The organism is Micromonospora sp. HNM0581 (assembly GCF_012726175.1).
Taxonomy (GTDB): Bacteria; Actinomycetota; Actinomycetes; order Mycobacteriales; family Micromonosporaceae; genus Micromonospora.
The window spans coordinates 1-49622 of the sequence record NZ_JAASAD010000024.1; the positions used below are offsets into that span (position 1 = coordinate 1).

The 49622-nt window shown below is 69.5% G+C and carries 46 protein-coding genes and 3 pseudogenes; 23 read left to right on the top strand and 26 right to left on the bottom strand.

The window, feature by feature from the left end; translation table 11 throughout:
* Window positions 1-148 precede the first annotated feature (148 nt).
* Window positions 149-304, bottom strand: a pseudogene (locus HCA58_RS21250) (transposase); the annotation flags it as partial.
* Between the two features lie 574 nt (window positions 305-878).
* Here HCA58_RS21250 and HCA58_RS21255 point away from each other — a divergent pair.
* Window positions 879-2150 carry an acyl-CoA dehydrogenase family protein gene (locus HCA58_RS21255; RefSeq protein WP_169599614.1) on the top strand — a complete coding sequence of 424 codons (1272 nt, stop codon included), beginning with the start codon at window positions 879-881 and terminating at the stop codon, window positions 2148-2150.
* Between the two features lie 7 nt (window positions 2151-2157).
* Entirely contained in the window at window positions 2158-3291 is a 1134-nt protein-coding gene (locus HCA58_RS21260) for a nucleotide disphospho-sugar-binding domain-containing protein (RefSeq protein ID WP_169599616.1), read from the top strand.
* Between the two features lie 77 nt (window positions 3292-3368).
* Here HCA58_RS21260 and HCA58_RS21265 read toward each other — a convergent pair whose 3' ends face one another.
* From HCA58_RS21265 to HCA58_RS21275, 3 genes are all read right to left on the bottom strand, one after another.
* Window positions 3369-3788 (bottom strand): ester cyclase, encoded by a 420-nt coding sequence (locus HCA58_RS21265; RefSeq protein ID WP_071094313.1) that lies wholly within the window; start codon window positions 3786-3788, stop codon window positions 3369-3371.
* Between the two features lie 69 nt (window positions 3789-3857).
* A complete protein-coding gene (locus tag HCA58_RS21270; protein WP_169599618.1) occupies window positions 3858-4610 on the bottom strand; it encodes a class I SAM-dependent methyltransferase in 753 nt (250 codons plus the stop codon).
* Window positions 4607-5221: an NAD(P)H-dependent oxidoreductase gene (locus HCA58_RS21275; protein ID WP_169599620.1), complete on the bottom strand. Its 615-nt coding sequence runs from the start codon at window positions 5219-5221 to the stop codon at window positions 4607-4609. Before HCA58_RS21275 ends, HCA58_RS21270 begins: the two co-directional genes overlap by 4 nt.
* A 305-nt stretch (window positions 5222-5526) precedes the next feature.
* Between HCA58_RS21275 and HCA58_RS21280 the strand changes: the two genes are divergently transcribed.
* A complete protein-coding gene (locus HCA58_RS21280) occupies window positions 5527-6585 on the top strand; it encodes a nucleotide disphospho-sugar-binding domain-containing protein (RefSeq protein ID WP_346776071.1) in 1059 nt (352 codons plus the stop codon).
* A 165-nt stretch (window positions 6586-6750) separates the two neighbouring features.
* On the opposite strand, the gene HCA58_RS21285 is transcribed toward HCA58_RS21280, so the two are convergent.
* The gene (locus HCA58_RS21285) at window positions 6751-8187 is read right to left on the bottom strand and encodes an NDP-hexose 2,3-dehydratase family protein (protein WP_169599622.1); all 1437 of its coding nucleotides are present in this window, start codon (window positions 8185-8187) and stop codon (window positions 6751-6753) included.
* A 127-nt stretch (window positions 8188-8314) separates the two neighbouring features.
* Window positions 8315-9424, bottom strand: a complete 1110-nt coding sequence (locus HCA58_RS21290) for a DegT/DnrJ/EryC1/StrS family aminotransferase (RefSeq protein WP_169599624.1) — start codon at window positions 9422-9424, stop codon at window positions 8315-8317.
* Between the two features lie 178 nt (window positions 9425-9602).
* On the opposite strand from HCA58_RS21290, the gene HCA58_RS21295 reads away from it, so the two are divergent.
* Window positions 9603-10313, top strand: a complete 711-nt coding sequence (locus HCA58_RS21295) for a class I SAM-dependent methyltransferase (protein WP_013287136.1) — start codon at window positions 9603-9605, stop codon at window positions 10311-10313.
* A 15-nt stretch (window positions 10314-10328) separates the two neighbouring features.
* Here HCA58_RS21295 and HCA58_RS21300 read toward each other — a convergent pair whose 3' ends face one another.
* The 3 genes from HCA58_RS21300 to HCA58_RS21310 all read right to left on the bottom strand — a co-directional run bounded on the left by HCA58_RS21300 (window position 10329) and on the right by HCA58_RS21310 (window position 14384).
* Window positions 10329-11315, bottom strand: coding sequence for a Gfo/Idh/MocA family oxidoreductase (locus HCA58_RS21300; protein ID WP_169599626.1), 987 nt, complete (start codon window positions 11313-11315; stop codon window positions 10329-10331).
* Between the two features lie 84 nt (window positions 11316-11399).
* A complete protein-coding gene (locus HCA58_RS21305; protein WP_169599628.1) occupies window positions 11400-13355 on the bottom strand; it encodes an AfsR/SARP family transcriptional regulator in 1956 nt (651 codons plus the stop codon).
* A gap of 258 nt (window positions 13356-13613) precedes the next feature.
* Entirely contained in the window at window positions 13614-14384 is a 771-nt protein-coding gene (locus HCA58_RS21310; RefSeq protein WP_169599676.1) for a response regulator transcription factor, read from the bottom strand.
* A 198-nt stretch (window positions 14385-14582) separates the two neighbouring features.
* Between HCA58_RS21310 and HCA58_RS21315 the strand changes: the two genes are divergently transcribed.
* From HCA58_RS21315 to HCA58_RS21335, 5 genes are all read left to right on the top strand, one after another.
* On the top strand, window positions 14583-15569 hold the full coding sequence (locus tag HCA58_RS21315) for a daunorubicin resistance protein DrrA family ABC transporter ATP-binding protein (RefSeq protein WP_013287140.1): 987 nt from the start codon (window positions 14583-14585) through the stop codon (window positions 15567-15569).
* The gene (locus HCA58_RS21320) at window positions 15566-16390 is read left to right on the top strand and encodes an ABC transporter permease (protein WP_013287141.1); all 825 of its coding nucleotides are present in this window, start codon (window positions 15566-15568) and stop codon (window positions 16388-16390) included. Before HCA58_RS21315 ends, HCA58_RS21320 begins: the two co-directional genes overlap by 4 nt.
* Window positions 16391-16498: 108 nt before the next feature.
* The gene (locus HCA58_RS21325) at window positions 16499-16822 is read left to right on the top strand and encodes an antibiotic biosynthesis monooxygenase family protein (RefSeq protein WP_169599630.1); all 324 of its coding nucleotides are present in this window, start codon (window positions 16499-16501) and stop codon (window positions 16820-16822) included.
* A complete protein-coding gene (locus HCA58_RS21330) occupies window positions 16819-18420 on the top strand; it encodes an FAD-binding oxidoreductase (protein ID WP_169599632.1) in 1602 nt (533 codons plus the stop codon). The genes HCA58_RS21325 and HCA58_RS21330 overlap by 4 nt, the downstream gene beginning before the upstream one ends.
* Window positions 18421-18423: 3 nt before the next feature.
* Complete coding sequence (locus HCA58_RS21335; RefSeq protein ID WP_169599634.1) at window positions 18424-19251, top strand: NAD(P)H-binding protein; 828 nt, start codon at window positions 18424-18426, stop codon at window positions 19249-19251.
* A gap of 68 nt (window positions 19252-19319) precedes the next feature.
* On the opposite strand, the gene HCA58_RS21340 is transcribed toward HCA58_RS21335, so the two are convergent.
* On the bottom strand, window positions 19320-20195 hold the full coding sequence (locus HCA58_RS21340) for a methyltransferase domain-containing protein (RefSeq protein ID WP_346776072.1): 876 nt from the start codon (window positions 20193-20195) through the stop codon (window positions 19320-19322).
* Window positions 20192-20626, bottom strand: coding sequence for an ester cyclase (locus HCA58_RS21345; protein WP_123109506.1), 435 nt, complete (start codon window positions 20624-20626; stop codon window positions 20192-20194). The genes HCA58_RS21340 and HCA58_RS21345 overlap by 4 nt, the downstream gene beginning before the upstream one ends.
* 155 nt (window positions 20627-20781) lie before the next feature.
* Here HCA58_RS21345 and HCA58_RS21350 point away from each other — a divergent pair, with 155 nt between their 5' ends.
* Window positions 20782-21549, top strand: coding sequence for an SDR family oxidoreductase (locus HCA58_RS21350; RefSeq protein WP_169599638.1), 768 nt, complete (start codon window positions 20782-20784; stop codon window positions 21547-21549).
* Here HCA58_RS21350 and HCA58_RS21355 read toward each other — a convergent pair.
* Genes HCA58_RS21355 through HCA58_RS21365 form a run of 3 tightly spaced genes read right to left on the bottom strand, consistent with a single transcriptional unit; the run spans window position 21542 to window position 24371 of the window.
* On the bottom strand, window positions 21542-22828 hold the full coding sequence (locus tag HCA58_RS21355; protein WP_169599640.1) for an activator-dependent family glycosyltransferase: 1287 nt from the start codon (window positions 22826-22828) through the stop codon (window positions 21542-21544). The two genes, HCA58_RS21350 and HCA58_RS21355, sit on opposite strands and share 8 nt — an antisense overlap.
* 56 nt (window positions 22829-22884) lie before the next feature.
* Window positions 22885-23751 (bottom strand): NAD(P)H-binding protein, encoded by an 867-nt coding sequence (locus HCA58_RS21360; RefSeq protein WP_013287149.1) that lies wholly within the window; start codon window positions 23749-23751, stop codon window positions 22885-22887.
* Between the two features lie 41 nt (window positions 23752-23792).
* On the bottom strand, window positions 23793-24371 hold the full coding sequence (locus HCA58_RS21365; protein WP_169599642.1) for a helix-turn-helix domain-containing protein: 579 nt from the start codon (window positions 24369-24371) through the stop codon (window positions 23793-23795).
* Between the two features lie 207 nt (window positions 24372-24578).
* On the opposite strand from HCA58_RS21365, the gene HCA58_RS21370 reads away from it, so the two are divergent.
* From HCA58_RS21370 to HCA58_RS21390, 5 genes are read left to right on the top strand one after another with little or no spacing between them, the layout of a single operon-like run.
* Entirely contained in the window at window positions 24579-25841 is a 1263-nt protein-coding gene (locus tag HCA58_RS21370) for an activator-dependent family glycosyltransferase (RefSeq protein ID WP_169599644.1), read from the top strand.
* Window positions 25842-25886: 45 nt separating this feature from the next.
* Window positions 25887-26507 carry a dTDP-4-dehydrorhamnose 3,5-epimerase family protein gene (locus tag HCA58_RS21375; protein ID WP_205809339.1) on the top strand — a complete coding sequence of 207 codons (621 nt, stop codon included), beginning with the start codon at window positions 25887-25889 and terminating at the stop codon, window positions 26505-26507.
* Window positions 26504-27430 carry an NAD(P)-dependent oxidoreductase gene (locus HCA58_RS21380; RefSeq protein ID WP_169599648.1) on the top strand — a complete coding sequence of 309 codons (927 nt, stop codon included), beginning with the start codon at window positions 26504-26506 and terminating at the stop codon, window positions 27428-27430. The genes HCA58_RS21375 and HCA58_RS21380 overlap by 4 nt, the downstream gene beginning before the upstream one ends.
* Before the next feature lie 34 nt (window positions 27431-27464).
* A complete protein-coding gene (locus HCA58_RS21385) occupies window positions 27465-28709 on the top strand; it encodes a P450-derived glycosyltransferase activator (protein ID WP_169599650.1) in 1245 nt (414 codons plus the stop codon).
* An 18-nt stretch (window positions 28710-28727) separates the two neighbouring features.
* Window positions 28728-29990: an activator-dependent family glycosyltransferase gene (locus HCA58_RS21390; protein WP_169599652.1), complete on the top strand. Its 1263-nt coding sequence runs from the start codon at window positions 28728-28730 to the stop codon at window positions 29988-29990.
* Here the strand turns inward: HCA58_RS21390 and HCA58_RS21395 are convergent.
* A complete protein-coding gene (locus tag HCA58_RS21395) occupies window positions 29971-31278 on the bottom strand; it encodes an activator-dependent family glycosyltransferase (protein ID WP_169599654.1) in 1308 nt (435 codons plus the stop codon). The genes HCA58_RS21390 and HCA58_RS21395 overlap by 20 nt on opposite strands.
* A 142-nt stretch (window positions 31279-31420) precedes the next feature.
* On the opposite strand from HCA58_RS21395, the gene HCA58_RS21400 reads away from it, so the two are divergent.
* Genes HCA58_RS21400 through HCA58_RS21410 form a run of 3 tightly spaced genes read left to right on the top strand, consistent with a single transcriptional unit; the run spans window position 31421 to window position 34449 of the window.
* Window positions 31421-32200: an SDR family NAD(P)-dependent oxidoreductase gene (locus HCA58_RS21400; protein WP_169599656.1), complete on the top strand. Its 780-nt coding sequence runs from the start codon at window positions 31421-31423 to the stop codon at window positions 32198-32200.
* An 18-nt stretch (window positions 32201-32218) separates the two neighbouring features.
* Entirely contained in the window at window positions 32219-33151 is a 933-nt protein-coding gene (locus HCA58_RS21405) for an aromatase/cyclase (protein WP_169599658.1), read from the top strand.
* A 2-nt stretch (window positions 33152-33153) separates the two neighbouring features.
* The gene (locus HCA58_RS21410; protein WP_169599660.1) at window positions 33154-34449 is read left to right on the top strand and encodes an activator-dependent family glycosyltransferase; all 1296 of its coding nucleotides are present in this window, start codon (window positions 33154-33156) and stop codon (window positions 34447-34449) included.
* A gap of 43 nt (window positions 34450-34492) precedes the next feature.
* On the opposite strand, the gene HCA58_RS21415 is transcribed toward HCA58_RS21410, so the two are convergent.
* Both HCA58_RS21415 and HCA58_RS21420 read right to left on the bottom strand, forming a co-directional pair.
* Window positions 34493-35710: a class I SAM-dependent methyltransferase gene (locus HCA58_RS21415; RefSeq protein WP_169599661.1), complete on the bottom strand. Its 1218-nt coding sequence runs from the start codon at window positions 35708-35710 to the stop codon at window positions 34493-34495.
* A 65-nt stretch (window positions 35711-35775) separates the two neighbouring features.
* On the bottom strand, window positions 35776-36981 hold the full coding sequence (locus HCA58_RS21420; RefSeq protein WP_169599662.1) for an aromatic ring-hydroxylating dioxygenase subunit alpha: 1206 nt from the start codon (window positions 36979-36981) through the stop codon (window positions 35776-35778).
* A gap of 180 nt (window positions 36982-37161) precedes the next feature.
* Here HCA58_RS21420 and HCA58_RS21425 point away from each other — a divergent pair, with 180 nt between their 5' ends.
* A complete protein-coding gene (locus HCA58_RS21425) occupies window positions 37162-37947 on the top strand; it encodes a phytanoyl-CoA dioxygenase family protein (protein WP_169599663.1) in 786 nt (261 codons plus the stop codon).
* Here HCA58_RS21425 and HCA58_RS21430 read toward each other — a convergent pair.
* From HCA58_RS21430 to HCA58_RS21460, 7 genes are all read right to left on the bottom strand, one after another.
* The gene (locus tag HCA58_RS21430; protein ID WP_169599664.1) at window positions 37937-38695 is read right to left on the bottom strand and encodes an NAD(P)-dependent oxidoreductase; all 759 of its coding nucleotides are present in this window, start codon (window positions 38693-38695) and stop codon (window positions 37937-37939) included. The genes HCA58_RS21425 and HCA58_RS21430 overlap by 11 nt on opposite strands.
* Window positions 38692-38961 (bottom strand): acyl carrier protein, encoded by a 270-nt coding sequence (locus tag HCA58_RS21435; RefSeq protein ID WP_145822453.1) that lies wholly within the window; start codon window positions 38959-38961, stop codon window positions 38692-38694. Before HCA58_RS21435 ends, HCA58_RS21430 begins: the two co-directional genes overlap by 4 nt.
* 11 nt (window positions 38962-38972) lie before the next feature.
* Window positions 38973-40172, bottom strand: a complete 1200-nt coding sequence (locus HCA58_RS21440) for a ketosynthase chain-length factor (protein WP_169599665.1) — start codon at window positions 40170-40172, stop codon at window positions 38973-38975.
* Entirely contained in the window at window positions 40169-41440 is a 1272-nt protein-coding gene (locus tag HCA58_RS21445; RefSeq protein ID WP_169599666.1) for a beta-ketoacyl-[acyl-carrier-protein] synthase family protein, read from the bottom strand. Before HCA58_RS21445 ends, HCA58_RS21440 begins: the two co-directional genes overlap by 4 nt.
* Before the next feature lie 110 nt (window positions 41441-41550).
* A complete protein-coding gene (locus HCA58_RS21450; RefSeq protein ID WP_169599668.1) occupies window positions 41551-42813 on the bottom strand; it encodes an activator-dependent family glycosyltransferase in 1263 nt (420 codons plus the stop codon).
* 54 nt (window positions 42814-42867) lie between these two features.
* Window positions 42868-43608: an SDR family NAD(P)-dependent oxidoreductase gene (locus HCA58_RS21455; RefSeq protein WP_169599670.1), complete on the bottom strand. Its 741-nt coding sequence runs from the start codon at window positions 43606-43608 to the stop codon at window positions 42868-42870.
* Between the two features lie 67 nt (window positions 43609-43675).
* Complete coding sequence (locus tag HCA58_RS21460) at window positions 43676-44116, bottom strand: nuclear transport factor 2 family protein (RefSeq protein ID WP_169599672.1); 441 nt, start codon at window positions 44114-44116, stop codon at window positions 43676-43678.
* Window positions 44117-44269: 153 nt separating this feature from the next.
* Here HCA58_RS21460 and HCA58_RS21465 point away from each other — a divergent pair, with 153 nt between their 5' ends.
* A complete protein-coding gene (locus HCA58_RS21465) occupies window positions 44270-45049 on the top strand; it encodes a cyclase family protein (RefSeq protein WP_169599674.1) in 780 nt (259 codons plus the stop codon).
* A 16-nt stretch (window positions 45050-45065) separates the two neighbouring features.
* Window positions 45066-45938, top strand: coding sequence for a glucose-1-phosphate thymidylyltransferase RfbA (gene rfbA, locus HCA58_RS21470; protein ID WP_013287171.1), 873 nt, complete (start codon window positions 45066-45068; stop codon window positions 45936-45938).
* 58 nt (window positions 45939-45996) lie between these two features.
* On the opposite strand, the gene rfbB is transcribed toward rfbA, so the two are convergent.
* On the bottom strand, window positions 45997-46986 hold the full coding sequence (gene rfbB, locus HCA58_RS21475) for a dTDP-glucose 4,6-dehydratase (protein ID WP_169599678.1): 990 nt from the start codon (window positions 46984-46986) through the stop codon (window positions 45997-45999).
* Between the two features lie 142 nt (window positions 46987-47128).
* Here rfbB and metK point away from each other — a divergent pair.
* Together metK and HCA58_RS21485 are read left to right on the top strand one after the other, a co-directional pair.
* A pseudogene (gene metK / locus HCA58_RS21480) lies at window positions 47129-48318 on the top strand (methionine adenosyltransferase).
* A gap of 49 nt (window positions 48319-48367) precedes the next feature.
* Window positions 48368-49017 (top strand): annotated as a pseudogene (locus HCA58_RS21485) (response regulator transcription factor); the annotation flags it as partial.
* 128 nt (window positions 49018-49145) lie between these two features.
* Here the strand turns inward: HCA58_RS21485 and HCA58_RS21490 are convergent.
* A complete protein-coding gene (locus HCA58_RS21490; RefSeq protein WP_346776073.1) occupies window positions 49146-49430 on the bottom strand; it encodes a dihydrofolate reductase family protein in 285 nt (94 codons plus the stop codon).
* Between the last annotated feature and the right edge of the window lie 192 nt (window positions 49431-49622).

Consider the following 49622-nt stretch of genomic DNA (forward strand, 5'->3'; position numbering starts at 1 on the left):
AACGGGCGCGGTCCTCGATCGATCAAACTTCAGCTTCGACACCTGAATGATCATCGAAAGGCCGCGCCCGGCCTCATACCACCACGATCAGGAGTGTCCACCTAAGACACCCACAACGGGCAATCCGCTACCTTGCCTGAGCCCTGGCCCGGTCCCGCGGCACGTCGATCTGCACCGGACCGGTGCTGTCGGTCAGCACCGTCTTCGACCGGGCGCCGTTGCGGATGTTGCCCGAGCCGGCGCCGTCGGGTTCGTGTTTGGTATAGCCGAGGTGCTCGGTCAGCTCCTCGTTCAACACCGTCTCCCGTCTCCAGAACCGTGCATGACGAGGCACTAGCGTTCACGCAGGCGAATCGGCGGACCGTCAGAGCGACCAGCACCTCATGGCCACCCAACCTGGCATCGGCCAGCCGCGCACATAGCGACCGTGCACCGTGGTTGACCAGGTACCGCAGACCCCGCACGACGCCCGCACCGTCTGCGTCGCCGCGTCGATCCTGACCGCAACAGCCCGAACCGCCACCGCTTCCAACCGCAGGCCCGTCAGGTGCGGCAGCAACGCCGATATGGTCTCCATCCCGGCACCCAACCCGAACTACCGGCGAGCGCGACTCACAGAATGTGCGCCAGAGCCTGAAAACGGACCCCTGGCGACGGCCGAAACGGATCCCCTTCACTGGTTGATCTTTGTTAGTCGTTGGTCTTCGTGGCCGCGGAGTTTCGGGGGCGCCATCCAGGGCTACGGCGGGCCGGCCGACGTCCGTCGCGTTAGCCCCTCGAATCCTCCTTGACGGCGATGATGCAGCTCCAGTGAGGCTCAAATCGTCCGGAGCAGAGTCGGATGCATCTGACGCACACGGTCACAGACTGGAGCATGGATGACCAACACGCCTGTTCGAGCACCGGCGGCCGGGGAGTTGCTGGCACCGGTCAGCAAGGAGGGGCAGGCGTTCCTTGACCTGCTGGCCGTGCACATTCCGTACGTGCGGGAGGTAAGCGGAGCGCACGACCGGGACGGCACATTTCCGTTCGAGGTTTTCGATCGCTTTCGCACCTCGGGGGTGTTGGCCGCCACCGTTCCCGCCGAACTGGGCGGTCTCGGGGTGAGCCACATGCACGACGTGGCGCTCGCGCTACGTACCCTCGCCGAGTTCGACGCGTCCGTCGCGCTCGCGCTGCACATGCAGCTCAGCCGTGGGCTCACCCTCACATACGAGTGGCGTTACGGCGCGCCGGAGGCGCAGTCCCTCGCCGAGCGGCTCATGCGTTCGGTCGGCGAGCGCGAGGCGATCATCTGCGGTGCGGTCAAGGACGCGCCGCGTGCCACGACCAGGCTGACTCCGGCGCCTGGCGGAGGTTGGTTGCTCAACGGTCGCAAGACCCTGGTAAGCCTCGCGCCCGCCGCCACACACTTCGCGGTATACGCCGAGGTGCACGTCGACGAGGAACCGCTCCGCCTCGCCGCGCCGGTACTGACCCGCCAGACGCCCGGCCTCACGGTCCTCGACAACTGGGACGGCCTCGGCATGCGCGGCTCGGGCACTGTCGACATCGTCTTCGACAACTGCCCGATCGCAGCGGAGGACGTCCTCCCCAGGGCCGCCGTCGGTGCCCGCCAGGACGCGGTGCTCGCTGGGCAGACGGTCAGCTCGGTCACCATGCTCGGCATATACGCCGGGATCGCGTCGGCGGCGCGCAACGTGGCCGTCGACTGGACCGTCCGGCGCCGGGTCGACCCAGGAGCGGCGGTCCGGACGCTGCTCGCCGAGATCGAGGCGCGATTGTTCGCACTGCGCTCGTCGGCCGCCGCCGCGCTACGCAATGCCGACGAGCTCGCATTCGACTTCTCGGTCGACGCCGATGAGCGCGGCCGCCGGATGATGACCCCGTTCCAGTGCGCGAAGCTCATGGTCAACCAGCTCGCGTCAGACATTGTCGATCGCTGCATGACGGTCGTCGGCGGCGCCTCCTTCTCGGCTCGGCACCCGCTCGCACGCCACTACCGCGACGTGCGCGCCGGCCGATACATGCAGCCGTACACCTACGTCGACGCGATCGACTACCTCAGCGGCCAAGTCCTCTGCTTCGACCAGGACAACGACTACGTCAGCGCACGGGCGATCAGAGCCCGGCGCGAGCCGTCCCCTTAGGAGAGCCATGCGCGTCCTGTTCATCCCGTCCCCCGGGCTCAGCCACATCCTGCCCACCGTGCCGCTCGCCCACGCCCTTCAGGCCGCGGGCCACCACGTCCGGTACGCGGGTGGTGGCGAGATCCATGCCGTCGCCGAGGCCGGTTTGTGTGGCGTCGACGCCTCGCCCGGCGCCGACTACGCGAAGTTGTTCATCCCCGACGAGACCGACGGCGTCGACCCGATGCACTCCGACGAGGCGGGCGTCGCAGATCTCGCAGCCATGTTCGCCCGGGTCTCGGGGGCCGTGGTGAACGGCGCGCTCGCGTTCGCGAAGCAGTGGCGGCCGGACCTGGTCGTGTACACCCCGACGCAGGGTGCCGGGCCACTCGTCGCCGCTGCGCTCGGGATACCCTGCGCCGGACTGCCGCTCGGGCCAACCGACGGTGAGGAGCAGCTGCCATCGCTGATCCGTGCGGCGATGGCCACCGACTACGAGCGGCACGGTGTCGGCGGCTCGCCCGGTACCCGGGTCCGGCTCATGCCGATGGCGCCGAGCATCGAGTCATTGTTGCCCGGTCCGCACACGCCGGGTGCCTGGCCCGTGCGGTACCAGCCTTACAACGGCGGTGCGATCCTGCCGGAGTGGCTCGTGGAAGCGCCGGCGCGGCCGCGCATCGCGGTCACGCTCGGCACGATCGACGCCCGCTGGGGTGGGATCGCCCAGCTGGCCCCGTTCATCGAGGCCGCCGGTTCTGTCGAGGCCGAGTTCGTGCTCACTCTGGGCGGCGGTGATGAGGCGCTGCTCGGCAAGTTGCCGCAGAACGTCCGCGTCATCGAATGGCTCCCGCTTGGTGTGCTCCTGGAGTCCTGCGCCGGGATCATCCACCACGGCGGCAGCGGCACGATCATGACCGCGCTCGTCGCCGGGGTGCCGCAGTGTGTGATCCCGCAGGGTTCCTTCCAGAACATCGGGCGCGACGTGCTGGTCAAGCGAGGCATCGGCTTCTCGACCAGTTCGGCCCAGCTGGGTCCTGCAGAGTGCCGGCGGCTCCTCGAGGACGACTCGATGCGCGAGGCGGCTCGGGACGCGGCCTCCGAGGCCGCCACCATGCCGCCGGTCGCCGACCTCGTTCCCCGGTTGGTGCAGCTCACCAGGTGAGCCGGTACGCGAAACGGCCTCGCCCGCGGCGACCGGACGAGGCCGTTTCGCACTGCCGGCGCTGCCCGGCGTGACGCTCAGAGCGCCGGTGCCGGGTGGCCGAGTTCCCGGAACAGCGGGGCGAAGTCGAATATGTCCCAGTGCTCGACGACCTTGCCCTCCTCGTTGAAGCGCAGCTCCTCGAGGTAGTGCCAGGTGACCTTCCGCCCGGTCGCCGGTATCCCGGCGAACTCACCGCTGTGCGTGGCGGTCGCGGTCAACCGGAGCATCACCCGGTCGTCTTCCGCGAGGATGCTCTTCACTTCGAGTCGCAGGTCTGAGAAGGACACCAGCGAGCCACGCATCGCCGTCAGGACGAGTTCAGTGTCGTGCGGCTCGCCGTCCAGGTTGTAATGCGTGACGTCGGGCGCCCAGTGCTCAGTCACACCCGACACGTCTGCCCGGTTCCAGGCGGCGACCATCTGCAGGCAGCGATTCTTGTTCTCCAGCGGCGACATGCCAACTCCTCATGCTCTGGGGTCTGCCGGGTCGCCGCCGATGCTGGCACCCGGCGCTCGGAAAGGGCTTCAGTCCTCCTGGTGTCCGGCACAGCCGACGAAGAGGCCACGGCCCGACTGGCTGCCCTCGAGGTAGCGCACGCTCAATCCCGCGCCCCGGAATGCCTTCTCATACGTGTCGCGGGGGAAAAGCGTGATGCGATGCTGCTCGACGAAGTGGTGGACGCCGCCGGCGGGGCGAGCGACGATGTAGTGGACCTCCATTCGGGAAGCGTCGCCGTCGCGCTTGGAGTGTGAGAGGCGTACGACGGTCGTCCCGTCGGCCTCGACAAGGGAGGCCGACACGTATCCGTCGAGGTAGGTGTCCGGGAACCACCAAGGGTCGATTGCGACCACACCGCCGGACGAGAGGTGCGTCGCGAAGCGCCGCAGGGCCGCGTTCAGCTCCTCGACGTCGGTGAGGTAGCCCACGGAGCCGAACATGCAGGTGATCACGTCGTACCGCTCGCCGAGATGGAAGGAGCGCATGTCGCCGTGGTGCACGACCGCCCCCGGGGTGTTCGTGCGGGCCGCCTCGACCATCGCAGGGGACAGTTCCAGGCCCTCCACCCGGTCGAAGAGCCGAGCGAACGCGCGCAGGTGCGCACCGGTGCCGCAGGCGACGTCGAGCAGGGTCGCAGCGCCGGGCAGCAACGCCCGCGCCTGCTCGGCGACGAACGCGGCTTCCTCGTCGTAATCCTTGCCTCGGGCACGGTGCACCAGCTCGTACACCTCGGCCTGTTCCTCGCCGTACATGCCGGCCGCCGGCACCGATGTCGTCATCGCCGCGCTCCCGCCACCGTCGGCCGCACCCGACGGCGGGCGGCGACGAGTACCTGATCCAGCAGAATCTCCAGAGCGGCCCGAGTACGGGGGTCGGCGGGCGCTCCGGTCGTGTCCAGTTCGGCGCGCTCACCAGACAGGGCGAGGCCGAGCGGGGTCGGCCAGCCACGCAGCGCGTGCGCGATGGTCCGCAGGGTGGCCAGGGTGGAGTGCGCGCCCTGTTCCCCGGAGGAGATGGCAACGCAGCCGATCGGCCGGTCGCTGAGGAACGGCTCACGGGCGTCGGCGAGGTCGTTGGCGTAGTCGAGAGCGTTCTTCAGCAGGCCGGAGACGGTGCCGTGATACGTGGGTGAGAGGAGCACGACCCCGTCGGCACGGGCGAGGGCCGCCACGATCCGTCGTACCCGCTGCGGCCCGTCCCCGCGGTGTGGCCGGTAGAACGGCAACTCGAGGTCGGCGCCGCGCAGGCACGTGACGACGGCTCCCTCCTCGGCGCATCTACCAGCACACCACACGGCAAGCCGGCCGGTGCGCGACGATGCGCACAGCGAGCCACCGATGAGTACAACCTGGGGAGCCGGATGGTTGCTGCGATGGGGTGGTCCAGGCATCGACGGACCTCTTTCTGTCGTGCTGAACGTCGTGTCATGGCGACTCTGCCCGGCTCCGGTCGGCGACGCATCGACGCCCGCTCGAGCACCTTTCGACCGGATGTGGCCAGGATGGCGACGCGCAGGCCGTGCGCATCCGTATCGAGGGAGCTGCGGTGAAGGTCCTGTTCACGGTGTCGTCCTGGCCCACCCACTACGCTGTGATGGTGCCGATCGGCTGGGCACTGCAGGCCGGCGGGCACGAGGTGCGCGTTTAGTGCACCCCGTCGCAGGTAGCGCCGCTGTGCGCAGCGGGGCTGACTCCGGTGCCGATTCTGGGCAGTCCGTCGGACGAGATCCGGCTCCGCCTGCAGTACTTCACGGAGGCGGTCGACGGGGTATGGCCGTACCCGTGGCCACCGTTGCATCCGATCACCGGCGCGCACCTGGACGGCTTGGACGACTTCGACCTGACCGGGTTTCGCGAGCGTCAGCTCCCGGAGGTCGCCGCCCGGGCCGCGGCCAGCTTCGACGCCGCGGTCGAGTACACGACGGCGCTCCGGCCGGACTTCGTGCTGCACGACCCGGCGAGCCTGGAGGGCCTGCTCGCCGGCCTCGTCACCGGCGTCAAGACGGCCATGCTGCTGTGGGGTCCGGTCGGTCCGGCCGAACCAGAGCACATGCGGATCGTGCCGGATGACATCAGCGGCTCCTTCGCCCGCTACGGTCTCGGCCCGTTCGACGCCGGCATGATCAAGATGGTCGTCGACCCGTGCCCGTCGTCGGTCGAACCGCCGCTGGCGGCCGAGCGGCTGCCGGTGCGCTACGTCCCCTACAACGGCACCGCCCCGGCTCCGACGTGGCTGCTCGAACCCATCGACCGTCCGCGGGTCTGTTTGTCCTGGTCGACGGCGTTGCGCTCGATGTCGGGTCCCCGCTCGTTCGTGCTGCCCGAGGCAGTGCGTGCGCTCGAAGGCCTGGACGCCGAGGTGGTACTCACCGCGACCGCGCAGGACGTGGCCGAGCTCGGCCCGGTGCCGCCGACGGTGCGGGTACTCGAGCGGCTTCCGTTACGGCTGCTGCTGCCGACGTGCTCAGCGGTTGTCCACCACGGAGGCGGCGGCAGCACCCTGACCTCGCTCTGGGCGGGCGTGCCACAGGTGCTGCTGACGTTCGCCTCCGAACAGGCCGCGTCGGCGACCCGGGTGGCCGCAGCCGGCGCTGGCGATCAGCTGCCGGGTCACCTCGTCGACGCCGCCGCGATCCGCCGTGCCATCGACGAACTGCTCGCCGACGGGTCGTACAGGCGGTCGGCCGTGCGGCTGCGCGGAGAGATGGAGCAGCGGCCGACGCCCGCGGATCTCGTAGACCTGATCGGCGTCTGACTCTCTGCTTCCTCGTCCGTGACAGCTCTCCGGCTCCCTGACGGCGACCATCGAAGCTGCACGGGTCGAGCGGACCGGCTGGCGGCACTGAGGATACGGCTGCGGTTGCCGCTCAACGACGCCGACGACCGCCCCCGCCTGACCGCCGGGGCGGCCGGCGGGTGATCAGGTGATCAGGCTGTGCAGGCAGGCGAGCATGCTGCGTGCCTGGACACTCAGGTAGTGGCTGTGTCGCAGCAGCGCCACAAGCTGGTGCACGGCGATCCAGCGGAACGCCCGATGCTCCAGCTCGGCGCCGCGACTGGTCTCGACGATCATGTACCGGTTGAGCGCGTGGAAGAATCGACCGCCCTCCTCGGACAGCACGGTGTCGAAGTGGATCTGGTCGGCAGGCGCGTTGAGAAATTCTGGGAGGAACCGCGGCCGGTCGCCGGGTGGCAGCATCTCGTGGTTGCCGGGGATACACTGCACGGTGGGACCGAGTTCGACGACGTCGAGATAGCCGGGCTCGACTCTGGCCTGCACGAGGACGTGCAGCACGCCGCCGATGTCCTGCACCAGGAGTCCGATCAGCCCGGTGCCGACCGGCTCGATCATCGGCTGCGTCCAGTGGGCGACCTCACGCCCGCCCGCCGAGACGCCGACTCCGATGACCGAGAAGAACCGGCCGCTCTCGTGGACGATCGCGTCCTCAGTCCGATGCCAGCCGGTCACCTCGTTCAGCGGGATTCGCCGGGTCTCGACGTCGAGCCCGCAGCGCATCTCGGTGATCCAACTGAGGACCTCGCCCGTGGTGTGCAAGCTGCCGGCGGTCTCGTCGCAGGCACGGATCAGCGACTCGCGGATCGCGCCGCCGCCGGGCAGCACCCTGTGCACACCGGCGCCAGCGAACGGCAGGCATGACAGCACGGTGCGAGCGTCCATGTTCACCAGATCGTCTGCGCTGAGCAAGGCATGGATCTGGCCGAGCGTGAGCCAGCGGAACCCGTCCAGCACCTCGACGTCCCCGGTCACCTCGACGACCATGTTCCGGTTGCGCTTGCGGTAGAACCAGGACCCCTGCTCGGACTGGCGTACATCACCGATCACCCGGTGCATACCGGGGTGGCGGAAGTAGTCCAGGTACGGCACGGCACGGCCGTTGTGTACCCGCGTGTAGTTGCTTCGGGTCGCCTGTACGGTCGGCGACAACTGCAGGCCGTTGCCGTTGCCCGGTTCCACCTTCGCCTGCATCAGGAAATGCAGTACCCCGTCGAACTCCTTGGCGATGATGCCGAGAATTCCGATCTCCGGCTGGTGAATGATCGGCTGGCGCCAGTGGGCGACCGGCCCGCCGGGAACCGCCACGTCGATGCCCTGCACCACGAAGAACTTGCTCAGGTCGTGGCGGATGTCGCCGGTCGCCGGGTCGGTGTGCCAGCTCTTCAGCGCTGACAACGGAATCCGGCGTACGTCGGTGTACGCGCGCCGGGCGAATTCGTCAAACCAGCCCCGGACGTCCGCAACGCCGGCGCCGTCGCGGACGAGAGCCGAGCGGGCTAGGCGCAGGTGGATCGGCTCACGATCGACCCGTAACGCCGTGGCAGGGGGCAGGACAGGCATGCGGCAGTCCTCCGTCGTCGTTACCAAGTGCGAAGTCTCGACGGTCGCGCACCCGTCACGGGTAACCGTCGACGATGGCTGGATCCGCGCTCTACTGGCGCGCGAGCAGGCTCGCGCACCGGCCCGGTCACAGCTTGGCCAGGACCTTTTGGAGCGCATCGATGATCCGGTCCTGCTTCGCCGGCTCCAGCGCGGGATACATCGGCAGCGAAAATATCTCCCCCGCCAGCTTCTCCGTGATCGGCAGGGCGCCCTCGGCATAGCCCAGATGCGCGAAGCCGGTCATCGTGTGCACCGGCCAGGGATAGCTGATGTTGAGGTTGATGTCGCACTCGCGCAGAGCGGCGATGATCTCGTCCCGCCGGGGATGGCGCACCACGTAGACGTAGTAGACGTGCTCGTTGTGGGGTGCGACCACCGGCAGCGCGAGGTCCGTCCCGGCCAGCGCGGCGGCATACCGGTCGGCCACCGCCCGCCGGCCCGCGATGTAGCTGTCCAGCCGGCGCAGCTTGCGGCGCAGGATCTCCGCGTGGACCTCGTCGAGGCGGCTGTTGTGACCGGGCGTCTCGACGACGTAGTAGCGCTCCTCCATGCCGTAGTACCGCAGCCTGCGCAGCCGCCGGGCCGTCTCGTCGTCGTCGGTGACGACCGCTCCCCCGTCGCCGTATGTGCCGAGCACCTTGGTGGGGTAGAACGAGAACGCGCTGGCGTCACCGGTCGTTCCGGCCAGCCGGCCGCGGTGGCGCGCGCCGTGCGCCTGCGCGCAGTCCTCCAGCAGGATCAGATCGTGGGCGTCGGCGAGTGCGCGCAGTTCGGTCAGGTCGACGCACTGTCCGTACAGGTGAACCGGCAGGATGCAGGTGGTCCGCGGGCCGACCACGCTGCTCACCGCTGAGTTGTCCATCAGGTACGTGTCACTGTCGACGTCGACGAAGACCGGCACCGCGCCGACCGAGTCGATCGCGACGATCGTCGGCGCTGCAGTGTTCGACACCGTGATCACCTCGTCGCCCGGGCGGACCCCGGCCGCCTGCAGCGCGAGCTTGATCGCGTTCGTGCCGTTGTCGACGCCGACGCAGTGGGCCATCCCGTGCCAGGCTGCATACTCCGCCTCGAACGCCTTTACGCTCTGGCCCAGCACCAGTTGACCGGACCGGAACACGGTGTCGACCGCGTCGAGGATGTCGTCCCGCTCGGTCTCGTACTCGCCGAGGTAGTACCATACGTTGTCGCTCATCGATGCGCCGGCCCCTCATCCGTTCGCTGCGCCAGGCTAGGTCGGCACGACGTTCGCAGCACGCGCTCGGGAACCGCTGCAACGCGGCTCGATACACCTTGGTGAGCCATTCAGCACGCCGCGAGCGGGCTCTGCCAGGGTTCTTGGCCGACACCCTCCCCTTTTCGCAGGAGCGCCGATGTACAGCGCCGATCTGGCCGACGTGTACGAGCGGATCTATCAGAGCCGGGGCAAGGACTGGGGCGCCGAAGCCGTCCTCGTCGACGAGGTCGTGCGCCGGCACCGCCCGGCGGCGCGCACGCTGCTCGACGTCGCCTGCGGAACCGGTGCACATCTCGAAGCGCTGTCCCGCCGATTCGCGCACGTCGAGGGCCTCGAACTGGCCGAACCGATGCGGGAGCGGGCCAGGCTGCGGCTGCCCGGCGTCCACATCCGGGCCGGCGACATGCGCGACTTCGACCTGCACACCACCTTCGACGCGATCACGTGCATGTTCTGCTCGATCGCGTACGTGGACACGGTCGAGGAGATGCGCGCCGCCATCGGTTGCATGGCGCGGCACCTGGCGCCCGGAGGGGTCCTGGTCGTCGAGCCCTGGTGGTTCCCTGAACAGTTCATCGAGGGCTACGTGGCGGGTGATCTAGCCCGTGGTGAGGACCTCACGATCGCCCGGATCTCCCACTCGACACTCGATGGCCGGGCCACCCGGATGGAGGTCCGGTTCCTAGTCGCCGACGAGTCGGGTATCCGCGAGTTCGTGGAGATCGACCGCCTGACGCTGTTCACGCGTGAGGAGTACGAATCAGCTTTCCGCGATGCCGGATGCTCGATCGAGTTCCTCCCCGGCCCGCCGACCGGGCGCGGCCTATTCGTCGGTATCCGACAGTGAGGGCGTGCGGCACCGTCATCCGGCCGCACGCAGCATTCTCGCCGGGGAACCGGTCACGCGTGCCACGTCGCGGACCGCCTCGACCAGTTGGGCCTGCCGCAGGGTGGCCCGCTCCTCGATCGGCCCGTCGACACCGGAGCGAACCGCCTGGACGAACGCACGCACCGCGTTGCGTACCTGCGGGTCGGCCGGCATCGCCAACTCGGTGGCCTGATCCTGGCGTTCAACCCGGACCGGCGGTTTCAGCTGGTCCGGCGGCGTGAACGCCCGGTCGACGGCGATCCGGCCGGTGCTGCCCCACAGCGCGTACTCGCACCGGTAGGAGTGGTCGAAGCCGAACGCCAGCTGTACCGCCACGCCGTCCGGCGCGGCCAGCAGGGCGGATCCGGCCACGTCGACGCCGGTGGTCTCGTCGTACCGCAGGGTGGCGGCGAGCACCTCGAGTTCCGGCAGGAACAGCTGCGCCGCCCGCAGCGGGTACACCCCCACGTCGAGCAGTGCGCCGCCGCCGAGGGCCGGCTGGTAGCGAAACCCGGCCGGATCGAGTGGCGGCACACCGAACGAGCTGGAGAACACCTGCAGCCGGCCGATGGCGTTGGCGGCGACCATGGCCCGGACTGCGTCGTGCTGCGAGTGGTGCAGGAACATGAAGTTCTCGGCGAGGACGCGTCCGCGTTCGCGGGCGACGGCCATCAGTTCGACCGTCTCCACGTGCGTGGTGCACAACGGCTTCTCGGCGAGCACGTGTTTGCCGGCCCGCAGCGCCTCCGCCACCCACTCGTAGTGCAGCCGCGGCGGCAGCGGGATGTACACCGCCTCGACGTCGTCGCGCTTGAGCAGATCGCGGTAGCCGGTCACCGCCGCGCAGCCGAACCGGCCGGCGACCTGTTCGGCCTTGGACCGGCTCCGGCTGGCCACCGCGACGACCTCGACACCGTCGAGCCCTGCGATCGTGGGCATCAACCGCCGGATGGCGATGTCGGCGCACCCGAGCACGCCCATCCGAAGCACAGAACCGGATCCAGACAACGGGCACCTCTCAGCGCGGGCGTACGTGCGAACCAAGGCGACCCTGGCGGGCACGCCTCATCGGCTGCTCGACACCCGCTCGATCGGGTTCGGCGGCAACTTACGCATCGTCGACAGCACCGAGTCGAGCCGTTCCCGGGCGTACAGGTGCGCCACCCTCGGGAACGAGTAGTGCAGCTGGTCTCGGGCGCCGGGTACGACACTCACCTTCAGCAGGTGGTTGTCGGCGAACCGCTCCAGGAGCCGCTCCGCCGGCGGGACCTCCCAGCCGAGCAGGTCGGCTACGGCCTCAGCGGTGAACTCCCCGTGCGGCAGCATGCTCAGCAGCCGGAAGGTGCTCTGCTCCACCCGGTTGAGCAGGTCGTAGCTCGCGTCGTATGCCGATCGCACATCCAGCTCGCCGAGGCACAGCTCTTCGAGTACCTCGCGCGATCTCTGCAGATGCTCGGCCATGCCGCTGAGCGAGCGGGCCGGTACCGCGGCGAGCCGTGCGCCGATGCACCGCAACGCGAGCGGCAGCCGGCCCACCATGTCGACGAGGGTGCGGGCGGCCCGCTGTTCGCGGTCGACACGGTCCCGGCCGATGATGCGGGCGAGCAGCTCCAGACTCTCGGCGTGGTCGAACACGTCGAGATCGATGTTCCAGAGGCCGCCCAGCCCGTACAGGCGGCGACGTCCGGTGACGACGACCGCGCACCGCGGGTCGCTCGGCAGCAGTAGCCGCACCTGGTCGACGGAGGCGGCGTCGTCGAGAAGCACCAGGAGCCGCCGTCCCGCCGTCGCCGAGCGGTACGTCTTGCACCGCTCGGTGAGGTCGTCGGGGATGTGCTCCTCCGCCAGACCCAGCGTCCGCAGAAAGCCGTGCAACACCTCGGCCGGGTCCAGGGCCCGGCCTGAGGATCCGTTGAGGTCGGCGTACAGCTGACCCCCGGGGTACGAGCGCCGCAGCCGGTGCGCCAGGTGCGTCGCGAGGGCGGTCTTGCCGACACCGGGCATGCCGGTGATGAACCCGATGCGGGTCGCGGTCCGCGACCCGGCGTCCGCGTCCATCGCGAGGTGTGCGCCGAGTTCGGCGAGTACGCCGGCCCGTCCGGTGAAGTCGGCGATGTCGGTCGGCAGCTGGGCGGGCCGCGGCAGCTGACTCGCCGGGGCGGTGGGCACGGGCCGGGGCTGTTCGGACACCGTCCGGCGACCCGGAGCCGGCTCGGCGGGCGCCTGCCCGCCGGCGACGATCCGCTCACGTGCCGGCGGCCCGGGCTGGCTCGGCACCATCGGGGCGTCGGACAGCAGCGAATGGTGCAGCGCGCCGAGGGCGTGGCCCGGTTCGAGCCCAAGGTCCTCGATCATTCTGCCGCGCAGGGTCCGGAAGACTTCGAGGGCCTCCTGACGGCGGCCGGAGCGGTGCAGTGCCAGCATGAGCGAAGCGTGCAGCTGCTCGTCGAGCGGGCGGGTGAGGACGAGGGCTTTCAGTTCACTGACCAGCTCGTTGTGCCGGCCGAGGGTGAGATCGGCCTGAATGCGCAAATCGAGGATGCGGGCCCGGAGTTCTTCGAGGCGGGTCACGTACGAGGTGAGCAACGCGCCGGGCACCACGTCGACCAACGCGGCCCCGCGCCACAGGGCGAGGGCACGGCGCAGCGTCGTCGCGGCCCGCTCGGCGTCATCGGCCTCCAGTAACGCGCGTCCCTCGGCGGCGTCGGTCTCGAACCGGTACAGGTCGACCGCCTCGTCCGGGACGTTGAGCAGGTAGCCACCCGGTTTGGTGGACAGGATCGGCTCCGACCCGCACCCGACCAGGGCCCGGCGCAGCTTGTACACGTAGGTCTGCAGGGTCGTCATCGCGCTTGCCGGAGGGTCCTGCTCCCACAGCTCGTCGATGAGCTCGCCGGTCTGCACGAGGGCGTTTCGACGTAGCAGGAGAAGCGAAATGACCTGGCGCGGCTTGGGTGCGGTAGGAACAACCTCCCGTCCGTTGGCGTACATTTCCAGAGGCCCGAGCACTCGAAAGTCCATTGAGTCCCCCAAACTCGACGTTCGGTGTAGACGAGGTCGAGCGTAAACGACCTTTACACCCCAGGCCAAAGACTCGGCACCGCAGTGCACAAAGGAAGCATAGAGTGGTATCGAAAGTAGTAGAGCGTCGATATGGGCACTTCAGAGGTGGCGTTGGCGACGAGTTGGGCGCCCAATTTGTTGCATGCATGTAAACATATTTTACAGCCATCTTGGGAATGCTGGACGGCCGAGAGATTGACCGCCTTAAGGCCCCTGTCAATTCTTGGTGCGACTACGAAAGGGCCGCACCGCCCCTGCGACGAGGTCCGGCCGGGAAGAATTGCGGGCACCCGGAGGTTGAATAATCGAGGCGGCCACCGCCTTATTGACGGCATCGATTCGCGAGACCGCGCTGAGCTTGGCGAAGATGTTGCGCAGGTGCCGCTTCACGGTTGTCTCCGCGAGAGACAGACGGGTCGCGATCTGTGCGTTGCTGAGGCCCTCGGCGGTAGCAGCGAGCACTTCGAGTTCGCGCGGCGACAGCACTTCGTCGCGCCGTCCGTAGACATGGTCGAGGCTGCTGCGCGAGACTCCGAGCACGACCCAGGCCCGATCGCGCGAGACGGCTCGGACCGCGCTCACCAGGTCGTGCCGCGCCACGCTCTTGTGCAGATAGCCCCGCACGCCGACCTCGAGCAGATCGCGCACCAGCTCCGGGCCATCGAGCATGCTCAGGATGATGACGGCCGTGTCGGGTGACCCCTCCCTGATCCGGCGCACCGTGCCGACGGGGTCGCCACCCGGGATCTCGATGTCCAGCACGACGACATCGGGCCGGACCGCCGTCGAGACGGTCACTGCGGTGACGCTGTCACCGGCCTCGGCGACGACCGACAGATCCTGCTCGGTCTCGAGGATCTGGCGCACCCCGTGCCGGATGAGTTCGTGTCCATCTACGATCATCAATGTCGTCGGCCGGACGTGACCAATAGGCAACCCCATCGCCGGTGACGTCGAGTCGGGCTCCGATCGTGAATCGATCTTCATCAACACCTCAGCGAGTCGGTGAGCACCCGCCAGCCCCCGCCGGAAACATGCCCCTGTGAGTGAAACGAGTACGTCGATGCCTTACGAAAGAGTACCAGCGAAGCCCATTCTGCCAAGAGATCGAATCTCAATGGAACATCAGTGTTCCATTACTGGAGTTTCGTGTGCTAGATTCAGGGCGCCGAGAGGAGGCGCAGCATGCCGACCAGACCTGCGCTCATCGCCCGTGACCTGTGCAAGAAGCTAGGCAAGACGAAGGCGTTGGACGGCTTCGACCTCACGGTCATGGAGGGCACCGTGTGTGGCCTTCTCGGCCCGAACGGCGCGGGCAAGACCACCGCGGTGCGCATCCTGACAACCCTGCTTCTGCCCGACAGCGGCAGCGCGACCGTCGCCGGGTTCGACGTGGTACGCGAGCCCGCCCGGGTGCGCTTCCAGATCGGACTCACCGGGCAGCAGCCGACCGTCGACGAGATGCTGACAGGCCGCGAGAACCTGCGCATGTGGGGCCGCCTGTACCATCTTCCGGCCCGGGCGGCGCGGATCCGCGCCGACGAGCTGCTGGAACAGTTCAGGCTCACCGACGCAGCCGACAAGCAGGTTCGGCACTACTCCGGCGGCATGCGCCGCCGGCTCGATCTTGCCATCGCGTTCATCCTCGCCCCACGGTTGCTCTTTCTCGACGAGCCGACCACCGGCCTCGACCCTCGGAGCCGCAACGAGGTCTGGAACGCCGTGCGCATGCTGACCCACGGCGGTACCACCGTTCTGCTGACGACGCAGTACCTCGACGAGGCCGACCAGCTCGCCGATCAGATCGCCGTGATGGCCCACGGCCGCGTGATCGCCGACGACACCCCGGAGCAGCTCAAGTCGACCCTCGGCGGCGACCAGCTCGACATCGTCGTGCGTGACGCCGCTGAGCTGGCCGCGGCTACCGCCCTGGTGGAACGCGTCACGACGCAGAGTGCGCACAGCGAGCCAGACACCCGCCGCATCAATGCTCCGGTCAAAGACCGGGTCGGCACGCTCGTCGAGGTGACGCGCCGGCTCGCTGAGGCCGGCATCGACGTCGCTGACATCGCGCTGCGCAGGCCGACCCTCGACGAGGTGTTCCTGCGGCTGACCGCAGACCCGGCGCAGGAGGGCATACCCATCGATCAGACCAAGGAGCCGGTCGGATGAACCCGACGGTCGTATCGTCGCCGGACCGCCTCACCGGACACCTGCGCTGGACGTTGACCGAGAGCTTCGTCATGTGGCATCGCAACCTGATCAGCTGGGTTCGCGTGCCGATTCAGATGGCATACAGCCTGTTCTGGCCGGTTGAGATGGTCGTGCTGTTCGGCTTCGTGTTCGGCGGCGCGATGGCCGTCGACGGGGTCGACAACTACCGCGAATACCTCATGCCGGGCCTGTTCGGCCAGACCATGCTCTTCGGCATCGTCACCACCCTAATGACGGTCGCCAACGACAGCTCCAAGGGGGTGACCGACCGCCTCCGCTCGATGCCGATCTCGCGTTCGTCGGTCGTGCTCGGGCACTGCTTCACCGGAATGTTCCACTCCTTCCTCGAACTGGTCAGCCTGATCCTGTGCGGCCTGGCCATCGGCTGGCGCTGGCACAACGGCTGGGAGAGCGCCGTTCTGGCGGTGCTGCTACTGCTGTTGCTGCGATACTCGCTGATCTGGGTGGGCATCTACATCGGACTCCGGCTCTCCCCGGAGGCGGCCGGGTCGTCGTTCGTGGTGCTGTTTCCGGTCTCGCTGCTGGCCAACACGTTCGTGTCGCCGGAGCAGATGCCGACGTGGCTACGGGTCATGTCCGAATGGAACCCACTCTCGGCGACCATCGGTGCCAGCGCCGAACTGTTCGGCAATCCCGGGCGCACCGGTGGTTCCTGGGCCGCGGACCACGCCACCCTTCTGGCCATCGTCTGGCCGCTGGTGATCACCGCGGTCTTCCTCCCGCTGGCCGTGCGCCGGTGGCGCAACCTGAGCCGGTGACGCGCCGGCCGACCAGCGATCGTCGATCCCCGCGCGAGGCGTCCCTGCCAGCCTGACCGGCGTCGGGCCCGGTAGGCCCGACGCCGCACCGTAGCGAAGGGCGATCAGGTGGCAGGTAACGAACCGACCGGACCGGTAGCACCGGTCACATTCATCAACCGCTTCACGGTGCACGCGTCCGCGGAGGAGTTCGAACGGACGTTCGCCGCCACCACCGCGTTCATGGCCGCGCAGGACGGCTACCTCGGCAACACGTTGCTGCGACACACGACCGACGAGCAGAGCTACGTCAACATCGCGGTGTGGCGCGACGCCGAACAGTTCCACAACGCGCTGGCACAACCCGGATTCACCCCGCACGCCCGCGCCCTGCGAGCCCTGAGCAGCAGCGAACCGAACCTGTACCGGGAAGTCGCCGGAGAGCAGCGATGACCCCGTTGACCCGCCGCCGGTTGCTCGGCGGATCGATCGTCGCGGGCGGCTCCGCACTCGTCGGCGGTATCGGCGCACCCGGCGGCGCCGCAGCCGCCGGCTGCGCACCCGAGTTCGGCGCGGTGAGCGTCGGACGCGACGACCCGCGCTACCAGGAGCTCACGATCCGGGGCGCGAACCGCCGCTTCACCGGCACACCCGACTCGGTACGGCTGGTGAATACCCCCGCCCAGGTCGTCGAGGCGGTCCGGGACGCCCGGCGCGCCGGAGCCCGGCTCGCGGTGCGCAGCGGCGGGCACTGCTTCGAGGACTTCGTCGACAGCCCCGAGGTTCGCCTGGTCATCGACGTCTCCGAGATGCGCGGCATCTCCTACGACCCGGTGCACCGGGCCATCTCCGTGCAGTCGGGAGCAACGCTGGGCCAGCTGTACCGGACGCTGTACCTCGCTTGGGGTGTCACTCTGCCGGCCGGCGTCTGCCCCAGTGTCGGAATCGGCGGGCACCTCGCCGGCGGTGGCTACGGCACGCTGGCGCTACGGCACGGGCTCGCGGCCGACCATCTCTACGGCGTCGAGGTCGTCGTCGTCGATGCGTCAGGACGGGTGCGCACGGTCGTCGCGACCCGGGCACCGAACGACCCGAACCGCGACCTCTGGTGGGCGCACACAGGCGGCGGCGGCGGGAACTTCGGCGTCGTCACCCGCTACCTGCTGCGCTCCCCCGGCGCGACGGGCGCCAGCGCAGCCGCCCTGCTGCCCCGGCCGCCGTCCACGCTGCTGCACGCCGCGGTCAACTGGAACTGGAGCGACATCAACGAGCAGATCTTCCTCCGCCTCGTCCACAACTTCTGCCGGTGGCACGAGGAGCACGGCGGCGACGGGACGACCGACACCGGAATCGACGCGGGAATCTTCCTCTACCATAAGATCAACGGTCAGATCCAGCTCGGGGTGAACGTCGACGGCACCCGCCCGGATGCCGACGCGCTGCTCACCAGATACCTGGCCGCGCTGTCCGACGGACTCGGCATCACCAACACCGAGGAACGGTCGGTGACTCCGTGGCTGAAGGCCACCCTGTCGATGCCGCCTGCCGGCGACTACTCGTTCAAGGCCAAGGACGCGTTCCTGCGTACGGGCTGGACCGGCGAACAACTGTCCACCCTGTACCGCTATCTGTCCGAGGGCAGCTACGAGTTCTACGGCAGCAATGCTTTCATCGGGTACTTCGGCGGGAAGGTGAACACCGTCGATGCAGCGTCCACGGCGATGCCGCACCGCGACGCGCGCTTCGCCTCGGTGATCCAGTCGGTGTGGTTCACGCCTGAGCAGGAGACCAAGCTCCTCACCTGGGCCCGCGAGTGCTACCGCGATGTGTACGCCTCCACCGGCGGCGTACCGGTGCCGGGTGAGGCCTACAGCGGTACCTACATCAACTACCCGGACGTCGACATCGCCGATCCCGCGTGGAACCGGTCAGGGGTGCCCTGGCATGCGTTCTACTACCGCGGCAACTATCCACGACTGCAACGGGCCAAGCGGACATACGACCCGCTCGACGTGTTCCACCACGGGCTATCCGTTCGGGCCTGGGAGTAGACGATGAGGATTCTGATCACCGGTGCGACCGGCAACGTAGGCCGGCACCTCATCGCGCATCTCCTCGCCCTACGCGTCGAGGTACGCGCGCTGACCCGCCAGGAACCAGCCGTCGCCGGGTTACCCGCGGGCGTCGAGATCGTCCGGGGCGACCTCGCGGCACCGGACACCCTCGGTCCCGCCTTCGACGGCGTCGACCGGATGTTCCTCTTCCCGGTCGCGGAAACCGCCGGGGCGGTGGCCGAGCGCGCCCGCGCCGCCGGGATCCGTCGCGCCGTCGTGCTCTCCTCGGACGCGGTCACCGACGGCACCGACACCGTCTACCACCTGCCGGTGGAGCGCGCGATGGAGAAGTCCGGCCTCGAGTGGACCCACGTGCGGCCCGGCGAGTTCGCGCTCAACAAGCTGGACACCTGGGGTCGCTCGATCCGCGAGAAGGGCGTGGTGCGTGCGGCCTACCCGGCGGCGCGCGGCGTACCGGTGCACGAGGCCGACATCGCGGCCGTCGCGGCGGCGGCGCTCACGAGCAACGACCACGTGGGCGCCGCGTACCGCGTGACCGGTCCGCAGCAGCTGACGCCGGGTGAGCAGGTGACCGCGATCGCGACCGGCATCGGCCGTCCGCTCACGTTCATCGAGGTGAGCCCGGCGGAGGCACGCGCGGACCTGATCGGCCTCGGCTTCCCGGAGCAGATCGCCGACTACCTCCTCGCCTTCGAGGAGCGGTGGGTCGAACATCCACCGCAGGTCTCTCCTGATGCCGAACGGGTGATCGGCCGCCCGACCCGCGCGCTCGCCGAATGGGCCGCCGACCACGTCGCGGACTTCTGACCGGACTCTCGAGAGAAGACCGGGTCGCTGTGTTCGTCGGTCATCTGACCGACGAACACAGCGACCCGTTATCGCACCGAAGGCGTCTGCGCGGTGACGAACCGGACCGGGGTGTCGATGACGAGCGGTCCCGGGCCGTCGCGCATCTCATCGAGGGCCTTGATGAGCCGGGCCCGCAGCGCGGCGGCGTCGTCGGCGGTCAGGTGGTCCCACATCAGCCGCATGCCGTGCGTGTGTGACCAGTCGACCCAAACCTCTCCGGTGGCCGCGACGAGCGGTACCGCCTCGTCATGCACGTCGACATCGACGAATCCCGCCGCCTCCATTGTCGCGCGCAGGTCGGCCGGGCCCTCCAGCCAGCTGTTGAAGCGCCGCTGCAGCGCCTCCGGCCGCCATTGCTCGGGCAGGCTGCGCAACAGATCGTTCGGAATCAGCTCGGTGAAGACCGGCGGGAGGAAAGGAAAAGTGCCGCTGCGGAACTGCGGGCTGGTGAAGCCAATCCGGCCGCGCGGCACCAACACCTGCGCGTAGCGGCGCAACGCGCTGCGCACGTCGGGCAGGAAGATGAGGCTGTAACTGCCGATCACGACGTCGAACGAGGCCGCCGGGAAGTCGACCCGTTCGCCGTCCATGACGCGTGCCTCGACGTTGCCGACGCCGCGCCGGGCGGCTTCGGCACGGGCTGTTTCGACCATGCCCGGCGCGATGTCGATGCCGACGACGCGGCCGGCCGGACCGACCCGGGCCGCAGCCGGGAACAGGCAGGCGCCGGAGCCGCAGCCGACGTCGAGGACCCGGTAGCCGGGTGCGGGCGCGACACGCTCGACCAGCCGTCGCCCCATCGGTCCGAAGAACTCGACCCCGAGCCGGTCGTAGGTCCCGGCGGCCCGGTCGAAAGCAGCGGCCACCTCGGTCTTGTAGTCCGAGACCTTGAGCGTCGTCACGGCCGCCACCCGCCGTTCTCCGGCCACGGGTCACCGAGCTGGCGCAGGGTGCCCTGGAAGTCGGGCCAGTCGCGGTGGTCGCGGATCTTGCCGTCAACGATCCGGAATAGGTGGATCTGCTCGCCGGCGAAGCGCCGGCCGGTCGGCGGGATCCCGACGAGGTTGCCGACGTGACGGCCGTACAGCACAAGGTGGGCGCGGACCCATTCGCCGTTCTCGGTAACGTTGATCTCTTCGAGGTGCGCCTCCTCGGAGAACGTCCGGCGTACCCAGGCGACGACCATGGCGAAGGCCTTCGGACCCTGCGAAATGCCGTGTTCGAGCGTCGCCGGGTTGAGGTACTCCTCGTGGATGTACTCGTCGACGTCGTCGGTCTTGCCGGTGTTGAACGCGTTGATCACGCGCCGTACGGCGTCGGTCTGACTGCTCATGCGGTGCTCCTACCGATGGTCGGGGCGGTTGCCCGACCCTGGCAGCAGCCGATCGTCACCGGTTCGAACCCGGCTCGAACGGTGCTCGCCCACACGTACCCGACGGTCCGGTCTCCAGACAGACCCGCTCGAGGTGCGGAGCGCAGAATCCGGCCATGGGTAATGGGAACAGGTCCGCGCTGAGGCGCAGCATCGTCATCACCGGCGGCGGCACCGGCATCGGCCGCGCCGTGGCCCGCGGGTTCGCCGAGCAGGGCGATGACGTCCTGATCATCGGCCGTACTGCGGCGAGCCTGAGGGACACCGCCGAGGGTTACCCGGGCATCCGGACGTCTGTCGCCGACATCACCGCTCCCGGCGCACCGCAGGCCGTCGTCGACGCGGTGCAGCAGGCGTACGGGCGGATCGACGTCCTGGTCAATAACGCCGCCAAGTCGGTCGCGAAGCTCCTCGCCGACACCACGGAGGAGGAGATCCAGTCGCAGTTCGCGACGAATGTCATGGCACCGATCCACCTGACGCGGTGTGCTCTCGAACCCCTCGCGGCCAGCCGGGGCGTGGTGGTCAACATCAGCACGGCGGGCGCACTCGGCCAGCGGACGTGGCCCGCCAACGGGGCGTACGGCGCGAGTAAGGTGGCGCTGGACTTCCTGACCCGCACCTGGGCCGTCGAGATGGCTCCGCGCGGGATCCGGGTCGTGGGGATCGCGCCCGGCGTCGCCGATACGGGTATCGGGGTCCGCAGCGGCATGACCGAGGAGCAGTACGCCGACTTCCTCAAGTGGATGGCCGACCGTGCGCCGGCGGGACGGGTCGGCACGCCGGAGGAGATCGCCACTTGGGTGCGCAAGCTCGTCGAGCCGGACGCCGGTTACCTGACCGGCGTAGTGATCCCGATCGACGGGGGCCTGTCACTCACCTGACGCCGTGACGTGCCGTCAGCCGTTCGAGGACTGGTACCACCTCGCGGGGGGCCGGCATGCCGAGGGCCTCGCGCCGCAGCCGCGTCGCCCGGTCGCGAAGCCGTCTGTCAGTCAGAGCCCGCTCCACCAGCGCGGAGGTCGCGGGCACCTCCCGCACGCGCAGACCCGCGCCAAGCCGCTCGAGGCGGCTCGCCTTCAACCCGGTGTCCCACAGCATGTCCGGAACCAGCACCTGCGGCACCCCGTGCACGAGCGCGGTCTGGAACGAACCGGCTCCGCCGTGGCTCACCACGGCGGAGCAGAGCGGCAGCAGCGCGTCAAGCGGCGCGAAGTCCACCACCCGTACGCGCTCGGTGTCGACGCCGTCGCGCTGACCGCCCGACAATGTCGCCACCACCTCGACGCCCAGGTCGGCGATCCCGTCCAGCAACCGGGCGACGGGTACACGGTCCGCGCCCCAGATCTCCCGGTGTGAGATTCCCATCGTGACGCATACTCGGGGCACCTCCGGATCGAGTTCGGCCAGCCACGCCGGAACGACCGAGGGCCCGTTGTACGGCACGTATCGCATGCCGATGCGGGGCGATGCGGTGCCCAGGCTTAACGAGGACACCACCGGATCCACGGTCCACTGCCCGACCACCACCTCCTCGCTGAACGTGCGGCCGTGCCTGCGCAGCACGCCGTCGAGCCACTCGCGCAGCGGATCGTCGCATGCGGACACGGGGCGTCGTGCGGCCGCGCGCAGGAGCGCGCCGCGGGCGTGGCCGAGGATGTCCAGTCCGAACAGCACCCGCGCATGGGCGGCGCCGCACGCCGCCGCCGCCACCGGGCCGGCGAACGACATCGTGTCCCACAGCACCAGATCGGGCTTCCACCTGCGGGCGAACTCCACCAGGCCGTCGACCATGCCGTCGGTGTAGTACCGAAAGACCATCGGCGTGTACGCCGCGAAGACGCCGAGAAGGTAGTCGTAGGTGAGCGTCGTCGGGTCGGTCTCGGCGAGGTCGAGCAGCTCCGGCCAGTCCGCCCAGCCGAAGGTCCCGCCGCTGTCTTGCGCGGCCCCGCTCTCGACGTCCCCGCCGGTGTCCTGTTCACCGACGCTCGGGATCGGCTCGCCGACCCCTGCGAACGGGAGGCCGGCGCTGACGACGTGCTCCTCCCCCTCGGGGTGGGTCGCGACGCACACGTCGTGGCCTGCCGCACGTAGCGCCCACGCGATCGGCACGAGGCTGTAGATATGGGACCGGACCGCGAAGGTCGTCAGGAGTACCCGCATACCGCGAAGCTAGGAGCGGGCCGTGGTGGCCGGCTCGAAGCGCGCTGGGCAGCCCGTCAGCGAAAGTCGTCGGCGTGGTCCTGAGCCCACTGCGCGAACGTGCGCCCGGGCCGGTTGGTCACACTCTCGGCCGTGGGGTGCTCCTCCACCGTGTCCTTGTCGTACTGGTGCTCGGCCTCCGGCGTCGTCTCCTCGTTGGAGTACGTGACGAGACCTAGCAGGAACGGTGCGTTCGCTGCTGCCCAGCCACCGAGCGCCTGGTAGTACGCCAAGGCCTCCTGCGCGGTGACGTCCTTGAAGGACAGTTCCCGCCCGACCGCCGCGGCGATCGCCTCTAGCTGCTCGGCGTGGGTGAGCGGCTGCGGCCCGACGATGGTGTAGGCCTTGCCTGTGTGCCCGTCTTCGAGTAGCGCGAGAGCAGCGATGTCGGCGACGTCACGCTCGTGCGTCGGCACGCCGACGGCGTCCGGATGCGGGTCGTACACTGCGTTCTCGGCACGGATCGACGGCGCCCACATGTGCAGAGTGTTGGTCGCGAACTCGCCGGGCCGGACATGGGTCCACTCCAGGCCGGACTCCTCGACTGCCCGCTCGACCGGCAGGTGGAAGTCGGTGTCGTAACCCGTGGTCACCGCCCCCGACGACAGCACGACGATGCGCCGCACGCCGGCCTTCACGGCGCGGGCGACTACCTCACGCGCGGTCTCCGGTGCCGGGAAGAGGTACATCCGCTCGACGCCTTCGAGCGCCTCGCTCAACGAGTCCGGCCGGCTCAGGTCGCCGCGGACCAGGTCCACGCCGGCCGGCACCTCTGCCCTGGCCGGGTCGCGGGTCAGCGCGCGGACGTCGACGCCGGCGGACACCAACTGCGGCAGGACGTTGCGGCCAACGTAACCCGTCGCACCGGTCACAAGGATCCTCATCGTTGCTCCCAATGGCTTGTAGGGGTGGTGTCCGGTCGCGCTCACGCGTCGCGGACGACACCACGCTCGAGCGTGCGGATGACCGTCGACGTGACCTCGTGCCGCGACATCATGCCCTGGCCGGACATTTCGCAGCCGGTATAGACCAGCGACCACAGGACGTGCTGGATCCACCGCGCATCAACGGCGTGATCGAAGACCCCCTCCTGCTGACCTCGCTCGATCAGCAGGATGACCGGCTGCACGATCGGCGGCTTCTCGGGCTTACGGTTGGCGAACTCCTCCGCCAGCCGTGGGTCGCCAAACAGGAACAGCAGACGGTCGCCGAGCTCCACCATGGCCGCCACCAGGCAGCGCATGGCGTCGAGCGGCTTGCCCTGCTCGACGTGCGCGTCGACGACGGCTTGCTCGATCGCCGTGTAGCAGTCGGCGACCACCGAGTTGATCAGCTCGTCGCGGTCGGGGAAGTAGCGGTGCAGTGTGCTACGACCCACGTCGGCCGCCACCGCGACGTCGGCCAGGGTGGCCGAACGATTGTGCGCGAAGACCGACGCCGCAGCGTTGAGAATCGCGCGCCGGGTTCGGTTGCGCGTTCCGGACTCCTGCACCTCCGTGACCATTGACCCAGCCTAGCAGGATAGTGGCCCAGAGCGGAACATGGGTGCAACTAATCTGGAGATCGTACTCCACGATTGGCACATCCTGATCCCACTTCTCCGGCTCGAAAGCGAAGACAGGGTCATCGAGTCCGACTCGAGCGGATCGCAAGCGCCAGGTGCGAATCTCTGGGCCTGAGGCAGCCGCCGTCCGCATTCGAGGAGACCTTCATGCGGGTCCTGTTCACGACGTTCGCTGCCCCCTCGCACCTGCAGGTCCAGGTGCCGATCGCGTGGGCGCTGCGCGCAGCCGGGCACGACGTCCGGATCGCGGGTCAGCCGGATCTCGCCGACGCCGTCGCGCGGACTGGCCATCTGTTCGTGCCCGTCGGCGAGCCGCTCGCCCTGTCCGAACAGATCGACCGGCCCGACGACGGCTCCGTCGACTTCATGGCACTGGCCGACCTGAGCTGCCGGCGACCCGACCGGCGCACGCGCGAATACCTGCGCACCGCCCTGGCGATATCCACCAACGTCTACCGAGCACTGAACCCGGAGCCGATGATCGCACAGCTCGTCGACCTCGTCTTCGACTGGAGGCCCGACCTCGTCGTCTGGGACACGATGACGTTCGGCGGCGCCGTCGCCGCGATGGCCGGCGGCGCCGCGCACGCGCGGCTGCTGTTCGGACTCGACCTGATCGCCCGCGCACGGATGGAGTACCGACGTCACGACGCACCCGACGACCCGTTCCGCGACTGGCTCGGCAGCGCGCTCGACAAGTACGGCGTCGCGTTCGCCGAGGAAGCCGTGGTCGGGCAGTGGACGATCGATCCCGTGCCACCCTCGGTCGGGCTCGCCACCGACCAGCTTCGCGTGCCGGTCCGGTACGTGCCCTACAACGGCGCGGCCACAGCGATGGAGATGACGTGCGCCCCGGCGCACCGGCCACGCGTGTGCCTGACGCTCGGTCAGAGCGGACGCGACGTGCTCGGCCGCGACCGCGCCGCGAGCGCCGAACTGCTCGCCGCCGCGGCCGACATCGACGCCGAGATCGTCGCTACGCTCGACGCGCGGCAACTCGCCGGCCTCGGCCCGGTGCCGTCAAACGTCCGGGTCGTCGATTTCATGGCCCTTGACGTGCTGCTGCCAACCTGCTCGGTGATCATCAACCACGGCGGCTCCGGCTCGATGCAGACCGCGCTGCTGCACGGCGTACCGCAGGTCGTCGTGCCCGACCTGATGTGGGACACCGAACACAAGGCCGAGCTGATGGAACGTGCGGGTGCCGGGGTGTGGATCCGGGACCCGGACTTCCCCGCGCCGGCCCTGGCCGCGGCCGTCCGCCGTGTCTTGATCGACCCGTCGTACCGCGAGGCGGCGGCGCGGCTGCGACGCGAGGTGCTCGGCGCCCCGACACCGGCCGACATCGTTCCCGCCCTCGAACTGCTCACCGAGCAGCATCGTCGGCCGGTCACCGCCGGTCCGAACTGATCGTCCATCGCCCAACCGATTCGGGAGCACCGAATGTCATCCACCATGCAGGCCCGCGCACTGAAGGTCGAAGGCGCCGTCGAATTCACCCCACGGGTCTTCCCCGACGACCGCGGGATCTTCGTCTCACCCTTCCAGGAGACCGCCTTCGTCGAGGCGCTCGGCCACCCACTCTTTCCGGTGGCCCAGACCAACCACAGCCGCTCACGCAAGGGCGTGGTCCGGGGCGCGCACTTCACCCTCACCCCGCCCGGAATCGCCAAGTACGTGTACTGCGCGCGGGGCAAGACGATCGATTTCGTCGTGGACATCCGAGTCGGTTCCCCGACCTTCGGGCAGTTCGATCAGGTCCTGCTCGACCAAGAGGCGTTCCGGGCGGTCTACCTGCCGGTTGGCGTGGCCCACGCCTTCGCCGCGCTCGCGGACGACACCGTCGTGTCGTACATGCTCTCCGACGGCTACGTCGAGGCGCACGAGAAGGCGGTCAACGTGCTGGACCCGGCGCTGAACCTGCCGCTGCCGACCGGCGTCGAGCGGGTGCTCTCCGATCGGGACAGGTCCGCGCCCACGATCGAGGAGGCCCGCAGACTGGGCCTGCTACCGGACTACGCACAGTGCCAGAAGCTGGAGAGCGAACTGTTCGCCGCGCCCCGGGGCCGCGAGTGAGCACCGCGGTCGCGGTACTCGGGGCCACCGGTGGCGTCGGGCAGCACGTGTGCTCGGCGTTCCGTGCCTCCGGTGACCACGTGCTCGGCATCGCCCGGCGCCCATCCGTGGCGGGCTCCGCCCTCCGCCTCGACCTCGCGGAGGCTGCGCCGGGGCAGCTCGCCGCAGCGTTGACCGCACACCGCACCGAGATCGTGGTGAACGCGACGGGGGGCTGGGTCCTCAGCGCCGAAGCGATGCACCTCGCCCACGTCCAGATCGTCGAACGGCTGGTCGCCGCCAGCACACTCATGCCCGATCCGCCGCGCATCGTCCACATAGGCACCATCCACGAGTACGGCCCGGTGCCGGCCGGGACACTGATCGACGAAAGCCGCACGCCGGAGCCGCAGACCGGATACGCCCGGACGAAGCTGGCCGGTTCACAGGCGCTTCTGAACGCGACCGCCGCCGGCACCGCACGGGGCGTGGTCCTGCGCGCGGTCAACGTGTGCGGGCCGGGCACGACTTCCGCCAGCTTCCTCGGCGCGGTCCTCGACCGGATCCGCGACGTCCGGCCGGGCGACCGCGTGCCGATGACGATTGCCGACGCGCGCCGCGACTACCTCGACGTGCGGGACCTCACCGACGCGGTCGTCCGGGCGGCCCGCGCGCCCGAGAGCACGGTTGGTCAGGTCATCAACGTCGGCCGCGGCGAGGCGGTCGCCATGCGACAGCTCGTCGACTGGCTCCTGGCCGCGGCCGGACTGCCGCCCGACACGATCGACGAGCAGGGCGCCGCGGTGCAGAGCAAGGGCGGAGACTGGACCCGGGCGGACAACCGCCGGGCGGCGCGGCTGCTCGGCTGGCAGCCGCGGACCGCGCTCGACGCGTCGCTGCGCGACATGTGGCACGACGCGGCAAGGCGGTACAGCGAAGCTTGAGGGCACCACGAGCGCGCGTTCCTAGCTTGTCCGCATGACGGCGACCAGCACAGACGACGCCCTCGGCTCGACCCTCATGACACTGCGCGGCTTCCAGTGGGTGTACGGGGCCCGGCAGGACCCCTACGCCCTCCTGCTCCGGGCAGAGAGCGACGACCCCCACGAACTCGGCCGGCGCGTACGCGCGAACGGTGCGCTGACCTGGAGCAGTGCCGAGGCCTGGGTCACCGCGACGCACGCCTTGGCCGTCCGGCTCCTCCGCGACGAGCGGCTCGGGCTGCGCAAACCGCCGCCCACCGACAGCGCACCGTCGTGGGCCATGCCGACCCTCGACGACGTGCTGCCCCTCGACGACGTGGGGCTCCAACTCGACCGGACGGACTGCGAACGCTTCGGGCGAAGCGTCGCGGCGGCACTCGCCGCACCACGCCTGAGAAAGGCACACACGGAGATCACCGTCCGGATCGACCGGCTGGCCGCCGGCCTCAACGGCGCGTTCGACCTGACCTCGGACTACGCGGTGTCCGTCGCCACCATGGCCACCTCTGTCCTGCTCGGCGTGCCGGCAGCGCACCAGGAGGAGTTCGCGCGGCTGTGTGCGGGCGCCGCAACCGCCCTCGACGCCACGCTGTGCCCGCCGCGGTTGGACACCGCCCGGCTGCTGCTCGACTCGATCGCCGGGCTGCGGGAACTGCTCGTCTCGCTGCCGACCGGCGCCGGTGACGACCTGCTCGGCGAGCTGACGCGCACCGAGCCGGACAGCGTCCTGCCGGTGGCGCTGCTCCACTGTGCCGTCGGCGCCGACCTTACGGCGACGCTGGTCGCCAACACCATGAGCGTGCTGCTCGCCGAGCCTGGGCGGTGGACAGCCGTGGCGACGGAGCCGGGTCTCGCTGCCGCCGCGGTACGCGAAACCCTGCGCTTCGCGCCGCCCGTCCGGCTGCAACGCCTCGTCGCCCGCACCGACCTCGATCTGGACGGCACCGCGGTCACGGCGGGCAGCGAGGTCGTGGTCCTGCTCGAAGCTGCCAATCGCGACCCCGCCGCGTTCGCCGACCCGGACCACTTCGATCCGGGACGCGAGCCGGCTGCCGAGATCCTCTGGGCGCACCCTGCGATGCCGGCCGGCGTCGTCGCCGAGACGGTACGCCGGCACGCCACCGTCGCCGTGTCCGCCCTCGCGGCACACCTGCCCACGTTGCGTGCCGCCGGCGAGGGCTACCGGCGGCTGCGGTCCCCCGTGACCGGCAGCCCGCTGTCGCGGCCCGTCGTTGCGTGAGCGGAAGGAGGCGCGGACATGCGAGTACTCATCACCTGCTTCGCCGTCGACAGCCACTTCAGCGGATGCGTGCCCCTCGCCTGGGCCCTGCGCACCGCCGGGCACCAGGTTCTCGTCGCCGGACAGCCGGCGCTCATCGAGGCCGTCGTGCGTGCCGGACTCACCGCGGCGCCGGTCGGCGTCGACCACGCCCACGACCAGATGCTCGCCAAGGTCGGCGCTGACATCCTCGCGCTGCACGACGACCGCGACTACCTGGAAAAGCACCACGACAGGCTGGGCTTGGAGTTCCTCAGGGGCCACGAGACCGTGATGACTGCGCTGTTCTACTCCAAGGTGAACAGCGACTCGATGATCGACGACGTCGTAGACCTGGCCTACGGCTGGCAGCCGGACCTGGTGCTGTGGGAGCCGTTCACGTTCGCGGGTGCGGTCGCCGCCCGGGTCACCGGCGCGGCGCACGCCCGGCTGTTGACGATGCCGGACATGTTTCTCAGCACCCGTGAGCGACACCTGTCCATGCTCGACCGGCTACCGGCCGGGCGGCGCGACGACGTGCTCGCGTCCTGGCTCGACTCGACCCTTGCGCGCTACGGTCACGGCTTCGACGAGGAGATCGTCACCGGGCAGTGGTCCATCGACCCGATGCCCGAGGGCATTCGGATCGACACCCGGCAGCCGACCGTGCCGATACGCTACATCCCCTACAACGGCCAGGTGCCGTCGATCGTGCCGGACTGGTTGCGCGAGCCGCCCGCCAGGCCGCGTCTGTGCGTGACGCTCGGCATGACCGCCCGTACCAGCAACTGGTCGAACATGATCGCCATCGAGGACCTCTTCGAGGTCGTCGCGGAGCTCAACGTCGAGGTGGTCGCCACGCTCTCCGCCGAGGAGCAGGCCCTCGTGCCGGACGTGCCGGACAACGTCCGGCTGGTCGAACACGTGCCGCTCGACGTTCTGCTGCCGACGTGCGCCGCCGTCCTGCACCACGGGGGCCTGGGCACCTGGGCGACTGCTGCAGCGCTGGGCGTACCGCAGTTGTCGCTCGGATACATGTGGGACGCGGTCTACCGGGCCCAGCGCACCGAGGCGCTCGGTGCGGGACTGGCCCTGCACTCCTCCGACCTCACCCCGGCGAGGCTGCGCGGCCTCCTGGCCCGAATCCTCGACGAGGGCTCGTTTCGGCACCGGGCCGGACAGCTGCGCGAGGCCATGAGTGCGATGCCCTCGCCGAACGACGTGGTTCCAATGCTGGAGAAGCTCACCGCAGAGCGCGGGTGAGGCGCCGCAGCGCCGGCACCAGTTCGGCCGGTGCCGGCGCGGCGAGCATCTCGACCCGCAGCCGGGCGGCCGCGGCCGCGAAAGACGACTCCTCAAGCACTCTCGACAGCAGTGCGCGCAGCTCCCGCGCCGTGCACTTCTCGGCGCTGCCGCACAGTGCCGCTCCCGCCTCCGCCACCCGCCACGACTTCAGGTGATTGTCGAGCAACACCGCCGGCACGATGACCTGGGGTACGCCGTGGATGAGTGCGGTCTGGGAGGTGCCTGATCCGCCGTGGTGGATGATGGCGGCGCAGGTGGGCAGGAGCACGTCGAGGTTGACGAACTCGACGGTGCGTACGTTGTCCGGTATGGGGTAGCCGGGCGGGATCTGGCTGTTGCTCAGGGTGGCGACGACGTCGACGTCGAGGGTGGCGACGGCGTCGAGGAGTTCGGTGACCGCGGTCCGGTCCCCGCCGAGGGTTTCGCGGAACGAGCGGCCCAGGGTGAGACAGACCCGGGGCCGGGTCGGTGGCTCGCGTAGCCAGTCGGTCACGGTCGCGGGCCCGTTGTAGGGGGTGTAGCGCATCGGCAGGTAGTGGTGGTCGACCGGCAGCCGGAGGGAGGCCGGGACGGGGTCGATGGTGAACTGTCCGAGGACGGCCTGCTCGGTGAACGGGTGGCCGTGTCGGGCCAGGACGTCGCCGAGCCACTCCTGCAGCGGGTCGTCGCGCAGGGCCGGCACCCGCCCTCGCAGCAGCTCCAGGTAGGTCGACCGCATGTGCCCGAAGACGTCGAGACCGAACAGCAGCCGCGCATGGGCGGCGCCGCTGGCGATCGCCGCGACCGAACCGGCGAAGGTCACCGGGTCGCGGACGACGAGATCCGGACGCCAGTCCTGGGTGAACGCAACCAGATCATCGATCATCCCAGCGGAGCAGGACAGTTGGTGGTCCAGCGACGTCCAGGCGGTCAGCACGGACTGGACGTAGTCGTACGTGAGCCGCTGCCGGCGCAGCTCGCACAGGTCGAACAGCTCCCAGCGCATCCGGCCGCCCGGGCCCCACAGCTCGTCGCCGGTGAACTCCCACCGCTCGGCAACCTCTTCCACGACGTCCTGTGACCACCGGTCCGCGCCGAGCGGCGGCCCGACCGCGACGGCTGTGAGCCCGGCGCCGGTGATCGCCTCCGTGAGATCCGGCTGGCTCGCCACCCGCACGTCGTGGCCGGCCGCACGCAACGCCCACGCCAGGGGCACCTGCGCGTGCAGGTGCGTCGGCGCGGCGATGGTCGTGAAGAGCACCCGCATGCCGGACACCTTGGACGTCACGGCTCGTGCCGGCCCTGAGCCCCGATGGAGCAGCGGGTTCAGCGCCGGTCCACCGATCGTCGACCGCCCCGACAGCGACGATCGCCACGATGTGGCTCGGCACGAAGGACGGGAGAGAACATTGACGCAGGACAGCCTCGCTGTCGTTACCGGCGCGACGAGCGGCATCGGACACGCAGTCGCGACGTTGCTCGCCAAACGCGGATCGACGGTCTACATCTGCGCCCGCGACGGCCACGCCGTCGACCTGACCGTCAAGGAGCTGCGCGCGAAGGGTCACGACGTTGACGGCCAGGCGTGCGACGTCCGCGACGCCGGCCAGGTGCGGGCGTTCGTCACCGCGGCCGTCGAACGGTTCGGACCAGTCGGCGTACTCGTCAACAACGCCGGCCGCAACGGCGGCGGGGTGACCGCCCAGATCACCGACGAACTGTGGCTCGACGTGCTGGAGACCAACCTCACCAGCGTGTTCCGGATGACCCGCGAGGTGCTCACCACCGGCGGCATGCTGGAGCGCGGGTGGGGACGTGTCATCAACATCGCGTCGACCGGCGGCAAGCAGGGTGTCGTGCTCGGAGCGCCGTACTCGGCGTCGAAGCACGGCGTCGTCGGCTTCACCAAGGCCCTCGGGTTGGAGCTGGCCAAGACCGGCGTGACGGTCAACGCCGTCTGCCCCGGGTACGTGGAGACGCCGATGGCCGAGCGGGTCCGACGGGGGTACGCCGAGGTCTGGGACAGCACCGAGGACGAGGTGCTCGCCCGGTTCCAGGCGAAGATCCCGCTCGGCCGCTACAGCACTCCGCAAGAGGTCGCCGGCCTCGTCGGCTACCTCGTCACCGACACTGCCGCCCCGATCACCGCGCAGGCGCTCAACGTCTGCGGCGGACTCGGCAACTACTGACCCGAGGGGAACGACGACATGTCGGAACAGCACACCGATCACCGGGTGACCGTGGCCGCACCCGTAGCGGTGATCTACGACCTCGTCGCCGACGTGAGCTGCTGGCCGGTGGTGTTCCCACCGACCGTGCACGCCGAACAGATCGAGCGCAGCGGCGACGGGGAGCGGATCCGCATCTGGGCCACCGCGAACGACGAGGTCAAGAACTGGACCTCGCGGCGGATCCTGGACCGGGCGGCACGCTCGATCACGTTCCGGCAGGACCGGCCAGCTCATCCGGTGGCGGCCATGAGCGGCGAGTGGCGGTTCGAACCGGCCGGACCCGACAAGACGGTCGTGCGGCTGCTGCACACCTACCGGGCGGTCGACGACGATCCAGGTCACCTCGCCTGGATTCGGCGCGCCGTCGACCGCAACAGCGAGGCCGAACTGAGCGCGCTGGCCGCTGCGGCGGGGCGCGACGACGAGCTGCTGCTGTCCTTCGAGGACGCGGTGTCGATCAACGGAAGGGCCGCGGACGCGTACACCGTCATCGACGAGGCCGGGCTGTGGCCGCAGCGGTTGCCGCACGTCGCCCGGGTCGTCCTCGACGAGCGCGTACGCGGTGTCCAGAGCCTCGCCATGGACACCCGCACCGCGGACGGATCGGTGCACACGACCGTGTCGATCCGCATCTGCCTGCCGCCGGACCGCATCGTGTACAAGCAGCTGCAGACGCCGAAGCTGATGAGCGCGCATACCGGGTTGTGGTCGTTCCGCGAGCACAACGGCGACACCGAGATGGTGGCCGGACACACCGTCGTGATCAACGAGTCGGCGATCGCCGGCGTTCTCGGTGAGGATGCCACGGTCGCCGACGCTCGCTCGTACATCCGCGCCGCGCTCGGGCGCAACAGCGGCACCACGATGCGGCACGCGAAGGCGTACGCGGAGCAGGCCCGCCGAGGCTGACGATGCGGGTGCTCTTCACAACCTTCGCCCAGCCGACGCACCTGCACGCGCAGGTGCCCCTGGCGTGGGCGTTGCGTGCGGCCGGCCACGACGTGCGGGTGGCGAGCCAGCCGGATCTCACGGAGGCGATCACCGGCGCCGGGCTCACAGCCGTCGCGGTCGGCGAGCCGCTGAACCAGCAGGAGCAGGTGCGGGAGTTGGACGAGCAGCACCGGCGCGAGGTCGAGGAGGCGCCCGACGACGAGCCGACGCCGGCGGACTACATCGAGTTGACCGACATCAGCGAGCTGCGCGACGAGATCCTCACCTACGAGTACGTGCAGAGGCAGCTGACGGCTGTGACGATGTTCGGCTTCCGGACGCTGTGCCCGGATCTAATGATCGACGATCTCGTCGCGTTCGCGCGGGACTGGCGTCCGGATCTCGTCGTGTGGGACTCGGTGACCTTCGCCGGTGCGGTCGCGGCGATCGCGAGTGGGGCGGCGCACGGGCGGCTGCTGTTCGGCCTGGATCTGGTCGGCCATGTCCGGCAGCGGCACCTGGAGCTGCTGCGAGGGCGGGTGCCGGCCCTGCGCGACGACCCGCTGCAGGAGTGGCTCGGCGACGTCCTGGCCCGACACGGCCACCCGTTCACCGAGCAGGCCGTCCTCGGACAGTTCACCATCGACCCCGTCCCGGCCTCCCTCCGGCTGCCGGTCGACCACCACTACCTGCCGATGCGCTACACCCCCTACAACGGGCCCGCGACCGTCCCCGACTGGCTACGCGAGCCACCGACCCGGCCCCGGGTCTGTCTCACCCTGGGCCGCTCGTTCCGCGAAACCCTCGGCGGGGACCGGACCGCGGTCACCGAACTCCTCGACGCCGTCGCCACCCTCGACGTCGACGTCGTCGCCACCCTGAGCAACAGCCAGATCCCGCCCGGCTACCCCATACCGGACAACGTACGCACCGTCGAGTTCGTCAACCTCGACGTGCTCCTGCCCACCTGCGCCGCCATCATCCACCACGGCGGATCAGGCACCTCCCAGACCGCACTCATCCACGGCGTACCCCAGGTCATCGTGCCGTACAAGCTGTGGTGCAACGGCCCGCGGGCCGAACGCATGGAGCGCGCCGGGGTGGCGGTGTGCGGGGTCGCGGGACGGTCCGCGGCGAGCGAGGTGCGGGCGTTGATCCGACGCGTCCTCGACGAGCCGTCGTTCCGGGCCTGCGCCGGCGACCTGCGCCACGAGATGCTCGCCGCTTCGACCCCGGCGGAGCTGGTACCGGTGCTGCGGCGGCTCGCGCAGACCTGAACCGGCCGCCTCCCTGTCGGCTGCGGCCGGTTCACGGCCGGGCTCAGACCACCCGGACTTCCGGCACATACAGGATCCACTTGCCGCCGGCCTTCCGGAACTCCTGCTCCTTGGCGATGATCTCGTCGGCGTGGTTCCAGGCGAACAACAGCGCATAGTCGGGGTACGGGGCGGCGAACGCATCCCGCGACCGCACCGGGATGTGCGAACCGGGGGTCAGCCGGCCCTGCTTGTTCGGCGTCGTGTCGGAGATGAAGGAGATCAGGTCGGGTCCGATGCCGCAGTAGTTCGTCACCGTCGCGCTCTTCGCGGTCGCGCCGTAGCCGACCACCGTCTGACCGTTGGCCTTCAACTGCCGCAGCAGCGTGGTCAGTTCCTCCCTGGCCTGCTCCACCCGGCCGACGAACTGCTTCAGCGTACCTTGCCCGGCGAGGTCACGGCCGTGCTCCTCGGCCACCAGCGCGGCGACCCGAGCGGAGGCTGGACGGGCGCCGCGCCGCGCGATCGTGTACCGCACTTCGCCGCCGTGCACTGGCAGCCGCTCGACGTCGACCAGTTCGAACCTGAACCGTGCCGCCATCGCCTGCACCGACACGGCCGAGAAGAAGTAGAAGTGCTCGTCGTAGATCTGGTCGAACGAGGTGCGGTCGACGATCTCGGCGAGGTACGGGTCCTCGAACACGAAGATGCCGTCGGGTGCCAGCAACTCGTCGACGCCGCGGAAGATCGAGTCGAGGTACGGGATGTGGCAGATGGTGTTCGCGGCGTAGATCACCTGTGCCGGCCCGGATGCGGCCCGGATCTGCTGTGCGGAGGACTCCTGGAAGAATTCGGTGGTCACCTGTACGCCGTAGGCGCGGGCGACCGCGGCGACGCTCTGCGAGGGCTCGACGCCCAAGTGCCGGATCCCGGCGTCGGCGATGACCTTCAGCATGACGCCGTCGTTGCAGCCCAACTCGACTAGAAACGCATCGTCGCCGGTCAGCTCGATGTCGATGAAGTGCTTGGCGGTCTGCTCGAAGTGCTTGCGCATAGTGGCCGAGCCCGACGACAGGTACGGGTAGTGCCCGTTGAACATCAGGTGCCGCGGAACCTCCTCGATCAGCTGCACCATCGAGCACTGCCCGCACACCCCGACGGCCAGGCGGAAGAAGAACTCGTCGCCGACGTAGTCCGGCTCCAGAAAGCCGCTGGACAGCGGCTGCGGGCCGAAGTCACAGAACTCGCGCAGTTCCCCACCGCACGTCCGACAACTCAACATGACCGGTATCCCCATTCTCGTGCGGCTGCTGCCGATCCGGTTACCGTCGGCCAAGGCGCTGGTCGTCAGCTCAACGACGACTGGACGGCGGCTAGCGGGCCGGCCTCCGCCGGTTCCCGGTACTCCTCGGCAAGCAGCGCGGCGGCGAGCTTGCGGTAGAACACCGGCACCGCCGGCTCCTTCGGACTGAGGTGACCGCGTCCGGCAAAACGGGATCCGACGGCCCGCTGCACCTCTTCGAGGCCACGCTGGTCCTCGCCGTTGATCACCGCGGCGTAGGCCTCGTTCCCCTCGCGGATCTGCTGAAGCTGCTCGGCGTCGGTGCCCTCGACGGTCTGACTCGGCGCCAGGATCCCGCCGCGCACCTCGGTCCGGTCGATCGCGGTCGGGATGAAGCTGAGCCAGATCACCGTCTCGCCGGCCGCGGCGAAACTCGTGCAGGGAAAGACCGAGACGTTGTAGACCTGGCATCGCTCCTGTTCGGTCAGCAGGAGGAACTCCACCTCCTGCGGCTCCTTGAACGGCACCGTGAACCGCAGCACCAGGGGTGAATCGTCGCGCACGTCGGTGTCGGAGCCGCCCGGCGTCGACGGCTGGATCGTCTCCGGGTGGAAGCCCATGACGTGATAGTTCTCGTGGACGTTCTCGACGGCGACCTTCCAGTTGCAGTGCCAGTCCTCGACGAACGAACCCACCTGCGTCATGGCGCCCAGCTCGTAATTGCCCAGGTCCTCGCCGATGCGGCTCAGGTGGGTGCGCAGCGGCGGTGCGCCGCTGTCGAGGTTGACGAAGACGAAACTCTGCCACTGTTCGACGGCGAACCCGGGAAGCCGGCAGGTGCCGGGGTCGAAGGCGGGGTTCCCCCGCATGTGCGTCGCAGCGATCAGCTGGCCGTCCAGGCCGTAGCGCCACAGGTGGTACGGGCAGGTGAAGTGCTCGGCCCGCCCGGCACCGGCCGCGACGACCGGCATCATCCGGTGCCGGCAGATCGGCGACATCGCGTTGAGTGCGCCGGTGCGGTCGCGGGTCAGCAGCAACGGCTCCCCCGCGATCGTCAGCGCGAGGTAATCGCCGGGCCCGGCGAGCTGGTCCGCCCGGGCCACCATGATCCACGAGCGGCGGAAGATCCGGTCCAGTTCCAGCTCATACAGCTCGGGCGAGGTGAACGCTCGTGGCGGCAGGCTGATCCACGGCGGCTGCGGCGTCACGTACTCACGTAACTGGTCCAACAGGGCGTCGAGCTCCCCGCTGCCCCGGTTCGGTGTCGTCATCAGAACCCGACTCTCTTCCCGGTCGTAGGGCTGGAACTCCGGACGATCCCAGGCTGCGCTCGAAACGGACTCGGGCAGCAAGCACGCCGGGCCGGTGCGGGTCTACCGGCTGACGCGAAGGACTCGAGCGGCGCGCCGCACCCTGTGGGCGGCAGTCACCGTGACGGGAGGACGTAGTCCATGGGAGACACAGGCGCGCGAAGCATGATCGATCCGATTTCTGACGAGACCATCCGCCGCTACCGGGAACAGGGCTTCGTCCACGTGTCGGGCGTGCTCGACGCCGGCGAGGTGGCCCGGTATGCCGAGGCGGCCGTCCAGCTCCTCGACAGCCACATGGAGATCTGGGACGGCGTCAACGGTGTCGAGGTTAACTACGTCGCGCAGGCCTGGCGCAAGAGCGACACGATCCGGGAACTGGCCCTTCACCCGGCGATCGGTTCGATCGCGCTGCAGCTCGCCGATGGCCCGATGCGGCTGTACACCAGCGAGGTGCTCGCGAAGGAGCCGCACAAGGCGGCGCCGACGCTCGTACACGACGACGAGACCGGGCTTCCGTTGTCGTCGTTGTCGCGGGCCTTGACCGCCTGGGTGGCGCTGTCCGACGTCCCGGTCGAGCGCGGCTGCCTGTCGTACGTGCCCCGTTCGCACCTGCGACCGCCCGAGCACCGGCAGGAGCACATGACGAGTTTCGAGGAGTTCGCCGACATCACCGACATCTGGCCGGAGTTCCCGTGGCAGCCGCGGGTGACCGTGCCACTGCGCGCCGGTGACGTGGCGTTTCACCACTGCCGTACCGTGCATCTGGCCGGTAGCAACACGTCCGACGCACGTCGGATGGGCCACGGCATCGTGTACGTCAACGCTGACGCCACCTACCGCCCCGGCGTCCAGGACGGGCACATGGCGGGATTCGAGCCCGGCCAGCCGCTGGACGACGAGGGATTCCCGCCCATCACCCTGTAGCGCGGAGGGAGGAGAGGTAGCGGGCCAGGGCTACGCGGTGGTAGCCCGGCCCGAAACCCAACGCCCTCACCTCCGGTACGAGCGTGCGCAGCTTGGCGATCGACGGGCAGTGCGACACTGTCGAGTCGAGGAGCACCCGCTCGGCCGTCACGCCGAGATGCCGCTCCAGGACGTCGATCACGGCCGCGATCTCAGCGCAGTCCCCCGACGCCACGTTGACGACCTCGTCAGTGACGCCGGCGGCGAGCAGCCGGTCGACGACCGTCATCCAGTCCTCGACGTGGACGATGTCGCGCCGGGCGCCTGGTTGGACCGTGACGCGTCCGGCACGAAGCTGCCGGATGATTGCGGGCACGAGCCGGAACTCCGGTTCCCCGGGACCGAGCACGTACCCGAGGCGCAGGATCAGGTATGGAATGCCGCAGTCGCGGATCATCCCTTCCAGATCCAGCTTGTGCCGTCCGTACGGGAGGGCCGGCTCGACGGGGTCGTCTTCGCGTCCCTGGCAACCCGGCCCGCCGTACATGCTGACGGTCGAGAAGAACACCAACTGCCGGCCGTCGCGCACACAGTCCCGGAGTGTGTCGGCCACCAGCCGAGCCTCACGCTCGTGCTCGGCGGCCGGCAGCGGGTGCCTCGGTACCCCGGCAGCGAGCACGGTGACGCGGGGGTACGCGTCCGCGAGCGGCCGCAGATGCCGGGCGAGGAAACCGCTGCCGATCAGGCGCATCGGGTCGGCACCGGTCACCGGACCTGGGCGAGGCGGTCATTGACCAGGTCGCCTAGCTGATTCAGCGTCCGCACCTCGGCCACCTCCTCCTCGGGCAGCGAGATACCGAACCGCCGTTCGACGGCGCTCGACGCTTCGAGCAACGCGAGGGAGTCGTAGCCCAGGTCGGCCAGCGGGACCTCGCCGAGGTCTTCGGCGGCCGCGTCGACGGGCTCCGCTGCGCCGGCGCAGGTGGCCAGGATGGTCATCAGATCGGGAATGCTCAATCGGACGGACTGACTCATCAGTTTTCCTTTCATGGGGCACGTACAACCAGTGCGCTGTTGAAGCCCTGCCGGCCGCGGGCCAGCACCAGGGCAACCGACGCCGTCAGGGGCCGGGGGGCCTCGACCAGGTCGAGGGCGTAGTCCGCGACGACGTTCACGGTCGGCGGGATAACCTTGTCGCGCAGCGCGAGCAGCGCGGTCGCCACGTCGAGCGGGCCGGCGCCGGAGTACAGGCGACCGGTCATCGTCTTGGGCGCGGTGACCGGGACGCCACGCGGGCCGAAGAGGTCGACGATCACCTCGGCCTCCGCCCGGTCGGCGTCCGCGTCGCCGGCTGCGTCGGCGAAGACCACGCCGACCTCGTCCGGGCCGACCCCAGCGTCGGCGAGGGCCGCCCGCACGGCACGCCTGAGGTTGCCCGGACGACCCGAGCCCGGTGAGGGATCGAACGTGGCGGCGTACCCGGCGATCTCGCCGTAGACGTGGGCACCACGCTCGCGGGCCCAGTCGCCGTCCTCGACGGTGAGGATGGCGCCGCCCTCGCCGGGCACGTGGCCGTTCGCCTTGCGGTCAAAGGGAAGGTAGGCATGGCGCGGGTCGTCGGCGGTGGACAGCATGCCGCTGGAGATCAGCGCGGCCAGCCCGTACGGGGACAGCGCGGAGTCCATCCCACCGGTGAGCACGAGCGGCGCGCCCTTTCGGACGGAGCGGCGGGCGTGCGCGATGGCGTCGAGACCACCGGCCTGGTCGGCGACGAGTACACCGATCGGGCCGCGCATGTCGTGCCGGATCGAGATCTGGCCGGAGTTGACGGCGTAGAACCAGGCAAACGACTGGTAAACGCTGACGTGGCTCGGTCCGTCGGCGCACAGGTGCTCGAGCTCTTTTTGTCCGAACGCGAATCCGCCCGACGCGCTCGCGGTCGACACGCCGAGGTCGGTCGCGGTCAGCGCCGACCGGTCGATGTCGGCGTCGGCGACCGCCCAGTCCGCGGCGGCCAGTGCGAACCTGGTCATGCGATCGGTCTGCGGCAGCAGCCGGCTGGGCAGGTGGTTCTCGGCGTCGAAGCCGGTGACCACGCCGCCGAGGCGGCTCGGGTAGTCCTCGACGTCGAACAGGTCGATTCTCCCGATCGCGCTGCGGCCCCGCAGGGTCGCCGCCCAGTAGTCCCCGGCACCGACGCCGTTGGGCGCGACGACGCCGAGCCCTGTCACCACGGCGGTGCTCATGCTGCCACCGCCTCGGGCGCGGCGAGCACCATCGCGCTTTGGAATCCGCCGAAGCCGCTGCCCACGGTCAGCACTGTGGAGAGCTTGCGTTGCCTGGCCTCGCGTGGCACGTAGTCCAGGTCCAGCTCCGCGTCGGGGTGGTGGAGGTTGGCGGTCGGTGGCACGACGTCGAACTCGATCGCCATCGCGCTGGCGGCGACCTCGATCGCTCCGACGGCGCCGAGCGAGTGTCCGATGACCGGCTTGATGGAGCTGATCGGCAAGTCGTAGGCGTGCATGCCGAGGCTCCGCTTGAGCGCCTGGGTCTCGTGGCGGTCGTTCTGTCTGGTCGCGGTGCCGTGCGCATTGACGTAGTCGATGGCGGTGGCCGGGATGCGGGCGGTGTCGAGGGCGGCGCGGATCGCCGCGGCCATCTCCTGCCCGTCGGGCCGCAGGCCGGTCATGTGGAAGGCGTTGCCACGGGAGGCGTACCCGCGGATCTCGGCGTAGATGTGCGCGTCGCGGCGGCGCGCGCTCTGCAGTTCCTCCAAGACCAGGACCGCCGAGCCCTCGCCGAGCACGAACCCGTTACGCGTACGGTCGAACGGCCGCGCGGCGGTGCCTGGATCGTCGTTGGTGTTGGACGTGGCCTTGATGGCGTCGAAGCAGGCAACCGTGATCGGCGCGATCGGCGCGTCGGTGGCGCCGGCGATCATCATATCGACCGATCCGTCGCGGATGAGGTCCCAGGCGTGTCCCACCGCGTCGATGCCGGAGGTGCACCCGGCCGACACGACGGCGTTGGGTCCTTCCGCGCCGGCGGCCCAGGCCACCTCGGCCGCCATCGAGCTGGGCACGAAGTAGTCGTACAGATCGGGGCCGGCGAGCCGATGGTCGACGAGCCAGTCGCGCCCTTCGTGGCTGACCGCGCGGTAGCGCTCCTCCAACCGCAGCGTGGCGCCAACGGCGGTACCGAGACTCACCCCGACCCGGTGCGCGTCGTCGCGGTCGACGACGAGGCCGCTGTCGCTCATCGCCTCCCGCGTGGCGGTGAGCGCGAACAGGGCGGCCCGGTCCAAGCGCCCGATGTCGTGCTCGCTGAAGCCGTACTGGAACGGATCGAAGTCACACTCGGCAGCGATCCGCGACCGGAAGTCGGTGGAGTCGAAGGCGGTGATCAGGCGGGTCATCGGGGTGCCCGCCACGATGCGTTCCCAGAAGGCCTTCGCTCCCAACCCGCCGGGCGCGACGACGCCGATCCCGGTGATGACGACCCGACGTTGATTCACGCAGACTCCCCCGCTCTTGCGGACCTGCTCATTGGTGCCGGTCTCCTACGATCGACGATGGAGTCGCGGGCTCGAGCCGAGGTCGAGCGTGTCTGGAGCGGGTGTCTCTCTCAGCCCGCTGCCGATGGCCGGTTCGCTGCCGTGAGTCGTTCGAGGAGAGCTACGACCTCGCTCGGCGCGGGCATGGCGAGCGCCTCCGATCGCAGGCGTCGGGCCGCCGCCGCGATCCCCCGATCGTGAAGCGCCTGACCGACCAGGTCCCGCAGGCCGGTCAGGTCGTTGGCGTACAGGCCGGCACCGGCCCCGGCGAGACGGCGTGCCTTCAGACCGGTGTCCCACAGCATGTCCGGCACGACGACCTGCGGAACGCCGTGCACCAGCGCGGTCTGGAAGGATCCCGCCCCACCGTGCGACACGACCGCCGAGCACAGCGGCAGCAACACGTCCAGCGGCACGAAGTCCACGACCCGCACCCCGTCGGCCTCGACGTCGTCGAGGGTGGCGATCACCTCGACGCCGAGGTCCGCGACACCCTGGAGGATCCGGCCGACGGAGAGCCGATCGGTGCCCCACACCTCGCGATGCGCCATGCCCAGCGTGATGCACACGCGTGCGGTGCCGGCCTCCAGTTCGCCGATCCAGTCCGGCACGACGGAGGCGCCGTTGTAGGGCACGTACCGCACACCGACGCGCGGCAGTCCGGTATCCAGCGCGAGCGAGGACGGAACCGGGTCGAGGGTCCACTGACCGACCACAAGGTCCTCGGTGAACCCGGATCCGAACCGGCCGAGCCACTCGGCGAGAGGGTCCTCGCGCAGGATCGCGGGACGGGCCGCGAGAGCCGCGAGGTAGTGCCGGCGCAGGTTGCCGAGGACGTCGAGGCCGAACAGGAGGCGGGCGTGCGCGGCACCGCACGACTTTGCGGCGATCGCGCCGGCGAAGTACATCGGATCCCAGATCACCAGGTCGGGGTGCCAGTGCGCGGTGAAGGCGACGAGTTCGTCGAGCGCCCGGTGCGGCATGGTGTTCTGCAGGACGACGTTCGTCCAGGCGGTCAGGGTGCCGTGGAGATAGTCGTAGGTCAGCGACTCGGTGCGGGTTTCGCTGATGTCGAAGGTGTCGAGCCACGACCCGGCCTCGCCGTCGGCGGGTGGGCGTTCCTCCTCGCGGGCCTCCGCGTCGCGAACGTGCTGTGCGACGTCGAGCATGTCGCCAACCGGCACGGCGGTCAGCCCTGCACCGAGGATGTCCTCGGTCGCGTCGGGTTGGGTCGCCATGCAGACCTCGTGCCCTGCGGCACGCAGCGCCCAGGCGAGCGGCACCTGATTGTTGACGTGGGAACTGGACGGAAACGGCGTGAACAGCACTCGCATGCGCGCACCATGCGGCCGCACGCTCGACGTGACGCTGAGCGACGCTGGAGCCGGTCAGGCCTCCAAGGGCTCCCGGATCGGCGGATCGGAGAGTCCCGCGATCTCCAGGATCCGGGCCGCCGACTTCCTGGTGCTGACGACCGGTCCCAGCGGCGGGGCCTCGGCTGCCAGGCGGCGCCGCGTCCGGTCGTACACGTCCAGGCGCGGCGTCGACTTCATGGCGTTGCCGAGAGTCGTCGCGTGCGGGCCGGGTTCCAGCATCGTGACCCGGACCCCGAAGTCGCGGCTCTCGTCGGCCAGGGCCTCGCTGAGGGCCTTCAGGGCGGCCTTGCCGGCGCCGTAGAGACCGTAGCCGCCCCGCCCCTCACCGGCTCCCTTCGATGTCACCTGAAACAGGTGACCGGCGCCACGGGCGCGCAGCCGCGGCAGCACCGCCTGCGACACCCACAGCGCGCCGAGGAAATTCACGGCGAGGTGATCATGCACCTGCTCCTCGGTGTACTCCTCGACCATTCCGGCGAGCAGCTCGCCGGCGTTGTTGAACACGACATCAAGGCCGCCGAGCTGGGCGACCGCGCGATCCACCGCGCCGAACACCGCCGCTCGGTCGGACACGTCGGTCGGCAGGGCGAGCAGCCGGCCCGGATACTTCCGGTCGAGCGCGGCCAAGGAGGTCACGTCGCGAGCCAGGCCGGCTACCCGGTCACCGGCTTCGAGGGCCTCCTCGGTCACCGCCCGGCCCAACCCGCGCGATGCGCCCGTGACGAGCCAGACGCGTTCCTCGTGTCGTGTCACATGACGACCCTGTCACACGCGGCCGGTGCCGCGCTCGCACCGCGCTCGACGACGACGGCCACGGCCCTCAGGGGAGGTCGTCGCGGGTGACCCGACGGTGCCGCACCAGCAACTCGTCGCCCGCGGCAACGAGTTCGTCCTCGCACACGCACATGATGTCCAACCGCGGCTTGCCGCCCTGCGGCGTCACCACGACCTGCGTGTAGCTGCGCACGAAGAGCACACCGTCGGCGCGCGGCTCAACCGCCGCCATCGTCAGCAGGTGCCTGACCTGCTCGCCCTTGTCCGCGAGCGCCGCGGCGGCGTTACGCACGCCCGCCTCCAGCGCTTGGCGGCCACGGATCGGCTCGGGCGCCGACGGCGGGACGAACACACCGTCCGGAGTGAACATGGCGGCCCACTCGGCCGCCTCGCCGGCATCGAGCAGGTGCATGTGCCGGGCGTAGAAGTCTTGGACCCGGGCGTACGTGTGGGTCGCACCCGCGGTCTGATTGGTGTCCAGCGGCATGGAGTCCTCCATCGGCTTTCTCGGCTTCCGCTCGAAGGTGCCCGGTACACATCGAACTTCCCTGGTTCCGGCCGCAAGCGACGCTCGACCGTCGTTCCGGTCGCCGCGCGCAGCATCGAGGCCATCCGACTGACGCGACCGCGGAGGTGCTGTGTGCGGCTGATCGACCTATCCTCAGCGATCGACGCATCGTCTGCCGAGCCCGACCCGGTGGTGCACAAGATGCTCACCCCGCGCGAGGGCGCCGAACACATGTGCGCCGAGATGCGCAAGCACTTCGGGATCGACTTCGACCCGCACGAGCTGCCCGACGGCGAGTTCCTGTCCCTCGACCGCCTCTCGCTGACCAGTCACACCGGCACACACGTCGATGCGCCGTCGCACTACGGTTCCCGTACCACGTACGGCGACGGGACGCCGAGGCACATCGACAGCATGCCGCTGGACTGGTTCTTCCGGCCCGGCATGGTCCTCGACCTCACCGACGCCGGGACGGGCGTGATCGGCGTGGCCCGCATCGAGAAGGAGTTCGCGCGCATCGGCCGGCGTCCCGACCCGATGCACATCGTGCTGCTGCACACCGGTGCCGACGCCCGGGCGGGTACCCCGGAATACTTCACCCGGTTCGCGGGCCTCGACGGGCCCGCCACCCGGCTGCTGCTCGACCTGGGGGTGCGCGTCATCGGCACCGACGCGTTCAGCCTGGACGCGCCGTTCGGCGACATCATCGACCGCTACGGCAGGACCGGTGACCGGTCGGTGCTGTGGCCGGCGCACATGGTCGGGCGCGAGCGCGAGTACTGCCAGATCGAGCGCCTGGCCAACCTGGGCGAGCTACCCGCGCCGTACGGCTTCCGGGTCGCGTGCTTCCCCATCCGCATCGCCGGCGCCGGTGCGGGCTGGACGCGCGCCGTCGCGTTGATCGACGACTGAGGACCGAGGTGGACCAGTGAAGGGCATCATCCTTGCCGGCGGCTCCGGAACCCGGCTGCGACCGCTGACGCTGGCCGTGTCGAAGCAGTTGCTGCCGGTCGGTGACAAGCCGATGATCTACTACCCGCTGTCGGTGCTCATGCTCGCAGGCATCACCGAGATCCTGCTCATCTCGACCCCCGCCGACCTCGTGCAGTTCCGGCGGCTGCTGGGTGACGGCGCGCATCTCGGCCTCCGGTTGAGCTACGCCGAGCAGCCGCACCCGGGCGGCATCGCCGAGGCGTTCCTGATCGGCGCCGACCACATCGGTGACGACGAGGTCGCCCTCGTGCTGGGCGACAACATCTTCCACGGGCTGCGCTTCTCCGACCTGTTGCTGGAGACTGCGCGCGAGGTGGACGGCTGCGTCCTCTTCGGCTACCCGGTACACGATCCGGAGCGCTACGGTGTGGCCGAGACCGACGGAGACGGCCGACTCGTGTCCATCGCGGAGAAGCCGGCGAAGCCACGCTCCAACCGGGCCGTCACCGGGCTCTACTTCTACGACAACGACGTCGTCAACATTGCCAAGAACATCGGACCGTCACCGCGCGGCGAGTTGGAGATCTCGGGCGTCAACCAGGTCTACCTCGAACGCGGGCGGGCCCGGCTGGTCGACCTCGGCCGGGGCTTCGCCTGGCTGGACACCGGTACGCCGGAGTCGCTGCTCCAGGCGAGCCTCTACGTCGGCACGCTGGAGGCCCGGCAGGGCGTGCGGATCGCCTGCATCGAGGAGGTGGCGCTGCGAATGGGGTTGATCGACGCCGCCGCCTGCCACCGGCTGGGCGAGGCGATGGCTGGTTCGAGCTACGGCCGTTACGTGATGGACATCGCGGGTGAGCTGGCCTGAGCACGCCTGAGCCGGCCCGTTCCCGGGCCGGCTCCGCCAGGCGTCAGGACGGAGCCGGTCAGCGACCCAGTCGTCGGTAGCGCTCCTCCGTCGCGTCCTTCTGCGGCTTCCACCACCACCCGTTGCGGCGGTACCAGTCGATCGTGCCGGCCAGGCCGGCGGAAAGATCGGCGTACCGGGGCTTCCAGCCCAGCTCGGTCCGCAGCTTGTCGCTGTCGTTGGCATAGCGCGCGTCGTGCCCGGGGCGGTCCGTGACCAAGTCGAAGTCGTCCGCGGGCCGGCCCATCAACTCGAGGATCAGGCGCACGATCTGTCGGTTGTCGCATTCCTGCCCGGAGCCGACGAGGTAGGTCTCACCCATCCGGCCGGACCGCAGGATCGCGTCTATCGCCGTGTTGTGGTCGTCGACGTGGGTCCATTCCCGGACGTTGTCGCCCCGCCCGTAGACCTTCGGCCGGTCACCGGCCAGGATGTTGGTGATCTGCCGGGGGATGAACTTCTCGACGTGCTGGTAGGGACCGTAGTTGTTCGCGCAGTTCGAGATGGTGGCTCGCACCCCGTAGGAGCGCACCCAGGCGCGCACGAGCATGTCGGAGCCGGCCTTCGTGGCCGCGTAAGGGCTGGAGGGGTCGTAGCGGCTCAACTCGGTGAACCGCTCGTCGGAGTCCAGCGGGAGATCACCGAAAACCTCGTCGGTGGAGATGTGGTGTAGCCGCCGATCGTAGCGGCGTACCGCCTCGAGCAGGTTGAACGTGCCAACCAAATTCGTCTGCACGAACGGCGCCGGATCCAGCAGCGAGTTGTCTACGTGGGATTCGGCCGCGAAGTGCACGACGGTGTCGCTGGCCGCGACCAGCCGATCCAGCACTTCGGCGTCACGGACGTCGCCGTGCACGAACTCGATGTGATCGAGGATCGGCCGGAGGGAGCTGCGGTTCCCTGCGTAGGTAAGCGCGTCCAGCAAGATGATCCGGTATCCGGGATGACATCGACGGACGTGGTGCGCGAAGTTCGCGCCGATGAAGCCCGCTCCGCCGGTGATCAGCATGGTCGTCATACGGGCACGCTAACGATCCCGGCCGCGACATCACTGGAACGCCGATGGACGCATCGTCCGCCCGCTCTTGAGCCTTCCTTGAGCCGGTGCCGCCAGGCTTCGGCGACCGAGTCCGCCACCCCCGAGGAGCACCGTGACACGTCGCCTCTTCACCTCCGAGTCGGTGACCGAAGGCCACCCGGACAAGATCGCCGACCAGATCAGCGACGCCGTCCTCGACGCCCTGCTCGCGCAGGATCCCCAAAGCCGCGTGGCGGTGGAGACGCTGATCACGACAGGTCAGGTCCACGTCGCCGGTGAGGTGACCACGCGGGCCTACGCGGACATCCCCCAGATCGTCCGGGACACCATCCTAAACATCGGGTACGACTCGTCGCGGAAGGGCTTCGACGGTCTGTCCTGCGGCGTGAACCTCTCCATCGGCGCGCAGTCGCCCGACATCGCACGCGGCGTGGACCGAGCGATCGAGCGGGTGGCCGGCGGCTCGGTGCACGCCCTCGACACCCAGGGCGCCGGCGACCAGGGGATGATGTTCGGCTACGCCTGCTCGGAGACACCCGAGTTGATGCCGCTGCCGATCGCGCTGGCGCACCGGCTGGCCCGCCGGCTCGCCGCCGCGCGCAAGGATCGGACGATCCCCTACCTGCGGCCCGACGGAAGACCCAGGTCACCATCGAGTACGACGGCTCGCGCCCGGCCCGCCTGCACACGGTGGTGGTGTCGTCCCAGCACGCCGCGGACATCTAACTCGATTCACTGCTGGCCCCGGACGTGCGCGAACACGTGATCGAGCCGGAGCTGACCGGCCTGGGCGTGGACGTCGAGGACTACCGGCTGCTGGTGAACCCGACGGGTAGATTCGAGATCGGCGGGCCGATGGGCGACGCAGGCCTGACCGGCCGCAAGATCATCGTCGACACCTACGGCGGATACGCTCGCCACGGCGGCGGCGCGTTCTCCGGCAAGGACCCCTCCAAGCTGGACCGGTCGGCGGCCTACGCGATGCGCTGGGTCGCCAAGAACGTGGTGGCGGCCGGCCTGGCCGAGCGTTGCGAGACGCAGGTCGCATACGCGATCGGCAAGGCGCGCCCGGTGAGCTTCCTCGTGGACACGTTCGGTACCGAGAACGTCCCGACGCACCGGATCGAGCGCGCGATAGACGAGGTGTTCGACCTGCGGCCGGCCGCGATCATCCGCGACCTGCGCCTGCTCCGCCCGATCTACCGGCAGACCGCCGTCTATGGCCACTTCGGCCGGGAACTGCCCGATCTGCTGTGGGATAACACCGATCGTGCGCAGGACCTCAAGGACGCCGCGGCCTGAACACAACGGCGGGAAAGCCTGCCACGCTTCCTCGGACAGCGCGCGCGTCATGACCATCCGCGTGCTGGTCGCTGACGACCAGGACATCGTCAGAGCAGGGCTCTGCATGATCCTGAACGCCCAACCGGGCATCGCCGTCGTCGGCGACGCCGCCGACGGCCGCCGGGCGACCTCCATGGCCCGTTCGCTGCGTCCCGATGTGTGCCTGCTGGACATCCGCATGCGCCCGAGGTCGACGGGATCGAAGCCACCCGCCAGCTCGCCGGGGCCGACATCGCCGATCCTCTGGCCGTCGTCGTCATCACCACCTTCGACCTCGACGAGTACGTCTACGGCGCGCTCAAGGCAGGCGCCCGAGGCTTCCTCCTCAAGGACGCCGGTGCCGAGATGCTCACCCAGGCCATCCATGCCGCCGCCCGCCGCGACGCCCTGATCGCACCGAACATCACCGCGAGGCTCCTGTCCTCCTTCGCGAACAGCCGCCCGCGCTCGGTGCCACCTGAACCTGTCGAGCCGCTGACCGCTCGCGAGGAACAGGTCCTGCTGACTGCCGCTCGCGGGCGGACCAACAGCGAGATCGGCGACGAGCTGTCCATCAGCCTCAGCACCGTCAAGACCCACATCGCCGCCCTGATGCGCAAGCTCAACGCCCGCAACCGCGTCGCAATCGTGATATGGGCCTACGAGACACGCCGCGTCGGCATTGGATCGGCGCCCGCAGGCTCGGGTCGCGGAAACCAACGCTGGCCACTTTGGTCTTCTTGGGAGGTCTCCGGTCGGATCAGCCGTCAGCGCTCCGCCGTCATGCAAGCGCTGGCGATCGTCGTTCACTGCCCGAGAGGGCGGTAGCGGAGGTGCACGACGCCGTTTCGGCATCGGCGCTCATCGAGGAGTTCAAGGTCGACGCGCATGCCGGTCGGCAGGCCCGGCTTACCCCCGCCGACGACCACGGGCCAGACGAACAGCTGGCACTCGTCGACCAACCCGGCCGCAAGAGCCTGCGCCGCGAGGTTTGCACCCCCAACGGTGAGATCGCTGCTGGCCGTGGCCTTCAGTTCGCGTACTTCAGCGGGATCGAAGCGGCGTTCGAGTCGGGTGTCGGCGGTCGACACCGCAGCGAGAGTCGTGGAGTACACGACCTTTCTCGCTGCCTGCCAGACGCTTGCGAAGTCGGCCATAAGGTCAATGCTGCGTAGCTTAAGTTGATCTTGGGGTGTGGTCTGCGGTTGTGTGGATGCTGTCGGGTGGTGCGGCGTGGCGGGCTGCGGGCCGACGGGGTTGGCTGTTCTGATTCCGGGTCATGT

Bases quoted from the DNA above. Each gene is read 5' to 3' on its own strand.
- HCA58_RS21255 (WP_169599614.1), top strand. From the start codon at position 879: ATGACCAACACGCCTGTTCGAGCACCGGCGGCCGGGGAGTTGCTGGCA.
- HCA58_RS21260 (WP_169599616.1), top strand. From the start codon at position 2,158: ATGCGCGTCCTGTTCATCCCGTCCCCCGGGCTCAGCCACATCCTGCCC.
- HCA58_RS21265 (WP_071094313.1), bottom strand. From the start codon at position 3,788: ATGTCGCCGCTGGAGAACAAGAATCGCTGCCTGCAGATGGTCGCCGCC.
- HCA58_RS21270 (WP_169599618.1), bottom strand. From the start codon at position 4,610: ATGACGACATCGGTGCCGGCGGCCGGCATGTACGGCGAGGAACAGGCC.
- HCA58_RS21275 (WP_169599620.1), bottom strand. From the start codon at position 5,221: ATGCCTGGACCACCCCATCGCAGCAACCATCCGGCTCCCCAGGTTGTA.
- HCA58_RS21285 (WP_169599622.1), bottom strand. From the start codon at position 8,187: ATGCCTGTCCTGCCCCCTGCCACGGCGTTACGGGTCGATCGTGAGCCG.
- HCA58_RS21290 (WP_169599624.1), bottom strand. From the start codon at position 9,424: ATGAGCGACAACGTATGGTACTACCTCGGCGAGTACGAGACCGAGCGG.
- HCA58_RS21295 (WP_013287136.1), top strand. From the start codon at position 9,603: ATGTACAGCGCCGATCTGGCCGACGTGTACGAGCGGATCTATCAGAGC.
- HCA58_RS21300 (WP_169599626.1), bottom strand. From the start codon at position 11,315: ATGGGCGTGCTCGGGTGCGCCGACATCGCCATCCGGCGGTTGATGCCC.
- HCA58_RS21305 (WP_169599628.1), bottom strand. From the start codon at position 13,355: ATGGACTTTCGAGTGCTCGGGCCTCTGGAAATGTACGCCAACGGACGG.
- HCA58_RS21310 (WP_169599676.1), bottom strand. From the start codon at position 14,384: ATGAAGATCGATTCACGATCGGAGCCCGACTCGACGTCACCGGCGATG.
- HCA58_RS21315 (WP_013287140.1), top strand. From the start codon at position 14,583: ATGCCGACCAGACCTGCGCTCATCGCCCGTGACCTGTGCAAGAAGCTA.
- HCA58_RS21320 (WP_013287141.1), top strand. From the start codon at position 15,566: ATGAACCCGACGGTCGTATCGTCGCCGGACCGCCTCACCGGACACCTG.
- HCA58_RS21330 (WP_169599632.1), top strand. From the start codon at position 16,819: ATGACCCCGTTGACCCGCCGCCGGTTGCTCGGCGGATCGATCGTCGCG.
- HCA58_RS21335 (WP_169599634.1), top strand. From the start codon at position 18,424: ATGAGGATTCTGATCACCGGTGCGACCGGCAACGTAGGCCGGCACCTC.
- HCA58_RS21345 (WP_123109506.1), bottom strand. From the start codon at position 20,626: ATGAGCAGTCAGACCGACGCCGTACGGCGCGTGATCAACGCGTTCAAC.
- HCA58_RS21350 (WP_169599638.1), top strand. From the start codon at position 20,782: ATGGGTAATGGGAACAGGTCCGCGCTGAGGCGCAGCATCGTCATCACC.
- HCA58_RS21355 (WP_169599640.1), bottom strand. From the start codon at position 22,828: ATGCGGGTACTCCTGACGACCTTCGCGGTCCGGTCCCATATCTACAGC.
- HCA58_RS21360 (WP_013287149.1), bottom strand. From the start codon at position 23,751: ATGAGGATCCTTGTGACCGGTGCGACGGGTTACGTTGGCCGCAACGTC.
- HCA58_RS21365 (WP_169599642.1), bottom strand. From the start codon at position 24,371: ATGGTCACGGAGGTGCAGGAGTCCGGAACGCGCAACCGAACCCGGCGC.
- HCA58_RS21370 (WP_169599644.1), top strand. From the start codon at position 24,579: ATGCGGGTCCTGTTCACGACGTTCGCTGCCCCCTCGCACCTGCAGGTC.
- HCA58_RS21375 (WP_205809339.1), top strand. From the start codon at position 25,887: ATGCAGGCCCGCGCACTGAAGGTCGAAGGCGCCGTCGAATTCACCCCA.
- HCA58_RS21385 (WP_169599650.1), top strand. From the start codon at position 27,465: ATGACGGCGACCAGCACAGACGACGCCCTCGGCTCGACCCTCATGACA.
- HCA58_RS21390 (WP_169599652.1), top strand. From the start codon at position 28,728: ATGCGAGTACTCATCACCTGCTTCGCCGTCGACAGCCACTTCAGCGGA.
- HCA58_RS21395 (WP_169599654.1), bottom strand. From the start codon at position 31,278: ATGCGGGTGCTCTTCACGACCATCGCCGCGCCGACGCACCTGCACGCG.
- HCA58_RS21405 (WP_169599658.1), top strand. From the start codon at position 32,219: ATGTCGGAACAGCACACCGATCACCGGGTGACCGTGGCCGCACCCGTA.
- HCA58_RS21410 (WP_169599660.1), top strand. From the start codon at position 33,154: ATGCGGGTGCTCTTCACAACCTTCGCCCAGCCGACGCACCTGCACGCG.
- HCA58_RS21415 (WP_169599661.1), bottom strand. From the start codon at position 35,710: ATGTTGAGTTGTCGGACGTGCGGTGGGGAACTGCGCGAGTTCTGTGAC.
- HCA58_RS21420 (WP_169599662.1), bottom strand. From the start codon at position 36,981: ATGACGACACCGAACCGGGGCAGCGGGGAGCTCGACGCCCTGTTGGAC.
- HCA58_RS21425 (WP_169599663.1), top strand. From the start codon at position 37,162: ATGGGAGACACAGGCGCGCGAAGCATGATCGATCCGATTTCTGACGAG.
- HCA58_RS21435 (WP_145822453.1), bottom strand. From the start codon at position 38,961: ATGAGTCAGTCCGTCCGATTGAGCATTCCCGATCTGATGACCATCCTG.
- HCA58_RS21440 (WP_169599665.1), bottom strand. From the start codon at position 40,172: ATGAGCACCGCCGTGGTGACAGGGCTCGGCGTCGTCGCGCCCAACGGC.
- HCA58_RS21450 (WP_169599668.1), bottom strand. From the start codon at position 42,813: ATGCGAGTGCTGTTCACGCCGTTTCCGTCCAGTTCCCACGTCAACAAT.
- HCA58_RS21460 (WP_169599672.1), bottom strand. From the start codon at position 44,116: ATGCCGCTGGACACCAATCAGACCGCGGGTGCGACCCACACGTACGCC.
- rfbB (WP_169599678.1), bottom strand. From the start codon at position 46,986: ATGCTGATCACCGGCGGAGCGGGCTTCATCGGCGCGAACTTCGCGCAC.